The 57,671-nt window shown below is 74.7% G+C and carries 41 protein-coding genes and 1 pseudogene (2 of these 42 only partly in view); 20 read left to right on the top strand and 22 right to left on the bottom strand.

Annotated elements, in window-relative coordinates:
• The 5 genes in view from AB0F68_RS05870 to AB0F68_RS05850 are tightly spaced (each overlapping or abutting the next) and all read right to left on the bottom strand, a layout consistent with a single transcriptional unit that may run on beyond the window.
• On the bottom strand, nt 1-27 hold the 5' portion of the coding sequence (locus tag AB0F68_RS05870; RefSeq protein WP_357333214.1) for an amino acid adenylation domain-containing protein. It extends 5,253 nt beyond the left edge of the window; 27 of the gene's 5,280 nt are visible here — the first part of the coding sequence; the start codon lies at nt 25-27; its stop codon lies beyond the left edge, outside the window.
• Complete coding sequence (locus AB0F68_RS05865) at nt 24-1,040, bottom strand: TauD/TfdA family dioxygenase (RefSeq protein ID WP_357333213.1); 1,017 nt, start codon at nt 1,038-1,040, stop codon at nt 24-26. The genes AB0F68_RS05870 and AB0F68_RS05865 overlap by 4 nt, the downstream gene beginning before the upstream one ends.
• A complete protein-coding gene (locus tag AB0F68_RS05860; protein WP_357333212.1) occupies nt 1,037-2,101 on the bottom strand; it encodes a TauD/TfdA family dioxygenase in 1,065 nt (354 codons plus the stop codon). Before AB0F68_RS05860 ends, AB0F68_RS05865 begins: the two co-directional genes overlap by 4 nt.
• A complete protein-coding gene (locus AB0F68_RS05855; RefSeq protein ID WP_357333211.1) occupies nt 2,094-5,273 on the bottom strand; it encodes an amino acid adenylation domain-containing protein in 3,180 nt (1,059 codons plus the stop codon). The genes AB0F68_RS05860 and AB0F68_RS05855 overlap by 8 nt, the downstream gene beginning before the upstream one ends.
• A complete protein-coding gene (locus AB0F68_RS05850) occupies nt 5,270-17,131 on the bottom strand; it encodes an amino acid adenylation domain-containing protein (protein ID WP_357333210.1) in 11,862 nt (3,953 codons plus the stop codon). Before AB0F68_RS05850 ends, AB0F68_RS05855 begins: the two co-directional genes overlap by 4 nt.
• Before the next feature lie 716 nt (nt 17,132-17,847).
• On the opposite strand from AB0F68_RS05850, the gene AB0F68_RS05845 reads away from it, so the two are divergent.
• Both AB0F68_RS05845 and AB0F68_RS05840 read left to right on the top strand, forming a co-directional pair.
• Entirely contained in the window at nt 17,848-18,753 is a 906-nt protein-coding gene (locus tag AB0F68_RS05845) for an NAD(P)-dependent oxidoreductase (protein WP_357333209.1), read from the top strand.
• Between the two features lie 249 nt (nt 18,754-19,002).
• Nucleotides 19,003-22,242, top strand: coding sequence for a hypothetical protein (locus AB0F68_RS05840; RefSeq protein ID WP_357333208.1), 3,240 nt, complete (start codon nt 19,003-19,005; stop codon nt 22,240-22,242).
• Nucleotides 22,243-22,310: 68 nt separating this feature from the next.
• On the opposite strand, the gene AB0F68_RS05835 is transcribed toward AB0F68_RS05840, so the two are convergent.
• Complete coding sequence (locus AB0F68_RS05835; protein ID WP_357333207.1) at nt 22,311-23,360, bottom strand: zinc-dependent alcohol dehydrogenase family protein; 1,050 nt, start codon at nt 23,358-23,360, stop codon at nt 22,311-22,313.
• Nucleotides 23,361-23,797: 437 nt separating this feature from the next.
• Between AB0F68_RS05835 and AB0F68_RS05830 the strand changes: the two genes are divergently transcribed.
• The 10 genes from AB0F68_RS05830 (at nt 23,798) to AB0F68_RS05785 (ending at nt 34,233) form a co-directional block, all read left to right on the top strand.
• Nucleotides 23,798-25,081, top strand: a complete 1,284-nt coding sequence (locus tag AB0F68_RS05830) for a cytochrome P450 (RefSeq protein ID WP_357333206.1) — start codon at nt 23,798-23,800, stop codon at nt 25,079-25,081.
• A gap of 161 nt (nt 25,082-25,242) precedes the next feature.
• Nucleotides 25,243-25,692, top strand: coding sequence for a helix-turn-helix transcriptional regulator (locus AB0F68_RS05825; RefSeq protein WP_357333205.1), 450 nt, complete (start codon nt 25,243-25,245; stop codon nt 25,690-25,692).
• Nucleotides 25,693-25,895: 203 nt separating this feature from the next.
• Entirely contained in the window at nt 25,896-28,316 is a 2,421-nt protein-coding gene (locus tag AB0F68_RS05820) for a nitrate- and nitrite sensing domain-containing protein (RefSeq protein WP_357333204.1), read from the top strand.
• A 17-nt stretch (nt 28,317-28,333) separates the two neighbouring features.
• The gene (locus AB0F68_RS05815; protein WP_121398599.1) at nt 28,334-28,738 is read left to right on the top strand and encodes a roadblock/LC7 domain-containing protein; all 405 of its coding nucleotides are present in this window, start codon (nt 28,334-28,336) and stop codon (nt 28,736-28,738) included.
• Between the two features lie 50 nt (nt 28,739-28,788).
• Nucleotides 28,789-29,982 (top strand): ABC transporter substrate-binding protein, encoded by a 1,194-nt coding sequence (locus AB0F68_RS05810; RefSeq protein WP_357333203.1) that lies wholly within the window; start codon nt 28,789-28,791, stop codon nt 29,980-29,982.
• Nucleotides 29,979-30,872, top strand: coding sequence for a branched-chain amino acid ABC transporter permease (locus tag AB0F68_RS05805; protein WP_357333202.1), 894 nt, complete (start codon nt 29,979-29,981; stop codon nt 30,870-30,872). The genes AB0F68_RS05810 and AB0F68_RS05805 overlap by 4 nt, the downstream gene beginning before the upstream one ends.
• A complete protein-coding gene (locus AB0F68_RS05800) occupies nt 30,869-31,879 on the top strand; it encodes a branched-chain amino acid ABC transporter permease (protein WP_357333201.1) in 1,011 nt (336 codons plus the stop codon). Before AB0F68_RS05805 ends, AB0F68_RS05800 begins: the two co-directional genes overlap by 4 nt.
• Nucleotides 31,876-32,619 carry an ABC transporter ATP-binding protein gene (locus AB0F68_RS05795; RefSeq protein ID WP_357333200.1) on the top strand — a complete coding sequence of 248 codons (744 nt, stop codon included), beginning with the start codon at nt 31,876-31,878 and terminating at the stop codon, nt 32,617-32,619. The genes AB0F68_RS05800 and AB0F68_RS05795 overlap by 4 nt, the downstream gene beginning before the upstream one ends.
• On the top strand, nt 32,619-33,443 hold the full coding sequence (locus AB0F68_RS05790) for an ABC transporter ATP-binding protein (protein WP_357333199.1): 825 nt from the start codon (nt 32,619-32,621) through the stop codon (nt 33,441-33,443). The genes AB0F68_RS05795 and AB0F68_RS05790 overlap by 1 nt, the downstream gene beginning before the upstream one ends.
• A complete protein-coding gene (locus AB0F68_RS05785; protein WP_357333198.1) occupies nt 33,424-34,233 on the top strand; it encodes a methyltransferase domain-containing protein in 810 nt (269 codons plus the stop codon). The genes AB0F68_RS05790 and AB0F68_RS05785 overlap by 20 nt, the downstream gene beginning before the upstream one ends.
• Before the next feature lie 14 nt (nt 34,234-34,247).
• Here the strand turns inward: AB0F68_RS05785 and AB0F68_RS05780 are convergent, their stop codons facing one another.
• The 5 genes from AB0F68_RS05780 to AB0F68_RS05760 all read right to left on the bottom strand — a co-directional run bounded on the left by AB0F68_RS05780 (nt 34,248) and on the right by AB0F68_RS05760 (nt 39,171).
• Entirely contained in the window at nt 34,248-35,003 is a 756-nt protein-coding gene (locus tag AB0F68_RS05780) for an alpha/beta hydrolase (RefSeq protein ID WP_357333197.1), read from the bottom strand.
• Nucleotides 35,004-35,182: 179 nt separating this feature from the next.
• Nucleotides 35,183-37,255, bottom strand: a complete 2,073-nt coding sequence (locus tag AB0F68_RS05775) for a phosphocholine-specific phospholipase C (RefSeq protein WP_357333196.1) — start codon at nt 37,253-37,255, stop codon at nt 35,183-35,185.
• Between the two features lie 138 nt (nt 37,256-37,393).
• A complete protein-coding gene (locus tag AB0F68_RS05770; protein ID WP_357333195.1) occupies nt 37,394-37,861 on the bottom strand; it encodes a DUF5709 domain-containing protein in 468 nt (155 codons plus the stop codon).
• An 81-nt stretch (nt 37,862-37,942) separates the two neighbouring features.
• Nucleotides 37,943-38,671 carry a hypothetical protein gene (locus AB0F68_RS05765; protein WP_357333194.1) on the bottom strand — a complete coding sequence of 243 codons (729 nt, stop codon included), beginning with the start codon at nt 38,669-38,671 and terminating at the stop codon, nt 37,943-37,945.
• Nucleotides 38,668-39,171 carry a SigE family RNA polymerase sigma factor gene (locus tag AB0F68_RS05760; RefSeq protein ID WP_357333193.1) on the bottom strand — a complete coding sequence of 168 codons (504 nt, stop codon included), beginning with the start codon at nt 39,169-39,171 and terminating at the stop codon, nt 38,668-38,670. The genes AB0F68_RS05765 and AB0F68_RS05760 overlap by 4 nt, the downstream gene beginning before the upstream one ends.
• A 138-nt stretch (nt 39,172-39,309) precedes the next feature.
• Here AB0F68_RS05760 and AB0F68_RS05755 point away from each other — a divergent pair.
• The 3 genes and pseudogenes from AB0F68_RS05755 to AB0F68_RS05745 form a co-directional block, all read left to right on the top strand.
• A pseudogene (locus AB0F68_RS05755) lies at nt 39,310-40,077 on the top strand (DUF3152 domain-containing protein); the annotation flags it as partial.
• A 66-nt stretch (nt 40,078-40,143) separates the two neighbouring features.
• Entirely contained in the window at nt 40,144-41,802 is a 1,659-nt protein-coding gene (locus AB0F68_RS05750; protein WP_357333340.1) for an FAD-dependent oxidoreductase, read from the top strand.
• A 55-nt stretch (nt 41,803-41,857) separates the two neighbouring features.
• Nucleotides 41,858-43,282, top strand: coding sequence for an ATP-binding protein (locus AB0F68_RS05745; RefSeq protein WP_357333192.1), 1,425 nt, complete (start codon nt 41,858-41,860; stop codon nt 43,280-43,282).
• 10 nt (nt 43,283-43,292) lie between these two features.
• Here the strand turns inward: AB0F68_RS05745 and AB0F68_RS05740 are convergent, their stop codons facing one another.
• The 8 genes from AB0F68_RS05740 to AB0F68_RS05705 all read right to left on the bottom strand — a co-directional run bounded on the left by AB0F68_RS05740 (nt 43,293) and on the right by AB0F68_RS05705 (nt 50,663).
• Nucleotides 43,293-44,120, bottom strand: a complete 828-nt coding sequence (locus AB0F68_RS05740) for a DUF72 domain-containing protein (protein WP_357333339.1) — start codon at nt 44,118-44,120, stop codon at nt 43,293-43,295.
• A gap of 117 nt (nt 44,121-44,237) precedes the next feature.
• Nucleotides 44,238-45,230: a GGDEF domain-containing protein gene (locus tag AB0F68_RS05735; protein WP_357333191.1), complete on the bottom strand. Its 993-nt coding sequence runs from the start codon at nt 45,228-45,230 to the stop codon at nt 44,238-44,240.
• 266 nt (nt 45,231-45,496) lie between these two features.
• Nucleotides 45,497-45,655, bottom strand: coding sequence for a hypothetical protein (locus AB0F68_RS05730; RefSeq protein WP_357333190.1), 159 nt, complete (start codon nt 45,653-45,655; stop codon nt 45,497-45,499).
• An 87-nt stretch (nt 45,656-45,742) separates the two neighbouring features.
• The gene (locus tag AB0F68_RS05725) at nt 45,743-46,246 is read right to left on the bottom strand and encodes a YetF domain-containing protein (RefSeq protein WP_357333189.1); all 504 of its coding nucleotides are present in this window, start codon (nt 46,244-46,246) and stop codon (nt 45,743-45,745) included.
• A complete protein-coding gene (locus tag AB0F68_RS05720) occupies nt 46,243-47,283 on the bottom strand; it encodes an ATP-dependent DNA ligase (RefSeq protein ID WP_357333188.1) in 1,041 nt (346 codons plus the stop codon). Before AB0F68_RS05720 ends, AB0F68_RS05725 begins: the two co-directional genes overlap by 4 nt.
• A gap of 181 nt (nt 47,284-47,464) precedes the next feature.
• Entirely contained in the window at nt 47,465-48,646 is a 1,182-nt protein-coding gene (locus AB0F68_RS05715; RefSeq protein WP_357333338.1) for an erythromycin esterase family protein, read from the bottom strand.
• Between the two features lie 170 nt (nt 48,647-48,816).
• Entirely contained in the window at nt 48,817-49,494 is a 678-nt protein-coding gene (prfH, locus tag AB0F68_RS05710) for a peptide chain release factor H (RefSeq protein WP_357333187.1), read from the bottom strand.
• Nucleotides 49,491-50,663 carry an RNA ligase RtcB family protein gene (locus AB0F68_RS05705; RefSeq protein ID WP_357333186.1) on the bottom strand — a complete coding sequence of 391 codons (1,173 nt, stop codon included), beginning with the start codon at nt 50,661-50,663 and terminating at the stop codon, nt 49,491-49,493. Before AB0F68_RS05705 ends, prfH begins: the two co-directional genes overlap by 4 nt.
• Before the next feature lie 219 nt (nt 50,664-50,882).
• Here AB0F68_RS05705 and AB0F68_RS05700 point away from each other — a divergent pair, with 219 nt between their 5' ends.
• Complete coding sequence (locus AB0F68_RS05700; protein ID WP_357333185.1) at nt 50,883-52,442, top strand: SpoIIE family protein phosphatase; 1,560 nt, start codon at nt 50,883-50,885, stop codon at nt 52,440-52,442.
• Nucleotides 52,443-52,448: 6 nt separating this feature from the next.
• Here AB0F68_RS05700 and AB0F68_RS05695 read toward each other — a convergent pair whose 3' ends face one another.
• Together AB0F68_RS05695 and AB0F68_RS05690 are read right to left on the bottom strand one after the other, a co-directional pair.
• Nucleotides 52,449-52,838, bottom strand: coding sequence for an ATP-binding protein (locus AB0F68_RS05695; protein ID WP_357333184.1), 390 nt, complete (start codon nt 52,836-52,838; stop codon nt 52,449-52,451).
• A gap of 30 nt (nt 52,839-52,868) precedes the next feature.
• Nucleotides 52,869-53,195 carry an STAS domain-containing protein gene (locus AB0F68_RS05690; RefSeq protein WP_357333183.1) on the bottom strand — a complete coding sequence of 109 codons (327 nt, stop codon included), beginning with the start codon at nt 53,193-53,195 and terminating at the stop codon, nt 52,869-52,871.
• Between the two features lie 152 nt (nt 53,196-53,347).
• Between AB0F68_RS05690 and AB0F68_RS05685 the strand changes: the two genes are divergently transcribed.
• Nucleotides 53,348-54,106, top strand: a complete 759-nt coding sequence (locus tag AB0F68_RS05685) for a peptidylprolyl isomerase (RefSeq protein WP_357333182.1) — start codon at nt 53,348-53,350, stop codon at nt 54,104-54,106.
• Nucleotides 54,107-54,165: 59 nt separating this feature from the next.
• Here AB0F68_RS05685 and AB0F68_RS05680 read toward each other — a convergent pair whose 3' ends face one another.
• Nucleotides 54,166-54,732 carry a snapalysin family zinc-dependent metalloprotease gene (locus tag AB0F68_RS05680; RefSeq protein WP_357333181.1) on the bottom strand — a complete coding sequence of 189 codons (567 nt, stop codon included), beginning with the start codon at nt 54,730-54,732 and terminating at the stop codon, nt 54,166-54,168.
• Nucleotides 54,733-54,894: 162 nt separating this feature from the next.
• Here AB0F68_RS05680 and AB0F68_RS05675 point away from each other — a divergent pair, with 162 nt between their 5' ends.
• From AB0F68_RS05675 to AB0F68_RS05665, 3 genes are all read left to right on the top strand, one after another.
• Entirely contained in the window at nt 54,895-56,781 is a 1,887-nt protein-coding gene (locus AB0F68_RS05675; protein WP_357333180.1) for a hypothetical protein, read from the top strand.
• An 87-nt stretch (nt 56,782-56,868) separates the two neighbouring features.
• Entirely contained in the window at nt 56,869-57,282 is a 414-nt protein-coding gene (locus AB0F68_RS05670) for a hypothetical protein (RefSeq protein WP_357333179.1), read from the top strand.
• Between the two features lie 38 nt (nt 57,283-57,320).
• On the top strand, nt 57,321-57,671 hold the 5' end (the start) of the coding sequence (locus tag AB0F68_RS05665; RefSeq protein ID WP_357333178.1) for a DUF2804 domain-containing protein. It continues 630 nt past the right edge of the window; only the first 351 of its 981 coding nucleotides appear in the window; it begins with the start codon at nt 57,321-57,323; the stop codon falls past the right edge of the window.

Below are 57,671 nucleotides of genomic sequence, written 5' to 3'. Positions count from 1 at the left end.
GATCGGCGACAGACGGTATCCGTTCACAACACACTCCGGTTGACGTAGAGGTCGGACATGGCGACCAGGATCTGCCGGTCGCCGCGGAAGGGTTCCCGGCCGTGGGTGGCCAGGAAGTTGTCCACCACCAGCACGTCGCCGCGCTGCCAGGGCACCGAGACGGCGTGCCGCCGGTACAGCTCGCGGATGCCGGTCACCACCTCGTCGGGGATCGGCTCGCCGTCGCCGTAGTAGGCGTTGCGGGGCAGCCCGTCCGGGCCGTACTCGCGCAGCAGCGCGCCGGACACCTCCGCGGGCATGTTGGAGACGTGGAACAGGTGGGCGTGGTTGAACCAGACCGTCTCCCCGGTACGCGGGTGCGTGGCGACCGCCTGCCGCCGGGCCCGGGTGCGCAGCCCGTCACCGCCCAGCCAGGTGAACTCGGTCGCCGAGGCGGCGCAGTACGCCTCCACCTCCGCCCGGTCGGTGGTCTGGAACGCCTCCTGCCAGGGCAGGTCCAGGTGCGGGCCGTAGTTGCGCACGTAGCTGACGCCGGCGCGGAGGAACCGCTCGCGCACGTCGGCGGGGATCAGCGGGGTGAGGACCCGCTCGCTGGCCAGCGGGGTGGCCCCGCCGCTGCCGGTGGCCGGCTGCGCGCACCAGAAGTAGAGGTGGGTGGGCCAGTTGTGCGAGTAGGACATCTCGTGGTGCAGCGGGATCCACTGCTCGGCGTTGAACTCGGTGGAGGTGAAGACCCGGTCGGCGACCTCGTGCCGGGGGGCGGCCCGCTCCAGGTAGCCGAGCAGGTCCGGGCTGACCGCCCGGGCGGCCTGGCTGAAGTCGTCGGGGGTGCGTACCTCGAAGCCGCGGAAGAACACCGCGCCGTAGGTGTCCAGGTCCGCCAGCAGCTCCGCGCGGCGCCCGGCGAGCCAGCCGGCCAGGTCGAGGTCGGGCACGGCGGCCTCGACGAGCAGCACGAACCGCTCGTCGGCGAGCACCCGCCGGGTCACTGGTGCGGTGACGGTGCCGGTGGCGCGCCGCCGGGGCGCCGGCCCGCTCATGCCCGGCCTCCCGCCGGCACGGTGCTCGCCGCCGCCTCGGTCAGCTCTGGGGCGGCGACCGGGTCGGACATCGCGGTGAGGATCCGGCGGGGCGGGGTGAACGGCTCCCGGGCGTGCGCCGCCAGCATGTTCTCGACCAGCAGCACGTCGCCGCGCTGCCAGGCGAAGGCGCGGGTCTCCGCGGCGTACGCGGCGCGCAGCTCGGCCAGCACCTCGTCGGGGATGGGCGTGCCGTCGCCGTACGCGGTCTGGTAGGGCAGGTCCTCCTCGCCGAGGGCGGCCCGCAGGCCGGCGCTGACGTCGTCGGGCAGCGAGGTGACGTGGAAGAACAGCGCGTGGTTGAACCAGGTCCGCTCCCCGGTGACCGGGTGGCGGCGCACCGCCGGGCGGACCTGCCGGGTACGCAGCTGCCGGTCGCCCACCCACTCCACGTCGATCAGCGCCCGGGCGCAGTACGCCTCGACCTCCTCCCGCCGCTCGGTCTGGAACGCGGTCTGCCAGGAGAGGCTGATGCCGGGCAGGTAGTTGCGCCGGTAGAGCACCCCGCGCCGCTCGAACCCGGCGACCGTCTCCGGCCGGAGCCGGGCGAGCACCCGGCGGCTGTCCGCGAGCGGTGTACGCCCGCCGGCGCCCGGCTCGACCTCGCAGTGGAAGACGATGCGCAGCGGCCAGTTCACCGTGTACGACTGCTCGTTGTGCAGCACGATCGGCTGGTCGGCGGGGTGTTCGGTGGAGGTGTACACCCCCTCGGTGACCTGGCTGCGGGGTGAGGAGCGTTCGCCGTAGGAGAGCACGTCGTCGGAGAGCGCGGCCATCACGGTGCGGAAGTCGTCGGCGCCGGCCACGGCGAAGCCGCGGAACAGCACCGCCCCGGCCCGGCGGGCCAGCTCGTCGACCTGGTCGCGGTGGCCGGCCAGCCAGCCGGGCAGGTCGACGTCGGGCACGTTGGCCCGCACCAGCGCCGGCAGCGGGCCCCCGGGCCAGTCCGGTCGGACGTCCACCAGGTTCCGCTCGCGGCCGCGACGGGGGATGGTCCGCGCGACCCGGTTCTGCTCAGTCATCTCTCTCACTCCCAGCGGTGTCGGCGCAGTCGGCGAGACTGCGCCGGGGGTCGGCGGCGGCGGTACGCAGCACCCCGGTGAACCGGCGGTGCCACGCGACCACGCCGTCGTGGTCGAACAGGTCGGTGCGGTAGGTCCAGAGCGCCGCCGGCCCGTCCCGCCGCTCGTCGAGCCAGAGGGTCAGGTCGAGGCGGGCGGTGTCCGGGGTGAGTTCCACGCCGGTGAACTCGACGCCGGCCGCGTCGCGGTGCCGGGCCGGCGGGGCGTTCTGCACCCCGAAGGCGACTTGGACGAGGGGGTTGCGCCGCGGTCGGCGGGTGGGCCGGAGCCGCTCCACCAGCAGGTCGAAGGGGACGTCCTGATGCGCGGCGGCGAACAGGGTGACCCGGCGGGCCTCGGCGAGCAGGTCGGTGAAGCGGCGGTCGGGCGCCGGGCGCAGCCGTAGCGGCAGGGTGTTGACGTGGCAGCCGACGCTCTCCTCGGCGGCGAGGCTGGTCCGGCCGGCGAAGGCGACGCCGACGAGCAGGTCGCGCCGGCCGGTGGCGGCGCCGAGCAGGGCGGCGAACGCGGCCAGCCCCACCATGTGCAGGCTGACCCGCTCGGCCCGGGCCAGCTCCCGCGCCGCCCGGGCGGTGGCCGCGTCCAGCGTGGTCCGCAGCGCCCCACCGGGCGGCGGGCCGTGGCCGGGGTCCGGCCGGGTGGGGGCGGCGGCCCGGTCCCGCCGGGCCGGGGCGGCGGGCAGGTCGAGCAGGTCGGGGGCGTCGCGCAGCTCCGCCACCACGTCCGCCACCGCCTGCCGCCCGGCCGGCCCGGCCAGCCAGTCCCGCTCGGCCACGGCGAACGCCGCCGGGCCGGCCGCCGGGGGTTCGGGCGCCGCCGTGAGGTCGCCCTCGCGGTCGTACGCCCGGGCCAGGTCCCGCACGAGCACGCCGAACGACCAGTCGTCGCAGATGATGTGGTGCACGACCAGCAGCAGCGCCAGTGCGCGGCCGGTGTCGTCCGGCACCAGGTGGGCGCGGAGCAGCGGGCCGGCGGCCAGGTCCATGGGGGCCCGGGTGGCGTCGGCGGCGAGCCGGCGGAGTCGCTCGTCGAGCGGCGTGCCCGGGTCGGCCGGGGCGACGACCGGCGCCGGGTTGGCGGCGGGGCGGACGTGCTGCACCGGCCCGTCCGGGCCGGATGGGAAGACCGTACGCAGGGCCGGATGCCGGTCGACCACCCGGCGCAGCGCCCGGGCCAGCCGGTCCGGGTCCAGCGGCGTGCCGAACCGGACCGCGAAGGCCAGCAGGTAGGAGGTGTCGGACGGGTCGAGGCGGTGCAGGAACCAGAGCCGGGTCTGCGCGGCCGAGAGCGGGGCGGGCCCGGTCGGCGCCGGGCCGGCCGGTTCCGCGACCGGCTCCGGGTCGGCGGCCAGCCCGTCGAGGTGGGCGGCCAGCGCGGCGACCGTCGGGTGGGCGAAGAGGTCGCCCGGTCGGACCGGCCGGCCGGTGGCGGCGGCCAGCCGGGTGGCGCAGCGGACCGCCAGCAGGGAGTCGCCACCCAGGGCGAGGAAGTCGCTGTCGGCGCCGGTGACCGGCACCCCGAGCAGCTCGCGCCAGGTCGCGGCCACCGTGCCGGCCGTGCCGTCGAGCGCGTCGTCGGCCCCGGCGCCGTCGCCGAGGGTAGGGGCGGGCAGGGCCGCGCGGTCCACCTTGCCGTTGGGCAGGGTGGGCAGCCGGTCCAGCCAGACCAGGATCGCGGGGACCAGCGGCGCCGGCAGCACCTCGGCCAGCCGGACCCGGTGGTCGTCGCGCCGCTCGCCCACCAGGTAGCCGACCAGCAGCGGGTCCCCGCTCGGTCCCGGCCGAACGGCGGCGGTCGCCTCGCGTACCGCGGGCAGGGCGGCGAGGCGGGCGGCCACCTCGCCCAGCTCGATCCGGTAGCCGCGGAGCTTCACCTGGTCGTCGAGCCGGCCCAGGTAGGCGAGCTGGCCGTCCGGCCGCAGCCGGACCCGGTCGCCGGTGCGGTACATCCGCTCGCCGGGCCGGAACGGGTCGGGCAGGAACCGGGCCCGGGTCTCCTCCGGCCGGTCGAGATAGCCGCGGGCCAGGCCCGCCCCGGCCAGGTGGAGTTCGCCCGGCTCGCCCGGCGGGACCGGCCGCCCGTCGGGGTCGAGGACGTAGGCGCGGGTCTGCGGCAGCGGCCGGCCGATCGGCGGGTCTCCGCTGTCCGGGGGCACCTCCGCCCAGGTGGAGTAGGTGGTGTCCTCCGACGGTCCGTAGAGGTTGCAGAGCCGGCGGACGTGCGGGCGGGACCACACGCGGGCGGCCAGCGCGGCGGTCAGCGGCTCGCCGGCCAGGCAGACCGTCCGTACGCTCGCCGGCAGGGCCTCCGCGGTGAGCAGCTCGCCCATCGCGGAGGGCACGGTGTTGACCAGGGTGACGGGCAGCCGCTCCGCCCCGGGTGCGGCGAGGGCCAGCACGTCGTCGACCAGCAGCACCCGGCCGCCCCAGCAGAGCGGGCCGAAGATCTCGAAGATGGACAGGTCGAAGCAGACCGAGGTGGCGGCGAGCAGGCCGCCCAGTTCGGCGTCGTCGAAGCTCTGCCGCACCCAGTGCATGAGCACCGACGCCGAGCGGTGCTCGATGGCCACGCCCTTGGGCCGCCCGGTCGAGCCGGAGGTGTAGATGACGTAGGCCAGGTCCGCGGGCGTCGCCGGCACGGCCGGGTCGGTGGCGTCCCCGTCCCGGTCGAGCCGATCGACCGGGAGGGCCGTGTCGGGGAACCGGTCGGCGAGGTCGGCGCGGGTGAGCACCAGCCGCATCCCGGAGTCGGCGGTCATGAACGCCACCCGGGCCGGCGGGTACGCCGGGTCCAACGGCACGTAGGCGGCGCCGGCCTTGAGCACGGCGAGCAGGGCGACCACCAGCTCGGGCGTGCGCGGAAGGCAGACACCGACCCGGTCCTCCCGGGTGACCCCCCGCCGGAGCAGCACCCGGGCGAGCCGGTTCGCCGCCTCGTCGAGTTCCCGGTAGGAGAGCGCGCGGTCGCCGTGCCGGACCGCCTCCGCCTCCGGGGTGCGGGCCGCCTGCGCCGCCACCATCCGGTGCAGGCAGTCCACGGTGGCCGGACCGCCGCTCGCGCACGGGCCGGTGCTCCGGCGCCTCGGGCCGGCGGGCCGGGTGGGGGCGCTCACCGGCGTGACCCTCCGCCGCGGTGCAGCGTGAGCTGGCGGTCGGCCGCCTCCTGGAGGCGGTCCTTGTCGGCGAGGATGACGCTGCCCGGGTCGTTGTCCGGTAGTTCGTCCTCGACGTCGCGGATCGGCCGGTACGCGATGCCCGCGGCGGCCAGGGCGAGGGCGCATAGGCCGGCCACGATCGCCGCGAGGGCCATGCCCCGCCCCGGTCCGGTGCCGACGACGCCGGCCAGCACGCCGCCGGAGGAGACCAGCGGAGCGAAGACGTGCTCGGCGAGCGGGCCCGCGGTGAGGAAACCGGCCGGCACCATCAGCCAGGACAGCATCTGCCCCATGGACAGCACCCGGCCCTGGAGTTCGAGCCCCACCTTGGCCTGCACGATGGCCAGCCAGTGGGTGTTCACCAGCGCGGTGGCCAGGCCCATCCCGAACAGGCCGAGCGCCGGGAACAGCGGGCTCGGGTGCAGGCCGACGGTGAGCAGCGAGACGCCCAGCAGCACGACGCTGGCCAGGATGCCGGTGGTCCGCCGGGCCGTGCCGCCCCACACGCCCATCACCACCGAGCCGACCACCATGCCGACGCCGCTGGCGGCGAGCACCCGGCCGAGCACCGCCGGGTCGCCGAACGACAGGGTCAGCGGGGTGACCAGGACCTCCACCATGGCGAAGAAGTAGTTCAGCGAGGCGACCAGCACGACCAGGGCGACCAGGCCGTGTCGGCGGACGATGAACCGCCAGCCGCCGAGAACCTCCCGCCGGAACGGCTCCTCCCGCTTGACGAACAGGGTGTCCGGGAAGCGGACCGACAGGGTGACGAGCACCGCGACCGCGAAGGTGAGCAGGTCGATGACGACGATGCCGCGCAGCCCGACCGCGATCACCAGCGCGCCGCCGACCAGCGGCGCCAGCACGGTGCTCGTCGCCGTGGCGAGGGAGACGATGCCGTTGGCGCGCCCGTAGTACCGCTTCGGCACCAGTTGCGTGACGGCCGCCAGGTAGGCGGGTTGCTGGAAGGCGGTGGCCACCGCGGTGACCGTGATCGCGGTGAACACATGCCAGAGCTGGAGCTGGCCGAGCCAGAGCAGCAGCGCGAGGCTCACCGTGCCGGTGGCGGCCAGGCAGTCCGCGAGGATCATGATGCGTCTTCGGTCCCACCGGTCGGCGAGCGCGCCGGCGATGGGGGAGAGGACCACGGCGGGCAGCAGCGCCAGCACGGTGGCCGTGGCGAACAGCGACACCGACCCGGTGCGCTGGTAGACCCAGAGGCTCATGCCGAAGCCGGTCAGCCCGCTGCCGATCAGCGAGACCAGCTGACCGATCGCGACCAGGTAGAACACCGCCAGGCTGGGCATCGCGCGGCGGGTGGCCGCCGGCTGTTCGCGCGGTGGCGTGGGCGCCGCCTCGGTCGCCGGGCGGGCGGGCTCGGCCGGCTGCTCCACCGGCGGGGCGCAGTGCGCCAGGATGATGCTCGCCAGCTCGGCCGGCTGGTGCTTGGCGAAGTAGTGCCCGGCGCCCTCGATGACCTCCAGCGAGACCCGGTCGGCGAAGAACTCCCACTCCAGGTACCGCTCCTGGTACAGCTCCGTGGCGCGGTCGCCGCTGCCGACGACGCAGACCAGCGGCACCGCCAGCTTCCGGGGCAGGCCGCCGGCATAGACGTCGGTGTAGTAGTCCTCACCCTTCGCCGCGTCGGCCAGGACCACGCGCATCACGAAGTCCTTCTCGTTCTCGTCGAAGACCTCGGTGAAGAAGCCCATGGCGCGCAGCGACTCCAGCGTCCGCCGCTTCGACATCCAGCGCTCCATGGGGAACCACCGCCGCAGCCAGGAGAACACCCGGCCGGGCAGCCGTGGGGCGGGGAAGTGGGCGCCGATGACCACCCCGGTCAGTTCGACGCCGGCCGCCTCCAGCCGGCGGGCCAGCTCGACCGCCTCGGCGCCGCCCACGCAGTGCCCGTACACCGCCACCGGGCCGGTGATGCCCTCGACCACCTCGGCCACGCAGCGGTCCACCAGCTCGTCCAGGTCGAGCAGGGATTCGTCCGGGCGGTTCAGGTCGTGACCGGGACGCTCCAGGGCGTAGAGCGAGACGCCCGGCGGGAGGGCGTCGGCGAGGGGCTGGAAGGTGATCGCGCTGCCGCCGCCGAACGGTACGCAGACCAGCGTCAGCGTCGTCGGCGTACCGGGCCGGGCCGGGGTCAGCTCGTGCAGCAGCCGCCCGACGGATCCTCCGGTCGCGTCCAGGTGCTCGGTCAACCCCCGGATCGTCGGGTGGCGGAACAGGTCGAGGACGCTGATCGCCGGGTCGCTGCCGGCCAGCGCCTTGATGGCCTTGAAGGAGTCGCCGCCGAGGTCGAAGAAGTCGTCGTCGATGCCGACGCTGTCGTACCCGAGCACCGCCGCCCACCGCTCGGCAAGGGCCTTGCGCAGCGGGGTGTCCGGCGGGGTGGCGCCGACGGCGGCGCCGCCGCGGCGGGGCGCGGGCAGGGCCGCCCGGTCGACCTTGCGGTTGGCGTTGAGCGGCATCCGGTCGAGCACCACGAACGCCGACGGCACCATGTAGTCCGGCAGGTAGGTGCGGGCGAAGGCCCGCCACGGCGCCGGGTCGGCGTCGAAGTCGGCGGTGACCTCCGGTGCGGGCTGCGCCGGGTCGGCGTCGGGCCCGGCCAGCGTCAGGTAGGCCACGATGGACTTCTCGGCCTCGTCCTCGCGGACCACGACGGCGGCGTCGCGCACCGACTCGTGGCGGCGCAGCACCGCCTCGATCTCGCCGAGTTCGATGCGGAACCCGCGCACCTTGACCTGCGAGTCGCTGCGTCCGACGAACTCGATGCGGCCATCGGCCAGGCGTCGGCCGAGGTCACCGGTGCGGTAGAGCCGGCCGCCGCCGCCCGGCTCCGGCACGAACCGCTGCGCGGTCAGTGCCGGGTCGCCGTGGTAGTCGCGGGCCAGCCCGGCGCCGCCGAGGTACAGCTCACCCAGCGCCCCGACCGGGGTGGGGGACAGCTGCCCGTCGAGCACGTGGACGCGCATGTTGCCGATCGGGCGGCCGATGGTGAGGTGCGTGAAGCCGGGCTCGACTTGGTCCATGGTGGCCCAGACGGCGGCCTCGGTCGGGCCGTAGAGGTTCCACAACGCGTCCACCCGCTCGGCCAGTTGCCGGGCCAGCGGCGCGGACACCGCCTCGCCGCCGCAGACGGCGGTCAGGCCGGGCGTCCCGGTCCAGCCGGACTCGATCAGCAGCCGCCAGGTCGCCGGGGTGCCCTGGGCCAGGGTGACCCGCTCCGCGCGCAGCAGGTCGGCCAGCCGGGGCGCGTCATAGCCGACGTCGCGACCCACCAGCAGCATCCGGGCGCCGACCACCAGGGGCAGGAACAGCTCCGGCACCGACATGTCGAAGGCGAAACTCGCCATCGCGAGCATGGTGCCGTCGCCGGTCAGGCCCGGCCGTTCCCGCATGGTCGCCAGCGTGTTCACCACGGCGCCGTGGGTCACCCGGACGCCCTTGGGGCGGCCCGTCGAGCCGGACGTGTAGATGACGTACGCGAGGTCGTCCGGCCCGGCCAGCGGCTCGGGGTCGGTCTCCGGCTCCGCGTCCAGCGCCGTGCCGGCGGGCACCACCTCGCCGGCGAAGTCGGCGAACCGGCCGGCGAGATCCGCCTCGGTGACCAGCACCCGGGCGTCGCTGTGCGCCAGCACGTACCGCTGCCGCTCGATCGGGTAGTCGGGATCCACCGGGACGTACGCGCCGCCGGCCTTGAGCACGCCGAGCAGGGTGACCGGCAGTTCGGGCGAGCGGCGCAGGCAGACTGCCACCGTGACGTCCGGGCCGACGCCGGCCCGGCGGAGCCGGTGCGCGAGCCGGTTGGCCCGGGCGTTCAGTGCGGCGTAGCTGAGCGTGGTGGCGCCGAACGTCACGGCGGGCCGGTCGGGGCGCGTCGCGACCTGGTGGGCGATCAGCTCGACCAGGGTCGGCCGGCCCGGCACCGGCCAGCCCGCATCGGTGGCGGTGTCGTTCCACTCGGCGACCCGGGCCAGCTCGGCGGGGGTGAGCACGGCCAGTTCCGCCAGCCGGACGCCGGGGTCGGCGACGGCCGCGGCGAGCAGCGTCTCGAGGTGCCCCATCATCCGCTCGGCGGTCTCCGCGTCGAACAGCGCGGTGTTGTACTCCAGCCGGAACCGCAGCCCCTCGTCCACCTCGTACGCGTAGAGGGCCAAGTCCTGCTGGGCGATGCCCGGCTCGACGGCGAACGGGACCATCCGCAGCCCGGCCGTGCCCAGGTCCCGCTGCTCGGGAACGTTCAGCAGGTTGAACATCACCTGGAACAGCGGGTTCCGGCTGAGGTCCCGGGGCGCGTCGACGAGATCCACCAGCCGCTCGAACGGCACCTCCTGGTGGTCGTACGCGCCCAGCGCCGTGCGGCGCACCTCGGTGAGCAGCTCAGCGAAGGTCCAGTCGCCGTCGAGCACGGTGCGCAGCGGCAGCATGTTGACGAAGAAGCCGACCATCGGCTCGAGTTCGGCGCGGACCCGCCCGGCAACCGGCGTGCCGACGCAGATGTCGCGCTGGCCGGTGTAGCGCCACAGCAGGGCCTTCAGCGCGGCCAGCACGGTCATGGCGAGCGTGGCGCCCCGGGTCTGGCTGAACCGGCGCAGCTCGTCGGCGGTCTCCGGGGGCAGGACCCGGGTGCTGACCGCGCCGTCGAAGGTCTGCACCGGCGGCCGGGCCCGGTCGGTGGGCACCTCCAGCACGTTCGCCACCCCGTCGAGCTGCCGGCGCCAGTAACGCAGGTCGTCGCTGTCCGGGTCGGCCAGCCGGCCGCGCTGCCAGCGCGCGTAGTCGCCGTACTGGACGGGCAGGTCGGGCAGCGGCGCCGGGCTGCCGTCGCGGGCGGCCGCGTAGAGGGTGGCGAGTTCGCCGGCGATGATGCCGAGCGACCACCCGTCGGAGACGTTGTGGTGCATGGTCAGCGAGAGCACGTGCCGGTCGTCGGCGACCCGGAGCAGCACGGCCCGGAACAGCGGGCCGCCGGCCAGGTCGAACGGGCGCCGCACGTCGGCGGCCAGCGCCGCGTGCACCCACCCGGGCACCGCGTCGGCGACCGCCGACTCCACGATGCTCCGCGGAGCCGCGTCGTCCGCCCCGGCCGGCGCGGAGACGACCGGCAGCTCGACCGGGCCGGCCGGCCGCACCTGCTGGACCGGGTCGCCGTCGGGTCCGAGCGGGAACACGGTACGCAGCGACTCGTGCCGCCGGACCAGTTCGGCCAGCGCCCCGCGCAGCGCGTCCAGGTCGATTTCGCCGTCCAGCAGCAGCGCCGTGGCGACCGTGTAGGCGTTCTGCGCGTACGCCTGGTCGAGGAACCAGAGCCGGTGCTGCCCGGAGGAGAGCGGCGCCGGTCCGGCGCCGGGGTCGGCGCGGGGGATGGCCGGCTCGGCCGGCGCGGCGGCGACCGGCTCGAGCACGGCGGGCGCGGCGGGTGCGGTGGCGGTGGCGGGCAGCGCCGCCGCGATGCCCGCGACGGTCGGCTGCGCGAAGACCGTCTCCAGCGGCAGCGCCACGCCGAGCCTTGCCCGCAGCCGGACCACGACCTGGGTGGCGAGCAGCGAATGCCCGCCCAGCTCGAAGAAGTTGTCGTGCGCCCCGATCGGCCGGATGCCGAGCAGCTCGGCCCAGATCTCCGCCACGCACTCCTGGGCCGGGGTGCCCGGGGCGACGTAGGCCGTGCTGAGCGCCGGCCGGTTGCCGGCGTCGACCGGCTCGGCGGCGTCCGGCTCGGCCGGCGCGTCCGGTGCGGCGGGCGCGGGAAGGGCCGCAGCCGCCGGACGCGTCGCCGCCTCCACCCAGTACCGGTGCCGCTCGAACGGGTAGCCCGGCAGGACCAGCCGGCGGCGCCCGCCACCGTGGAAGCGGGTCCAGTCGACCGGTGCGCCGGCCAGCCACAGCCGGCCGACCGCGTCGAGCAGCGTGGTGAGGTCGTCGGCGTCGGTGCGCGGATGCCGCATGGCCGCCACCGCCTGGGTGGGCCGCAGGCCGGCCAGCCGGGCCAGGCCGCCGAGGGCGTGCCCCGGGCCCAGTTCGGCGAGGACCACGTCCTGCTCGGCGAGGAGCGCCGCCGACTCGGCGAACCGCACCGGCTCGCGCATGTGCCGCACCCAGTACGCCGGATCGGTGACCTGCCCGGGGACGACGGGGCCGCCGGTCAGGTTGCTCAGGTAGGGGCGCTCGGGCTCGTGGTAGGTGATCCGGCCGGCCTGCTCGGCGAACTCGTCGAGCACCGGGTCGAGCAGGGCGGAGTGGTAGCCGCGGGCGACCCGCAGCGGCCGGCAGTCGACCCCGTCGCCGGTCAGCCGCTCGCGCAGCGCCCCGATCGCCTCCGGGTCGCCGGAGAGCACGCACAGCTCCGGGGCGTTGACCGCGGCCAGCGACACCCGGTCGTCCAGCAGCGCGGCCACCGCCGTCTCGGGCAGGCTCACGGCGAGCATCGCCCCGGCCGGGGTCCGCCCGACCAGCGCGCCCCGGGCGCAGACCAGGCGCAGCGCGTCGGCCAGGGAGAAGACCCCGGCGAGGCAGGCGGCGACGTACTCGCCGAGGCTGTGCCCCACCATCAGGTCCGGGGTCACGCCCCGGGCGAGCAGCGACCGGGCGAGCGCGTAGCTCGTGACGAAGAGCGCGGGCTGGACCAGCCGGGGCTCCGCGAGCAGCCGCTCGGCCTCCGCGTGACCGCCGGGCGCGGGGCAGAGCAGGGTACGCAGGTCGAGCCCCAGGTCGTCGCGGACCAGGTCGGCGCACTCGTCCACCACGGCCCGGTAGGTCGGCTCCGCGCGGGACAGGCCGGCGCCCATCGCCACGTGCTGGGCGCCGTGCCCGGGAAAGGCGAACACCAGCGGCCGCCGGCCGCCGGGATGGGTGCCGGTGAACTGCCGCTGCGGCGCGTCGAGGGCGGCCAGCGCGTCGGCCCGGTCCGTCGCGACGAGGAACCGCCGGTGCGTCATCGACTGGCGCCGGCCCAGGCCGGCCGTGACGTCCCCGAGGTCAACCTCGGGCCGCGCGTCGAGCCAGTCGCGGAGCCGGCGCGTCTGCCGCTCCAGCGATTCGGCCGAGCGGGCCGAGACGACCAGCAGGTGCGGCCCGGCGGCGGGTGTGCCCTTCGGTTCGGCCGGCGTGGCCGGCGGCTCCTCCAGCACCACGTGGGCGTTGGTGCCGCCCATGCCGAACGAGCTGACGCCGGCCCGGCGCGGGCCGTCGGCGGTCCACGGGCGGGCGCTGTCGTTGAGGTAGAACGGGCTGCCCGCGAAGTCGATGGCCGGGTTGGGTCGGCTGACGTTGATGGTCGGGGGCAGCGTCCGGCTGTGCAGCGCCAGGACCGTCTTGATCAGACCGGCGACCCCGGCGGCGGCGTCGGTGTGCCCGATGTTGGCCTTGACCGAGCCGAGGGCGCAGAAGCCGCGGTCGTCGGTGCCGCGCCGGAACGCCTCGGTCAGCGCGGCCACCTCGATCGGGTCGCCGAGGCTGGTGCCCGTCCCGTGCGCCTCCACGTAGCTCACCGAGCGGGGGTCCACCCCGGCCGTGGCCAGCGCGCTGCTGACCACCTCGACCTGACCCGCGACGCCGGGCGCCGTGTAGCCGGTGCGGCGCGCCCCGTCGTTGTTGACCGCGGAGCCGCGGATCACCGCGTAGACCGTGTCGCCGGCCGCGACCGCGTCCTCCAGCCGCTTCAGCACGACGATGCCGACCCCGCTGGATTCGATGCTGCCGCGGGCGTCCGCGCTGAACGGGCGGCAGTGCCCGTCGGGGGAGTAGATCCCGCCGTCGTGGTAGAGGTAGCCGCGGCGCTGTGCCGGGAAGATGCTGACCCCGCCGGCCAGCACCAGGTCGGACTCGCCGGTCAGCAGGCTCTGCCGGCCGAGGTGCACGGCCACCAGCGAGGTCGAGCAGGCCGTGGCGACGGTGACCGCCGGCCCGGTGAGGTCGAGCTTGTAGGCGACCCGGCTGAGCAGGAAGTCCTTGTCGTTGCTGATCGACAGCTGGTGCTCGCCGATGGCGCTGGCCAGCTCGGGGTGACCACTCAGGTGGTCGAGCAGGTAGCTGCTGCGGCCCGACCCGGCGAAGAGGCCGATCCGGCCGGGATGGCCGGCCGGGTCGTGGCCGGCGTGCTCCAGCGCGTGCCAGGCGCACTCCAGCAGCAGCCGGTGCTGCGGGTCGAGGGTCTGCGCCTCCCGGGGCGTGATCCCGAAGAAGGCCGCGTCGAACTCGTCGATCCCGGGCAGCCAGGTGCCGGCCCGGACGTACGCCGGGTCGTCGAGCCGGCCGGGATCCGCACCGTCGGCGAGCATCTCCTCGACGCTGAACTCGCGGACGGACTCCACCCCGCTGCTGATGTTCTGCCAGTACTCGTCGACGGTCCGCGCGCCGGGAAAGCGGCAGGCCATGCCGACCACCGCGATCAGGCCGCCCGGCTGCCCCGTGTCGTCGCGCGCGCCGGCGCGGGGCCGGGCGATCCGTTCCGGGGCGGGGGCCGGCGCGGTCGTCCCGGTGGTGGCGGTGGCGAGGAACGTGGCCAGGGCGTCGACCGTCGGGTGCCGGAAGAGGTCGGTGACCGTGAGCACGTCGCCGAGCCGGTCGCGCAGCCGGTCGAGGACGGCCAGCAGCCGCATCGAGTGGCCGCCGAGGTCGAAGAAGTTGTCCGCCACCCCGACCCGGTCGACGCCGAGCACCTCGCGCCACACGTCCACGACCAGCCGCTCCAGGCGTACCCGGGCGACGTCCCAGCGGGCCGGAGCGGGCGCGGCCACCGGCAGTTCGGGGGCCGCGGGCTCGGGCGTGGACCGCTGCCGGGGCACGTTGGCGGCGCGTCCGGGAGCGGGCAGCGCGGCGGCGTCCACCTTCCCGTTCCGGGTCAGCGGCAGCGCGTCGAGCCGGACGAACGCGGCGGGCACCAGGTAGGACGGCAGTTCGGCGGCGAGCGCCGCCCGCAGGGCCGCGACGTCGGTCTCCGCCCCGCCCCCGAGGTACGCGACGAGCCGCGGGTCGTCGGGGTCGTCTCGCAGCTGCACCGTCACGTCGAGCTCCGGCCGGCAGCGCCGGACGGCCGCCTCGATCTCGCCGCACTCCACCCGGTAGCCGCGCAGCTTGACCTGGTGGTCGGTGCGGCCCAGGTATTCGAGGTGCCCGTCGGGGCGCAGGCGGACGAGGTCGCCGGTGCGGTAGAGCCGGGCGCCGGGGACGCCCGAGAACGGGTCCGGGACGAACCGCTCGGCGGTCAGGCCCGGCTGGTGCAGGTAGCCGCGCGCCACCCCGGCCCCGCCGACGTACAGCTCGCCGACCACGCCCGCCGGGACCGGGTTCTGCCACCCGTCCAGCACGTACAGCCGGGTGTTGGCGATCGGCCGGCCGATCGGGACGGAGCCCTCGGCCGGCGAGCCCGGGTCGACCTCGTACGCGGCGCAGCCGACCACGGTCTCGGTCGGCCCGTACTCGTTGACCAGCGCGGTGCCGGGCGCGTGGGCCCGCCACGGCGCCACCTGGTCGGCGCGCAGGTTCTCGCCGCCAATCACGAAGCACCGGGTGCGGCCGGCCAGCTCGGCGGGGCGGAGCTGGTGGCGGACCAGGTCGAGCTGGGCCGGGGTGATCTTGACCAGCCCGAAGGGGGTCCGCTGGTCGCGCAGCGCTTCGCCCAGCGCCTCGGGGCCGAGGTGCTCGCCGATCATCCGGACCGTGGCCCCGCCGGCCAGCGGGACCAGCAGGCTCGTCACGGTGAGGTCGAATCCGATGGACGAGTGCAGGGGCACGGTGTCCCCGGGCCGCAGCCGGTAGGCCTGGGCCGCCCAGCGCACGTAGTTGCACACCCCGCCGTGGGTGACCATGACGCCCTTCGGCCGGCCGGTGGAGCCGGAGGTGTGGATGACGTAGGCCAGGTCGTCCGCCGACGGCTGGGGCCGGCGCCGAGGCCGCCGCCGCGGCCCGCCGCCGGCGCCGCGGCCGGGCTCGACCGGCGGGACCGGCGCGTCCGGCCCGGGCACCAGCAGCGCCGTGCCGTCGGGCACCAGGTGCGCCAGTTCGGCGCAGGTGAGCACCACCGGGGCGGCCGTGTCCTCGACCAGGTACCGCAGCCGGGCCGGCGGGTTGGCCGGATCCATGGGTACGTAGGCCGCGCCGGCCTTCAGCACGGCGAGCACCGCCACGGCGAACGGGACCGCGCGCGGCAGGAGCACCCCCACCAGGCTGCCGATGCCGACGCCCCGCCCGCGCAGCGTCTCCGCCAGCGCCTCGGCTCGAATGTGCAGCTCGTGGTAGCTCAGTGCGCCGTCGCCGTCGGTCACCGCCACGCCGGCGGGGGTCTCCCGCGCCTGCCGCTCGATCAGCAGGTGGACCAGGTCGTCCGGCTCGGCCGGGGTGGCCGTGCGGTTCCAGTCCCCGACGAGCTGCCGGTGCTCGTCCGGGGTGAGCATCGCGGCCGAGCCGACCGGCGCGCCCGGATCGGCCACCAGCGACCGCAGCAGCGTCTGGAAGTGTCCGGCGAGGCGGACCATCGCGTCGGAGTCGAACAGGTCGGTGCGGTACTCCAGCGCGGTCCGCAGGCCGTCGGCGTTCTCCCGGACCGAGACGGTGAGGTCGAACTTGGCGGTGTCGACGGGCACCTCGACCGGGGTGACCTCGAGGTCGTCCAGGCGCGGGGGCGTCGCCTCCCGGCCGTAGACGAACATCACCTGGAAGAGCGGGGTGAAGCCGGGCCGGCGCGCCGGACGCAGCGCCTCGAGCACCGTCCCGAAGGGCAGCTCCTCCCTGCTCAGGCCCTCCAGGGCGGCGGTACGCACCCGCCCCAGCAGCGTCTCGAACGACGGGTTGTCGTCCAGCCGGGCCCGGACGGCGACCGTGTTCAGCAGCAGCCCGACGAGCCGCTGCGTCTCGGCCCGCCGACGGTTGGCCACCGGCGTGCCCACCACGATGTCGCGCTGCCCCGTCCAGCGGGCCAGCAGCACGTGCAGCGCGGCCAGCATGACCATGTACGGGGACACCCGCATCCGCTGGCACAGCGCGGTCAGCGCGTCGGCGTCGACGTCCAGCGGCACCGACAGGGTGGCTCCCGCGCTGGACGGTACGGCGGGGCGTGGGCCGCGGGTGGGCAGTTCCAGCACGGCCGGCGCGTCCGCGAGCTGCCCGCGCCAGTAGTCGAGCTGGGCGGCCGCCTCCGGACCGGCGAGCCAGTCCCGCTGCCGGACCGCGTGCTCGCGGTGGTCGCCGTCGACCGGGTCGAGGCCGGCCGGCCGCCCCGCCCGGTGTGCGGCGTACAGGCGTTCCCACTCGTCGTGGAGGATGCCGAGCGACCACTCGTCGACCGCGACGTGGTGGAAGGTCAGCAGGAGGACGTGCTGCTCCGGCCCGCAGCGCAGCAGCAGGGCCCGCAGCACCGGCCCGTGTTCCAGGTCGATCGGGGTGCCCGCCTCGGCGTGCATCCGGGCCCGCAGCTCCTGGTCGCGCTGCCAGGTGGGCAGCCCGCTGAGGTCGTGCACCCGCAGCAGCCCCGGGCGCGGCTCGTGGACCACCTGGACCAGGCGCCGCGCCGGGTCGTCGCCCGGCTCTCCGGCCGGCTCGTCCGCGGCCGCCGCCAGGGTGGTGCGCAGGGCGGCGTGCCGGGCCACCAGCCCGTCGAGCGCCGCCGACAGGGCCGCCACGTCGAGCGGACCGTGCAGCCGGTACGCCAGCGGCACCAGGTAGCTGGTCGCCCCGGGGTCGAGGCGGCTGAGCTGCCACATCTGGCGCTGCGCGGCCGAGGCCGGTGCCGGGACGCCGCCCGGCGGGTCGTCCCGGAGCGGGGTGTCCGGCGTGGTCCGCCGGGACCTCAGGACGTCGGTCATCGCGTCCGCCTCCTCTGCTCGCGCACCGGCCGGAGGAGCGCCGCTCACGCGCCGGCCCGGTCCACCAGTTGCTCGTGATCGGGTATCGGACACCTGTCGCTGACGGCCGGCCGGCGTGCGGTCGGGTCGGCCCGGTGGAGCACAGCCGTGGGCACGGTGCGGGGCGGCGGGGACGCGGCCGACCGGCGGATCGGATCCGCGGTTCGGAAATTGCCGCCCCGGGCCTCGTGATCGGCTCGTCCATGCGACAGGTGCAGATCCCTCGATGGGAAATGCCTGCCCACATCATGGCACTGGTGATCTTCAATCGGATCCCCGGATCGTGCCGGTCGTCGATGCGTTCGGCCAGCCCGGTCGCACGTTCGTCTATTTCTCGATGGGCAGCAACTTTTCTGACTGCGCAACGCGTCACGGCCTGCCCAGCCTCGCCGTCGCACCGCCCGCTACCTGCGCCTTCGCCGGATCTTCCGGCATCCTCGGGTGGCCCGCCCGTCGGGTGGGAAGGGGGCCGGGGCCGGTGAATGTCCGGAGGCGGACGATTGACCGGATCGATGGGTGATGGCCTCTTCTACGTATCTGCGCCGCCCCTATCTCCATTTCGGAGGCAGTTTTGTAATGGGCGCGGATAGTGCGCATGGCCCCGTTTCCACCCGACCGGGCGCGGGAAGTGCCGGGCCGCGCGTGCGGCACGCGGCGCGGCAGGAAAGGATGTGGTCATGACCGACCCTGTGCCGCCCACCGTCCCCAGGCGTGTCGTCGTCACCGGCGCCGCCGGCAAGCTCGGTCGCGCCGTGGTCGCGCACCTGCGCGCGGCGGGCGTCGACGTGCTCGCGGTGGACCGCGCCGGCGGGCGCGACCCGCGCGACGTCGACGGCGAGTTCCTCCTGGTCGACCTCACCGACTACGGGCAGGTGGTGGAGGCGTTCACCGGCGGCGCCGACGAGCACGCCGGCGGCGTCGAGGCGGTGGTGCATCTCGCGGCGGTCCCGGCGCCCGGGCTGCTGCCCAACGCGGTGACCTTCGCGAACAACTCGGCCGCCACCTACAACGTCTTCGCCGCGGCCCGGGCGGCCGGGATCAAGCGGGTGGTGTGGGCGTCGAGCGAGACAGTGCTGGGGCTGCCGTTCGACACCAAGCCGCCGTACGCGCCGGTCGACGAGGAGTACCCGCCGCGCCCGGAGTCGACCTACTCGCTGAACAAGGCCCTCGAGGAGGAGATGGCGCGGCACTTCTGCCGCTGGGACCCGGAGCTGGTCATGGTCGGCCTGCGCTTCTCCAACGTGATGGACGTCGAGGACTACGCGGGGTTCCCCGCTTTCCAGGCCGACCCGGGGCTGCGCCGCTGGAACCTCTGGGGCTACATCGACGCCCGCGACGGGGCCCAGGCGGTCGAGCGGGCGCTCGCCCACGACCGTCCCGGCGCCGACGTCTTCGTCATCGCCAACGCGGACACCGTGATGACCAGGTCCAGCGCCAGCCTGATGGCCGAGGTCTACCCGGACGTCGAGGTCCGCCGGGAACTCGGCGAGCACGAGACCCTGCTCAGCATCGACAAGGCCCGGCGGGTGCTGGGCTACGAGCCGCGACACTCCTGGCGGGATCACATCGATCCCGCCGGTTGATCCGCCGATCAGCCGGCCGGGGCTCCGCTGAGCAGGGCCCCGCCGTCCGATCGGGGGAGCGGGTCTGGATCCGTAGGTGGTGCGGCCCGCCGGTGCGGCCGGAATTGGTGTCGTGCGGTGGAATCCGGTGCGGCGCGGTACCGCGCAAAGACCTTGCCTTCTACGGTGACGTCCGGCACGCGGGCGGGTGGACGTTGCCGGGGACCGACCCGGTGGTGCCGTCTCGGGCGTTCACAGGGAGTTGACTGGATGCAGGTCTGGAGTCGCACCGTCGCGGGTCTGGTCGCCGGGGCCGTCGTGGTGATGGGCGTACCGGCGGTCGCGGGCACCGTGGCCACCAAGCTCACCGCCACGAACGCCGGCACCACCGTACGGACCGGCGCGGCGGCGATGAGCGGCGGCGCCGCGCTCGGCGCGGCGCGTACGGTCGCCACCACGGCGCAGGCGGTGCCGGGGGACACCCGGCTGGTGCCGAGCGCGCCGCGTACCGACACGCCGAGGATCACCAACGGCGAGATCAAGGACCTGGAGGTGATCGGCAACCGGGTCTTCATCGCCGGCACGTTCACCTCGATCGCCAACGTCGGCGGGACGACGATCGGGCAGAAGTCGCTGGCCTCGTACAACCTGGACACCGGAAAGGTCGACACCGGCTTCAAGCCGACGTTCGACGGGTCCGTCGAGGCCGTCGAGGCGTCGCCCGACGGGTCGTCGCTCTACGTCGCGGGATCCTTCAACACGGTCGGCGGCGTCACCAAGCGGAAGATCGTGCGGCTCAACCCGACCACCGGCGCGCCGATCGCGGCGTTCACCGCGACCGCGAACGCCCGCGCCACCGCGCTGGCCGTGAGCAGCACCGCGGTCTACGTGGGCGGGCAGTTCAGCACGGTCAACGGGGTGAGTCGCAGCGGCCTGGTCGCGCTCAACCCGACCACGGGCGCGGTGGACACCGGCTTCAACCTGCCGCTCACCGGCGGCATCGGCGTCGGCGGCATGCTCACCGTGCAGCAGCTCAAGCTGACCCACGACCGGAGCAAGCTGCTCGTCGTCCACACCGGCCGGCAGATCGCCGGTCAGGACCGCTACGGCGTCGCCCTGGTCAACACCGCCACCAAGGCCCTGCTGCCGTGGCGTACCCGGCTGTGGGAGGACAACCTCTCCTTCGTCGGCGGCATCCAGCGGGTGTTCGCCGGTGACATCGCGCCGGACGACTCCTACTTCGTCGTCACCAGCGGCTCGGGCGGCGACCGCCCGCCGATCAACGACACCGCCATCGCGTACCCGCTCACCGGCGCCGACAACGTCCAGCCGCTCTGGGTGTCGCGGCACTTCGACAGCGTCTACTCGGTCGCCATCACCGCCACCGCGGTGTACGTCGGCGGCCACTTCAGCTGGCAGGAGTCGCCGACCTCCAACGTGCCCTGGCCCGGCCTGGACAACGTCGGGTACGGCACCGGCCAGGGCCTGAGCGGCTACGGCCTCGGCGACCAGGTGGTCCGCCGCGACCACCTCGGCGCGCTCGACCCCAAGACCGGCACCGCCCTGGAGTGGAACCCCGGCTCCAACTCGTACGAGGGCGAGAAGGCCATGCTGGCCACCTCCCGCGGTCTCCTCGTCGGCGGCGACGGCAACGTCAAGGGCGGCAAGACGGTCGGCCGGGTCGGCTTCTTCGACCTGTCCAAGGCGCCGGCGCCGGCGGCGGTGGACACCACCATCGTCACGCCCATCGAGGGCGCCGTGAAGCCGGCCAACGAGTCGTTCACGCTCGGCGGCCAGGCGCTCACCCCGGCCGGGGTCAGCCGCGTCCAGATCGAGATTCAGAACCGGAACACCAAGCAGTACCTGCAGGACGACCTCAAGACCTGGGGGGCCGCCAACACCATCAACGCCACGGTCGCCGCGGTGAACACCGCCTCGACCACGTGGACGCTGCCGGTGTCGCTGCCCTCCGGCGTCTACCAGATCCAGGCGAAGACGTTCGGCCGCGACGGCGTCGGTGACGCCACGAAGGCCGTCAAGAAGATCGAGGCCTTCCGCTTCGACGACCTGCCGCCGTCGACGCGGATCGACTCGCCGCCCGGTGGCCTGCTGGCCACGAAGAGCTTCGTCGCCACCGGCACCGCCACCGACGACAAGGGCGTCGGCTCGCTGATCTATTCGTTCCGCACCTCGGACAACCGGTACCTCCAGGACGACGGGACGGTCGCCCCCGTCTACAACACCTTCCGCGGCGAGCCGGACGTGATCGGCGCGCTGTCGACCACCTGGCAGTTCGAGGTGGCCCTGCCGATCGAGGGCCAGTGGAAGATGAGCGCCACCGCGGTCGACACCGCCGGCCAGAGCGACCTGCGCGGCGACACCCGGGACTGGACCGTCTCGTCGACCGGTGTCCCGCCGACGGTGGCCATCAGCGCGCCCGTACCGATGACCCCGCCGACCGCGGCCGCGCCGATCACCGTCGCGCCCGGCGCCGCGATCACCTTCGCCGGCACGGCCAACGACGACGACGCGCTGAAGTCGGTCGAGATCTACCTGCGCAACAACACCACCCGGGAGGCGCTGGCCGCCGACGGCACCTGGGGCGCCGACTCGGTCGCGGCCTACCACCGGATCTCGCCGACCAACCTCGACGCCGCGTCCTACTCGTGGTCCTTCACCACCGTGCCGCTCACCCCGGGTGTCTACGACTTCCGGGTACGGGCCACCGACAGCCTGGGCCTGACCACGTCGAGCACCAACCTGGGCCGGCTCAGCGTCACCGCGCAGGTGCCCGGCGACGCGTTCCCGAACGGCCTGCTGAGCTTCACCGGGGTGGACCAGAACGTCGACCGGTTGCACCTCGACCTGGCCGGCACGGCGACCGACGACAAGGGCGTGCAGAGCGTCCGGGTGGCGCTGCGCGACCTGGACACCGGCCGGTACGTGCAGCCGAACGGCACCATGGCCGCCGCCTTCGCCACGGTCAACGCCACGCTGGCCGCGCCGGGCGCGACGAGCACCGCGTTCAGCCTGTCGATCGACCTGCCGACCAAGGGCGAGTACAGCGTCGAGGCGTGGGCCGTCGACACGGCGGGCCAGCAGGACGGCTCCACCTCCGGCGCCACCGCGCGGTACCTCGTGTACCCCGGTGACCTCGATCCGCGGCTGGAGCCGAGCATCACCCCGGTGGAGGGTCAGGCCTACACCGGCGGCCGGATCGTGGTCAGCGGACGGGCCGTCGACGACCTCGGGATGCTCCGCGTGGAGATCCAGATCTCCAACAGCGCGGGTCAGGGGATGAACGCCGCCGGCACCTTCAGCACGCCGGGCACCCCCGGCAACTTCCCCTGGATCGCGTCCTTCCTGACCAGCCCGGGTTCCCCGGGATCGAACTTCGCGTACACCTCGCCGGTGATTCCGGCGGGCACCTACACCGTCTCGATCCGCGGCGTCGACAACTACGGGCAGCTCCAGCAGCCGCCGCGGACCGTCTCGGTGACCGTCGGCTGAGCGGCTCGGCCGCGGACCGGTCCACCCCTCGGGGCGGATCGGTCCGCGGCCCCGGTCGGGCGGTCCGCTCAGCGGGGCTCGATGAGGCACATTCCGGCCGCTGCGGGCCGGTCCATGGTGGTCAGCGCGTCCGGCACCTGGTCGAGGCCGATGGTGCGGGTGATCAGCTCGCCGGGGCGCAGCACCCCGGCGGTGACCAGCCGGAGCAGCTCCGGGTAGGCGTGTGCGGCCATGCCGTGGCTGCCGCGCAACTCCAGCTCGTACGCGATCACCAGCTCCATCGGGAGCGCCGGACGGCCCTGCGCGACGGGGAGGAGGCCGACCTGCACGTGCCGGCCGCGCCGCCGCAGGCTCTCGACGGACGCCGCGCAGGTGGCGTGACTGCCCAGCGCGTCGAGCGACAGGTGGGCGCCGCCGCCCGTCGCCTCCCGGACGGCCGCAGCCACCGCGCCGGGCCCGGTGAGCGAGCCGCCGTCCAGACAGACCGTCGCCCCGCAGCGCCGGGCGAGTTCCAGCGCGCCGGGGGAGATGTCGACCGCCACCACCCGCGCCCCGCAGGCTGCCGCGATCATCACGGCCGACAGGCCCACGCCGCCGCAGCCGTGCACCGCCACCCACTCGCCCGCGGCCACCCGCCCCTGGCTCACCACGGCCCGGAACGCCGTGGCGAAGCGGCAGCCGAGCGCCGCCGCCGTCGGGTGGTCCAACTCGTCGGGAAGCCCGACCAGGTTGACGTCGGCGTGCCGCACCACCACGTACTCGGCGAACGAGCCCCAGTGGGTGAAGCCGGACTGCGTCTGCCGCTCGCAGACCTGCTGGTCGCCCGCGAGGCAGGCGGGGCACCGCCCGCAGGCGCAGACGAAGGGCGCGGTGACCCGGTCGCCGGGCCGCCAGCCACGGACGTCCGCGCCGACCGCCGCGATCACACCCGCGAACTCATGCCCGGGGACGTGCGGCGGGCGGACGTCGGGGTCGTGTCCCTGCCAGCCGTGCCAGTCGCTGCGACACAACCCCGTCGCCTCGACCCGGACGACCGCGCCGTCGGGCGGCGCCACCGGGTCCGGCACCTCGCGGACCTCGGGTCGGGCACCGAACTGGTCGAAGATCACCGCACGCATGACCCGCATCCTCACACGGGCGAGGTTCCGTCCGGAGCCGGGCCGGCCGGCGCATACCACCGCTTCGGCGCGCGACGGTTGCCACGATGCGAGCGTGACAGCGCCCGGCTGGTATCTGGTGGGGGCGCCGTGGGACGGCTCCGCGCTCTTGACGGCCGGTCAGCGTATTTTTCGAGAGCGCAAATGGAATGAGTGGGTGGCAAACATCTTTAGCCACGTCTCACGGTAAGGTCGTTCACGCTGCTCATCGCGAGAATCGGTGCGCAATGAGCGGGCCGCAAGTTGCATATGAGCCAGGAATTGACAAGACCGCAAGAATGCAATTCCCAGGGCAAACCCATTGACGTTCGCAAATCTTGACTTGATTCGACGAGGGGCGCACCGTGAAAGGTGCCGGCACCCGAGGGGTCGCCGGGTCGCCATTTCAGGAGGCGGTCATGCGGTGGAATCCGTTCGCCGGCGCGTATCTCGCCGACCCGGCGCAGGTGTGGCGGCGGCTCCTCGACTCCCCAGGCGGGGTGCACCACGACGAGGACCTCGGGCTGTGGCTGATCACCCGGCACGCCGACGTGCGGCGCGCGCTCGGCGACACCGAGAGCTTCGGCAACACCCTCACCCTCGCGCCGGTCTACGACGTCTGCCCGGAGGCGCTGGCCGTCATCATGCAGATCGACGCCCCGCCCACCACCGCCGCCGCCGATCCGCCGGTGCATCCGCGGACCCGCCGGGCGCTGCGGGCCACCCTCGCCAACACGGCCGACCGGGTCGAGCAGCGGTACGGCGGGATCGTCCGGCGGCGGGTCGACGAACTGGTATCCCGCCTCGCCGCCCGTGCCGGGCAACAGGTCGACCTCGTCCGGGAGTTCACCACCGAGCTGCCCCTGCTGGTCCTGCTCGACCTGCTCGGCGTGCCGGAGCGGGACATCGGCCGCGTCCGGGCCTGGGCGGACGGCCAGATCGCCCTCGTCTGGGGGCGGCCGGATCCGGCGGAACAGGTCCGGCTGGCCGGGGGCCTGCTGGAATTCTGGCGTTACTGCCAGGACCTCGTGCGGGACCGGCTCGACGGTGGCCGGCCCGGCGACGGCTACGTCGATCAGTTGCTCGCGTACCGGGGTGGCGACGACGAGGTGCTCACGGTCGCCGAGGTGTCGAGCGTCGTGTTCAACCTCCTGGTCGCCGGGCACGAGACCACGGCCGGGCTGCTCGCCCACGCGCTGGACCAGGCGCTCTCGGACCCCGGCCGGTGGCCGATGATCGCGGCGGAGCCGCACCGGGTGCCCGCGTTCCTCACCGAGACGCTGCGCTTCGCGCCGGCCATCGACGGGTGGCTGCGGGTGACGAAACGGCCGGTCACGCTGGGCGGCGCGACCATTCCGGCCGCGGCGCGCTGCCTGCTGCTGATCGGCGCCGCCAACCGGGACCCGGCGGTGTTCGCCCACCCGGACCGGTTCGACCCGGGGCGGACCGACGCGAACGACCACCTCTCCTTCGGGCACGGGCCGCACTTCTGCATCGGCGCGGCACTGGCCCGGATCGAGGCCGGGATGGCGCTCACCCGGCTCGCCGTGGCCGTACCGGGGCTGCGGCTGGCCCCCGGGCACCGCCGGTTCTACCAAGCCAACGTGGCGTTCCGGGCGCACCGCGGCCTACCGGTGGTCATCGACACCGCGGTGCCGTCCGGCGGGCGGGCGGCCCCCGCCGTCGAGCGACCGGCGGCCTGACCGCGCCATGCGGGGCGTTGACCTGCGGACGCCGTCACGGAGCGGAGTCATGTCTTCACACCCGTCGGCCGATGGGTTAAGAATTGTCCCTTGCGAATGCCCAGTCATCACCCCACCCCGATCTGATGACGATGCCGACCCGGCGTCGCGAAGGTGAGCACATGGATCGCACGCCCCCGTCGAGCGCCGCTCACTGCGCTGCCAGCCACCGGTTCCGTGCGGAGTTGCGCCGGTGGCGGACGCGCCAGGGGCTGACCCAGCGGGCGCTGGCGGAGCGGGTGCGGTTCAGCCGGGAGACGGTCGCCGCGGTCGAGTCCGGTCGCCGGTTCGGCAGCCAGGAGTTCGCCGTCCGGTGCGACGAGGTGCTCGGCACGGGTGGCCGGCTGGCGGCGCTGTGGCCCCAGGTGGCGGCGGAGCAGTTGGCCGCGGACGGTCGGCGCGGTCCCCGGTTCGGCGAGGTGGCGCGGCTGGACGCGGTGCCGCCCGCCCGGCGCGACGCGCGCGATCCGGAGGCGGTGGTGGCCGCCATCGACGAGTTGCGGGAGCTGATCGGTCAGGTGCTCGGCCAGCCGGAGGTGGACGGCCACCCGCCGTCGCCCGGCCGGTCCTGATCGCCGCGGCCCGCACCGGCCGGCGCGGCCCGTCGGTGCTGGCAACTCTGGGTACAGATGCTGGTACGGCCTGTTTGTACCACCGCGAGGGCTGGTCTGGGCGCACGGCTTCCGGCGCAATGAGACGTGCAATCCGCAAATGCAGATAGACCTTTGTAGATGAGTGCGGGGAGTCAGCCTTGGCGTCGAGCACGAGGTCCCACGTGGCCCGAGCCTACCCGACCCGCCGCCGCGGCTGGAAGATCGCCGCCCGGATGCGTCTCATCGTCGCGGCGCCGCTGGTCGCCGTGCTGGGCTTCGCCGGCCTGGCGCTGACCGAGAGCGCCCGGCAGACCACCCGCGCCAGCGACCTCGGCCTGCTGGCCCAGCTCGGCGCCGAGGCGGGCGACCTGGCCCACCGGCTGCAGAACGAGCGCATCGTCGCCGCCGACCTGCTCACCCGGGGCGCACCGGAGCAGCAGGACGCCTTCGCCGACGCCACCACCGCCACCGACGCGGCCGTGGCCCACTACCGCCGGCAGCGGGCGAAGCTGCCCGCCGGCTCCGCCGCCGACCAGGCCGTCCTGCCGCGGATCGACGCGGCGCTGGCCGGCCTGCCGCCGCTGCGCGCCCAGGTGCGCACCGCGGAGCGCGCCTCGGTGTCGGCGATGACCTTCAGCTACCGGATCGCGATCGCCGACCTGCTCAGCCTCCGCGAGAGCGTCACCCTGGGCGTGGTCAACGCCCGGATCGCCGACGGGATCCGGGCCTCGGCGGCGCTGTCCAAGGTGGCCGAGGCGGTCGGTCAGCAGCAGGTCGCCGTCCTGCGCGCGGTCGCGGCCGACCAGCTGACGCCCGCCATGCAGCAGGACATCACCGCCGCCCGGACCGGCTTCACCGAGTCGAGCCTCGCCTTCCTGGCCCTCGCCCGGCCCGCTTGGCGGGGCTGGTGGGAGCAGGCCGGCAGCGGCGAGAGCGCGCTGCTGCTGCAACGGATGCAGGACCAGGTGTCCCGGAGCGTCGCGGGCAGCCGGCTGGAGCTGGACCTCGACACCTGGGTGACCGCCACCCGGCAGTGGTCCGTGCGCCTGGCCGAGCTGCGCCAGCGGGTCGACGCGGCGGTGCTCGACGACGTCCGCGCCGCGCACGCGGACCAGCGGCGGCGCACGGCGGTGGAGGCGGCGGCCGCCGTGGTGGCCCTGCTGCTGACCACGCTGGTCACCTGGGCGGTGGCCCGGCAGATCACCCGGCGGCTGCGCCGGCTGCGGGACGCGGCCAACGCCGTCGCGTTCGAGCGGCTGCCGCAGGTCGTGGCCCGGCTCCAGGAGCCGGACAGCTCCTCCGTGGACCCCGACGAGCTGGCCCGGCGGCAGGCCGCCGACGCGCTGGAGCCCTCCAGCGACGACGAGATCGGCGACGTGGGGCAGGCCTTCACCGCCGTGCACCGGGCGGCGGTGCGGACGGCGGTCGAGCAGGCGGTGATGCGGGCCAACACCGCCGAGATCTTCATCCACCTCAGCCGCCGGGAGCAGCGGCTGGTCGACGCGGTGCTGGCCCAGGTCGACAAGGTCGAGCGGGACGAGACCGATCCCGACCGGCTGCACCAGCTCTACACGCTGGACAACCTGGCCACCCGGATGGGGCGGATCAACGCGAGCCTGCTGGTGCTCGGCGGGGTCGGCGTCGGGCGGGTCCGCCACCACGACGTGCCGCTGCAACAGGTGCTCCAGGCGGCGCAGAGCCAGATCGAGCACTACGCCCGGATCCGCCTCGGCCTGGTCGACGGGGACGTCGCCGTCGCCGCCGAGTCCGTCGACGAGGTCGTGCACCTGCTGGCCGAGCTGATGGAGAACGCCACCGGCTACGCGCCGCCGGAGACCGAGACCTGGGTGACCGGCCGCAGCCTGGGCGACCGGGTGATCGTCCAGATCAGCGACGAGGGCGTGGGGCTGTCTCCGCAGCGCCGCCAACAGCTCAACGACCTGCTCGCCCGCCCGCCCGCCGTCGACGTCGCCGCCGTGCGGGCGATGGGACTGGTCGTGGTGGGACAGCTCGCCGCGCGGCTCGGCGTGGCCGTGCAGCTCCGCCCCGGCCCGCGTCGCGGCACCATCGCCGAGGTGGCGCTGCCGGGGACGATCATCCGGCCGCTGCCGCCGGAGGAGTTCCTGCTCACCGCCGCCCGGCCGTCCCGGCGGGCGGCGCGGACCGCCGTGGCGACGCCGTACCGGGCGGCGCCGGAGCCCTGGGCGGGCAGCCCGCCGGCCGAGCCGGTGCTGCCGGTGGCGCCGGTCTACCGGCCCGCGCCCGCGCCGGACCGCGGTGCCGCGCCCGCCGAGGAACTCGTCATCTTCCACCAGGTCAACCACTGGTTCCAGGCCGACCGGCCGGACGGCGGGAACGGTACGCCGTGGGCCGGCCCCGCCGACGACGCCTGGCGTACGGCGGCCCGGGCCGACGCGCCCGAGGTCGCCGGCACCACCACCTCCGGCCTGCCCAAGCGCCAGCCGCAGCAGCACCTGGTGCCGGGCGGCGTCACCGTGCCGCGGCAGCGCTCCGAGCACCGCGACCCGGCCCGGGTGGCCACCGCGATGGCCGCGTACGCCCGGGGCGTCGCCGGCCGCCGGCCCAATCTGATCAACAACTGATCCGACAGGGAGTGCACGTGACCGACCACCAGGATCTCGGCTGGCTGCTGGACGCCTTCGCCGAGCGCGCCACCGAGGTCAGCCATGCGATCGCCATCTCCAGCGACGGCCTGATGGTGGCCGCCACCCGAGGGCTCCCGCCCGACCGGGCCGACCAGCTGGCGGCGACCGGCAGCGGGCTGGTGAGCCTGCTCCGCGGCGCGGCCGCCTTCTTCGACGCCGGCGCGGTGATCTCCAACGTCACCCAGCTCGAGGGCGGGTTCATGTTCTCCATGGCCTTCAATGACGGCGCCTCGCTGCTCGTGCTCGCCGACCCGCAGTGCGACGTCGGCAAGGTCTCCTACGAGATGACCGAGCTGGCGAACCGCATCGGCGACGCCCTGACCCCCGCGGCGCGGGCGGCGCTGAGCCGCAGCCGCTGACCTCCCGGCGCCCCACGCCGAACACCCCACCCCTTCACGTAGGAGCGAACATGTCCCTGACCATGCCCCGGCGCCGCCGTGCCCGCACCGCGGCGCTGCTCGCACTCGTCCTGCTCGCCGCGCCCGCGTGCGCCGACGACCAGGGCGCCGCCGGCCCCGGCGGACCCGTCAAGATCGGCCTGCTGGCGTCGCTCTCCGGCACGTACCAGGCGGTCGGCAAGGACATCCGCGACGGTTTCCAGCTCTACCTGTCCACCCACGACGGCAGGCTCGGCGGCCGGCGGGTGGAACTCGTGGTCGCCGACGAGGGCAACGGGGCGGCCACCGCGGTGCCGGCCGCCACGAAGCTGCTCAAGCAGGACCGGGTGGTGGCGCTGACCGGCGTCGTCGGCGGCGGCTCGGTGGCCGCGGTCTACCCGCTGCTCAACGAGGCGAAGGTGCCGTTCGTCGGCTCCAACGGCCGGCCGGAGCTCAAGGACGTGTCCCGGGTCTGGCACACCTCCTACCTGTCCGACGAGCCGGGGGAGGCCATCGCCCAGCACGTGCGCGACGACGTCAAGGGCAGCGTCTACGCCATCGGCCCGGACTACCAGGGCGGCTGGGACGAGCTGCGCGGTTTCACCGAGGCCTTCGCCAAGGTCGGCGGCAGGCTGGCCAACCCGGACGGCAGAACCACCTTCACACCGTTCCCGACGACCACCAACTTCACCCCGTACTTCGCGCGGATCAAGGCCTCCGGGGCGGACGCCGTCTACACGTTCTACGCCGGCAGCGCGGCCGTCGACTTCGTCAAGCAGTACGCCCAGTCGGAGGTGAAGGACCTGCCGCTCTACGCGGCCGGCTTCCTGACCGAGGGCGGGGTGCTCAACGCGCAGGGCGAGGCCGCCCGGGACATCTACTCGGTGCTCAACTACTCCCCGGACCTCGACAACGCGGAGAACCGCGCGTTCGTGGCCGCCTGGAAGGCCGAGCACGACGGCTCCCCGACCACGTACGCCATGGCCTCCTACGACGCGGCGGCCGTGCTGGACCGGGCCATCGCGGCGGCCGGGGACGACCCGACCCCGGAACGGGTCAACGCGGCCATCGGCCAGCTCGGCCAGATGGCCAGCCCGCGCGGCACCTGGCAGTTCTCGCCCACCACCCACGCGCCCGTGCAGAAGTGGTACCTGCGCCAGGTGCGCCAGGACGGCCGGGCGCTGTCCAACACTGTGGTGGGCGACCTCGCCACCGTCGGCGGATGACCGGGGTGGTCGCCGGCCTCCGGCTCGACCCGTACGTCGTCCCCGCCCTGGACGGGGTCGCCTACGGGCTGCTGGTCTTCGTCGCCGCCGCAGGGCTGGTGCTCTGCTTCGGCGTCGCCGGCATCCTGAACCTGGCGCACGGCACCCTCTACGCGATCGGCGGCTACACCGCGGCGGCGCTGCTGGACGGCGGCTGGCCGAGCCTGGCGCTGGCGCTGGCCGTCGGCGTGGTCGCCGCCACCGCCTCCGGTGCGCTGATCGCCGGGCTGCTCACCCGGGTCGCCGCGCGCAGCCACCTCACCCAGGCGCTGCTGACCTTCGGGGTGGCGCTGGCCGGCGGGAGCCTGCTCGTGGGCGCCTTCGGACCGGACGACCCGCCGGTGCGTGTCCCCGCCGCGCTGGACGGGTCGGTGGCCGTGGCCGGCCACCGCTACGCGGCGTACCGGCTGGTCTTCATCGTCGTGGCCGCGCTGCTCGCCGGCCTGCTCCACCTCGTGGTGCGCCGCACCCGGGCGGGGATGCTGGTCCGCGCGGCCGTCGACGACGCCGAGATGGTCGCCGTCCTCGGGGTGAGCCCGGCCCGGATCCGGGTCGGCGTGCTCGCGGCCGCCGGGGCGCTGGCCGGCGCCGCAGGCGTGCTCGGCGCGCCGATCATCGGCCCCGGGCCGGACACCGCCGACGCCGTGCTGCTGCTCTCCCTGGTGGTCGTCGTCCTCAGCGGCCTCGGCTCGATGACCGGCACCCTGCTCGCCGCGCTGGTCGTCGGGCAGATCCAGACCCTGGGCGTCGCGCTCGCCCCGTCGGCCGCCCCGTTCCTGCTCTTCGCCGCCATGGCGGCGGTGCTCGCGGTACGGGCACGGGGCCTGGCCACGGCCCGGAGGGCGACATGAGGCAGCGAGCCGTCCGCGCGCTGCGTCGCGGTGTCGCCGCGGTGGTCGTGGCCGCCCTGGTGCTGGCGCCGTGGACGGTCGACGACTACACCGTCGCGCTGCTCGCCCGCACCCTGGCGCTCGGCCTGGTGGCGGTGAGCGTCGCCCTGCTCACCGGCGTCGCCGGGCTGCCCACCCTCGGCCAGACCGCCCCCTACGCGGCGGGTGCCTATGCCAGCGCCGTCGTCGGCAGCCACCTCTCCGACGTCGGCCTGGTGCACCTGGGCGTCGCGGCGGCGGCCGGGGCGGCGCTGGCCGCGGTGACCGTCCCGCTGGTGGTCTCCGCGCGGGGAGTGGTGCTCCTCATGATCACCCTGGCGGTCGGCGAACTCGCCGTGGCCGTCGTCGGGCGCTGGCGGTCGGTGACCGGCGGCACCGACGGGCTGGCCGGCGTCGCCGCGGCCCGTCCACTGTGGGGGCTGCCGGTGCTGGCCACCGACCGGGCCCGCTACCTGTACACCCTGGTGGTCGTCGCGGCCCTGGTCGGCGTGGTGCTGCTGGTCCTGCGTACCCGGGTCGGGCTGCTGCTGCGGGCCGGCCGGGACGACGAGGCCCGGCTGCGGGCCAGCGGCCACCGGGTGCCGGTCCACGTCGCCGGCGTGCACGTCGCCGCCGGGGCGGTCGCGGGCGCCGCCGGCTCCCTGCTGGTGGTGGCCCAGCGGTACGTCTCGCCGGCCGACTTCGGCTTCGACACCTCCGCCCTGCTGCTGCTCGGCGTGGTGATCGGCGGCACCGCCTCGGTCGGCGGCGCCCTGGTCGGCGCCGTGCTCGTGGTGGCCGCCCGGGACTGGCTCTTCGGCGTGCTCCCCGGGCAGGCGCCCCTGGTGCTCGGGCTGGCTTTCGTCGCCGCCGTGTACCTGCTCCCCGACGGCGGGCGCCGCCCGCCGGTACGCGGCCGGTTGCTGCCGGCCGTCCCGGCCCGCCGTCCCGCACCGGACCGACCGACGCCGACGGGAGTACGCGCATGACCCCGTTGCTGTCCGCCCACGGGATCACCGTCCGCTACGGGTCGCTGGCCGCGCTGGACGGCGTCGACCTGCGGATCGAATCCGGCCAGCGGCACGCGCTGATCGGGCCGAACGGCGCCGGCAAGACGACCCTGCTGGACGTGCTCGGCGGGTCCACCCGGGCCGGTGGCGGCCGGGTGCTGCTGGCCGGCCGGGACGTCACCCGGCTGGGCCCGGCCGCCCGGTCCCGCCGGGGGATCGGCCGGATCCACCAGCGCCCCGCCGTCTGGTCGACGCTGACCGTGCGGGAGAACGTGCTGGTCGCTGCGCTGCCGCGGGCGGTGCGGCCGGGCCGGTGGCACCCGTCGGCATGGCGACGGGCGGCCGAGCGGACGGCGGACGCGCTGCTGGCGCGGGTGGGCCTGGGCGAGATCGCCGCGATCCCCGCCGGGCAACTGGCCCACGGGCAGCGCCGGCAGGTGGAGATCGCCATGGGGCTGGCCGGCCGGCCGCGGCTGCTGCTGCTCGACGAGCCCGCCGCCGGGCTGTCCGCCGTCGAGGTCGGCTGGCTCGTGGAGTTCCTGCGGACGCTGCCCCGCGCGGTCGCGGTGCTCCTGGTCGAGCACCGGCTGGACCTGGTCTACGCGCTCTGCGACGCGGTGACCGTGCTGCGCGACGGCCGGACGCTGGCCACCGGGACGCCGGCCCAGATCCGCGCCTCCGGCCCGGTCCGGGAGGCGTACGCCGAGGGGGTGGCCTGATGCTCCGGATCGACCGGCTCTCCGCCGGCTACGCGGGCGGCACCGTGCTGCACGAGGTGAGCCTCGAGGTGCGGGCCGGCACCGTCCAGGCGGTGGTGGGCCGCAACGGCGCCGGCAAGAGCACGTTGGTGCACAGTGTGGCCGGCCTGGTGTGGCCGTACGCCGGGCGGATCGAGATCGGCGGCGTGCAGGTGGCGGGGCGGCAGCCGCACCGGATCGCCCGGTCCGGCGTCGGCCTGGTCCCGCAGGGCCGGCGGGTCTTCTCCCGGTTGACGGTGGCCGAGCACCTGGTCCTGGCGGCCGCGCCGTGGCGGGCCGCGACGCCCGGCGGCGAGGGCTGGACGGTGGCCCGGATCCTGGAGCTGCTGCCCCGCCTGGGGTGCCGGCTGCGCCACCGCGGCGACCAGCTGTCCGGCGGCGAGCAGCAGATGCTGGCCATCGCCCGGGCCCTGCTCGGCCAGCCCCGGCTGCTGCTGCTCGACGAGCCGTGCGAGGGGCTCGCCCCCGACCTGGCGGCCCGGGTGCGGGAGCTGGTCGGCACGCTGGCCCGGTCCGGGCTGACCGTGCTGCTCGTCGAACAGCAGCTCCGGCACGCCGTCGAGATGGCGGACCGGGTCGCGGTGCTGGAGTACGGCCGGGTGGTCTACGACCGGCCGGTGCACGAGGTCCGGGCCGACCCGGACGTCCTGGCGGCGATGCTCAGCGTCGCCGCGGTCCCGGAGCCGCCGGCTCCCCGACCGGTGCCCGGGCTCTGGTCCGACGCCGGGCACCTGACCCGACCCGCTGCGACAGGGATGAGGAACGATGCCGACCCACGTGCCTGACACCCACTACGCCTTCGACACCGGCTCTCCGGAGGCCGTGCCCCAGCTACGGGCGCTGGAGTCCTTCCTGGATCCGATCACCGCGCGCCGGATGGCCCCGCCGGTGCTCGCCCCGGGCGGCGTGTGCTGGGAGGTCGGCGCCGGTGGCGGCTCGGTCGCCCGCAGCCTGGCCCGCGCGGTCGGCCGCGGCGGTCGGGTGCTGGCCACCGACCTCGACACCACGCAGCTCACCCCGGCCGGCAACCTGGACGTACGCCGGCACGACGTGCGCACCGAGCCGCCGCCCGGCGACGCCTTCGACCTGATCCACGCGCGGCTGGTGCTGCTGCACCTGCCGGAGCGGCGGCGCGTGCTGGCCTCGCTGGCCGGCGCGCTGGCCCCGGGCGGGTGGCTGCTGGTCGAGGAGTTCGACTGCACCGCGCCGCTGCGTGTGCTGACCGCGCCGAGCGACGACGCGGCGAAGCTCTTCGCCCAAGTGACGGACGCGATGCTCGACATCCTGCAGAGCCACGGCGCGGACCTGGCCTGGGCGCAGGACGTGCACGGGGAGCTGGTGGCGGCCGGGCTGGTCGAGGTGGACACGGTCACCCACTCGCAGAGCTGGCCCGGGGGCTCCCTCGGGGTGTCGCTGTACGGGACGAACTCCCGGCAGCTGGAGCCGGAGCTGCTCGACGCGGGGCTGTCGCCGGGCCAGCTGGAGGCGTTCCGCAGGCTGCTGCGGGACCCGGGGTTCGCCGTGATGTCGTACCAGTTCGTGTCGACCCGGGGCCGGCGGCCGGCGGCGCGGTGAGGGCCGGCCCTGCCTCACTGCCCGAGGAACTCCTCGACCACCGTGGCCAACCGCACCGGGGTCTCGTACATGGCGTAGTGCCCCGCGTTGGCGAGGACCTCCAGCCGGGCGTTGGGGTAGTGGCGCAGCCAGGTCTCGCGCATCGTGTCGGCGCCCAGCGCCGGGTCGTGCTCGCCGACCACGGCGAGCGCCGGCACGGGGTTGCCCTTCACCTCGTCGGTGAAGTCGGTCCGCGCCCACGCGGTGAGGTACGCGCCGAACGCCTCCGGGGTGGAGTGGGTCAGGGAGAAGCGCACCATCTCGTCGAGCCAGCGGCCGGACAGCCGGTTGCCGGTGGTGAGGTCGATGATCGCGCGCCGGTTGGCCGGGTTGGCGGCGGCGCCGTCGAACAGCGTCCAGCCCTGCAGGTCGAACGGCACCCCGCCGGCCGGGACCGGGCTGATGCCGACCAGGCGGGCCACCCGCCCGGGCGCGTCGGCGAGGACGCGCTGGGCGGCGCTGCCGCCCATGGAGTGCCCGACCACCGAGAAGGTGTCCCAGCCGAGGGAGTCGACCAGCGCCAGGGCGTCGCGGGAGATCTCGGCGATGGTGTGCTCGCCGGCGACGCCGGTGCGCGCGCCGTAGCCCCGGTAGTCCGGGAACGCCCAGGTGAAGCGCTCGACGTCGATGAGCTCCGGCAGCCAGCCCCAGCCGTGCGCCGACCCGAACCAGCCGTGCAGGGCCAGCACCCGGTGCGGCCCGTGACCCACGCTGACGTGGCTGATCGTCATGACGGCGACCCCTTCCGCTGCTTCGGTGTGGCGACAGTGAACGGCCTGACGGCCCACCAGGGGAACATCGGCGTCGGAAAGGCGACCCGGACCGGCGGGTCGCCGGGCGCGCGCCGAGGTGACCGCCCGCCCCCGGTTTGGGGGTGGACGGTCACCTCGGGCCGTTCGAGCGGAACGGATCAGACCAGGCCACCCATGGCCGGGTCGCTGATGCTGGGCCTGCCGTTCTCGACGTGACCGGCGTACCGGGCCGCGAAGGCGGCGTCGGCGGAGACCGTGACGGTCAGGTCGTACCAGCCGTGCGCCCGCGACAGCGACCACGACGGCGACTTCGTCTCGCCCGGCTTCAACGACAGCCGGGTCCGCCGCGACGAGTAGCGGTCGGCGACGGTCGCCTCGACCCGCTTCGCGCCCCGGTTCACCAGGGCCAGGCCGACCTCGTGGTCGCGCTCGTCGTACCGCGCCCGGACGTCGACACCGGCGCCCGCGCCGCCGGTGAAGCGGCGGAAGAAGCCGTTGGGGCCGTGCACCTCGAGGTCGTACCCGGCGGTGGCGTCCCAGGTGTCGCTCACCTGCTTGCCCGGCTCGACCGTGTAGGTGCGGGGCGGCTGGGCCGGGTCGGCCGAGCGGACCTGGAAGACGCCGGTGGCGCCCCCGGAGTTGCGGAAGTCGAGCTGGAACGATGTGCCGGCGGCCCGGCCGTCCACGTGCAGGGTGTACGGGATGGCCCGCGCGGGCCGTACCCCGCGCTCCTGGCCGGGCAGGCGCGGGTCCGCCGGCGGCACCGGCACCTCGTCGGGCTGGCGGGTGAGGTCGACCGGCTTGAGGTCGGCGGTGTCCGGCAGCGTCACCCGCGGCGAGGCGTTCGGGGTCCGGAAGTCGAACGCGGTGGTCAGGTCGCCGACCACCGCGCGGCGCCACGGCGTGATGTTGGACTCGACCAGGTCGGCGTCGCCCTTGGCGAACCGGGCCTCCAGGAAGCGGATCAGCGACGTGTGGTCGAACACCTGCGAGTTGACCCAGCCGCCCCGGGTCCACGGCGAGACGACGATCATCGGAACCCGGATGCCGAGGCCGTACGGGCCGGCGGCGCGGCGGGCGTCGCCCGGGAAGACCTCGTTGGTCGTCGGCACGGTGGACAGGCCCTCGGCACGGCTCTGCGGCGGCGTCGGTGGCACCAGGTGGTCGAAGAAGCCGCCTTCCTCGTCGTACGTGATGAACAGGGCCATCCTGCTCCAGACCTCGGGGTGGCTGGCCAGGATGTCGACGACCTGCGACATGTACCAGGCGCCGTAGTCGGGACCCCAGTTCGGGTGCTCGCTGTAGGCCTCCGGCGCGACGATCCAGGACACCTGCGGCAGCGTTCCGTTCGCCACGTCTCGGCGGAAGTCGGCCAGCAGCGCCTCCGGGGAACGGTCCTGCTTCGAGATTTCGGTGCCGGTCTTCGCCCGGTCGGCCAGCGGGGTGCCGGGCCGGGCGTTCTGGTACTGGTGGAAGTAGAGCAGCGAGTTGTCGCCGTAGTTGCCGATGAACGGGTCCCCGGTCCAGCCCCAGTAGCCCTCGGCGGTCAGCCCCAGGCCGACGTCCTGGTAGACCTTCCAGGAGACCCCGGCGCGCTCCAGCCGCTCCGGGTACGTCGACCAGTCGTAGCCCGCCTCGGCGTTGTCGATCACCGGGCCGCCGGCCCTGCCGTCGTTGCCGACCCAGCCGGTCCACATGTGGTAGCGGTTGGGGTCGGTCGAGGCCAGCACCGAGCAGTGGTAGTTGTCGCAGACCGTGAAGGCGTCGGCGAGGGCGAAGTGGTACGGCAGGTCGGCGCGCGTGTGGTGGGTCATGGTGACCACGCCCTTGTTGGGCACCCACCGGTCGTACCGGCCGCCGTTCCAGGCGCCGTGGGTGTCGGCCCAGCCGTGCGGCGGGTCGGGCAGGAAAGTCTGCCCGAGGTCGGGCACCTCGGGCCGGAAGGGCAGCAGGTCGGCGGAGCCGTTCGGCTGGTGCCAGACGCTGCGGCCGGAGGGCAGCGTCACCGGGTGCGGGTCCGCGAAGCCCCGGACACCACGCAGGGTGCCGAAGAAGTGGTCGAAGGAACGGTTCTCCTGCATGAGGAAGATGACGTGCTCGACGTCCTCGATCGAACCGGTCCGGTTGTTCGCCGGGATGGCGAGGGCCTTGCTGAAGTCCACCGGCAGGGCGGCCGCCGCCACCGGAGCGCTCATCATCTTCAGGAATTTTCGACGGTCGACACTTGCCATGACAGAGAGCACCACCTGACTGACGCCGAACAACTGGCGGGTGCACGCTATCGGCGCCAGATGGACCGGACGTGTCCGGAACGCGAGCGTTGCCCCAACGCCGGTAGAGCCGTGGTGGTGCCGTTCGGCCGCCCGTCGTCAGCGCAGCGGGCCGTCTCCCGGGCCGTTCGGGTCGTCGACCAGGTGGATGGCGGCCTCCTCGGCGCTGGCCGCGCCCCCGTCGATGCCGACGTCCCAGGCGACCGCGTCCGCCTGCTCGTCCTCGCCGAGGCCCTCGTCGTCGGCGACCAGGCGTCCCGTCCGGGCCTCCCGGTCGTAGCCCCGACGGGTCAGCTCGTCCTCGTCCTCGTCGTCGGCCACCTCGGCGTACGGGTCGATGTCCGGCTCCTCCTGCGCGAGCAGTTGCGCGAGGGACTCGCCGGCCCGCTCCTCGGCGGCCGTGGTGCCGAACCGGTTCGCCGCCGTCCAGTGGTCCGCGGCGACGATGCCGGTGTCGAGAGGATCACCGGTCCGGTCGTCGTCGAGGGTGTCCGAGGCGTCCAGGACACCGTCGTCCTCGGCCACGTTCCACTCGTCCGCGAAGTCGGTCCGCTCGGTCTGGCTCATGGCGATTCCTCCCTGGTCAACGCCCGGCACTGCCACCCCAGCCTAGAGCCGCCCGGGCCGACGACAACCGCGGGGGACCGGTCACAGCCTCCGCCCCCGGCCGTCGCGGGCGACGATCCCGTCCAGCGGTGTCCCGGGGGCGAGCACCGCCGGGTCGAACCAGAAGATCACCAGTCGGGGATCCTCGCTCCACCGGGCGAGCCGGGCCTCGACCTGGCGGCCGTCGACGGTGCCGACGATCCGTGCGGCCGGCCCGACGAAGTACCCGAAGGTGGGCACCGGGGCGTCGGCGGGCAGCCGTCCGTGCTGGTCGTAGCCGATCTGGTGGAACCCCGGCCGGCGGTCGCTGCCGGTCACGTCGTTGACCAGATAGTCGGTGGTCAGCTCGCCGGCGGGGGAACGCCGGCCGGCGGCCAGGCCGATCGCCACCCCGGGCAGTTCGGGCACGTCGACGGGGACGAGGTAGAACACCCGCTCGTCGGCGCCGTACCGGATGCCGCTGCCCACCACGGCACCGACCGGTCGGGGCCGGGGTTCCGGCGGGGTCGCGGGGTCGGCGGTCGCCGCCGGGGTGACGGCGGGCACGGTGACCACCGCCGCCGGGGGTTCCGGCGGACGGGTCCGCGCCACGATCCCGCCGACGCCGACGAGCAACGCGGCCACCGCCACCGCCACCGCGCCGGTCCCGGCGACCCGCCGGCGGCGACGCACCCGCCTGCCCTCCCGCATGATCCCGGCCAGGTCGAGACCGTTCCGGTCGGCCCGCTCGGTCGCCCGCATGGCCCGGCGCAGCTCGTCCACCTCGTTCATCGGCGCGTCCCCTGCGGCTCCGGCGCGGCGAGCCCCGCGGTGCGCAGCTTGTCCAGGGCGCGGGAGCCGGTGCTCTTGATCGTCCCCACCGAGACGTCGAGTTCGCGGGCCACCTGTGCCTCCGGAAGATCGAAGTAGTAGCGCAGGACGACGACGGCCCGTTCGCGCGCGGTGAGCGTGCCGAGGATGCCGAGCAGCCAGCGCCGGGTCGCCACCTCGTCGGCCACGTCGCCGCGACGCTGCTCCGGGAGGTCCTCGGTCGGGTACTCCCGGATCGGCCGCCGCCAGTTGTCGACGAGATGGTTCACCAGCACCGACCGGGCGTAGCCGTAGGCGTCGCCGCCGCGGATCCGGGACCACGACGCGTAGGTGCGGACCAGCGCCGTCTGGGCCGCGTCCTCGGCCTGGTGATGGTTGCCCGTCATCAGGAAGGCGGCGTGCACCAGCCGCGCGGACGCCGCCGTGGCGAACTCGACGAACTCCGCGTCACCCCGGGCCATGCCCGCCCTCTCCACATCCCACCTGGGTCAGGACGGGCGAGGCGGGCGAAAGGTTGAGTCGCCGCCGGACCAACTTTGTCACCGGGTCATCCGTCCTCCTCGCTGCCGCACCACCAGCGACGGCGAGGGGAGACGGAGATGACGACGACCGTGGGCCGGGCTCGCGGCGGCGGGACGATGCTATGGCTGGCCGCGCTGCTGTCCGGCTGCGCGGCGCCCGCCGCCGGCCGGCCCGCCACCCCGTCCACCGGCCCGGCCGCCGCCGCGCCGGCGCCGGCGCCCGCCCGGCAACGGCCGGCCCCGATCGGCTATCCCGCGGACGGCGGCAACCAGTGGCGGTTCGCCACCCCCGGGCCGGCCACCCCGAGGGGTACGGGCCGACTGCTGCGCTACCGGGTCGCGGTGGAGCGCGACATCCGCGGGCTGCCCGCGGCCGACTTCGCCGCGGAGGTCACCCGGACGCTGGCCGACCCGCAGGGCTGGACCGCGGACGGGACGATCGCCCCGCGCCGGGTCGGGCGGGACCAGCCGGCCGACTTCACCGTCTACCTCGCCACCCCCGGCACCCGCGACGAGCTGTGCGGGGACGCGCCGGACGGTTACACCTCGTGTCGCTCCGGTGACCGGGTGGTGCTCAACGTCGCCCGCTGGGTCGAGGGCGTGCCGGGCTACGGGGCGAGCCTCGCCACCTACCGCCGGTACATGGTCAACCACGAGGTCGGCCACCGGCTCGGCCACGGGCACGAACGGTGCCCGGGGCGGGGCCGGCCGGCGCCGGTGATGCAGCAGCAGACCCTCGGCCTGCACGGCTGCACGCCGAACGCGCTGCCGTACCCGCACGGCCGGCGGTACGCGGGACCGCCCGGGGCGTACGCCGATCCGGTGCCGCCCCGGGAGCGGGGCCGGCCGACTGAGCCGGGCGGGGACGGCGCGTGGTGGGGGTCGACGGGCGATGGTGCTTTAGTAGACGCCATGCCCAACCCCGCGATCCTCACCGTCGACGACGACCCGGCCGTCTCCCGGGCGGTCGCCCGCGACATCCGGCGCCGCTACGGCGACCGCTACCGCGTCGTGCGGGCCGACTCCGCCGAGGCGGCGCTGGAGGCGCTCCGCGAGCTGAAGCTCCGGGGCGAGCAGGTGGCGGTGCTGATCGCCGACTACCGGATGCCGCAGATGAACGGCATCGAGTTCCTCGAGGCCGCCATGGACCTCTTCCCCACGGCGCGCCGGGTCCTGCTCACCGCGTACGCCGACACCGACGCCGCGATCAACGCGATCAACGTGGTCGACCTCGACCACTACCTGCTCAAGCCGTGGCACCCGCCGGAGGAGAAGCTCTATCCGGTGCTGGACCAGCTGCTGGAGGCGTGGACGGCCGGCGCGGCCACCGCCACGGCCGAGCTGCGCGTGGTCGGGCACCGCTGGTCGGCCCCGTCGTTCGCCGCGCGCGACTTCCTGGCCCGCAACCTGGTGCCGTTCCGCTGGGTGCCGGCCGACGAGCCGGAGGGCGCCGAGCTGCTGGCGGCGGCAGGGGTGACCGCGAACGACGTACCCCTGGTCGTGACGGCCGACGGCAAGTCGCTGGTGCAGCCGACGACGGCCGACCTGGCCGCGCAGGTCGGGCTGACCACGACGCCGGCCGCCGACTTCTACGACCTGGTGGTGGTCGGTGCCGGCCCGGCCGGGCTGGGCGCCGCCGTCTACGGGGCCTCGGAGGGGCTGCGGACGGTGCTGATCGAGCGGCGGGCCACCGGTGGCCAGGCCGGGCAGAGCAGCCGGATCGAGAACTACCTCGGATTCCCGGACGGGGTCTCCGGCGCCCAGCTGACCGACCGGGCCCGCCGGCAGGCGTTGCGGTTCGGCGCCGAGTTGCTCAGCGCCCGTGAGGTGGTGTCCCTGGAGGACGCCGGGGCGGCGCGGGTGCTGCGGTTCGCCGACGGCAGCAGCGTCGCCGCGCACACGGTCGTGCTCGCGACGGGCGTGTCCTACCGGATGCTGCCCGCGCCGGGGCTGGCCGAGCTGACCGGCCGGGGCTGCTTCTACGGCTCGGTGGCGAGCGAGGCGCCGAGCTGCTCGGGGCAGGACGTCTACATCGTGGGCGGGGCGAACTCGGCCGGGCAGGCCGCCGTGCACTTCTCCCGGTACGCCCGCCGGGTCCACCTGCTGATCCGCGGGGCCGACCTGACCCACTCGATGTCCAGCTACCTGATCGAGCAGATCGCCCGGATCGACACCATCGAGGTCCACCCGCACACCGAGGTGGTCGGCGGGGCCGGGCAGGAGCACCTGGAGCAGGTGACCCTGCGCGACACCCGCACCGGCGAGACCCGGTGCGTCGACACCTCGTGGCTGTTCGTGTTCATCGGCGCGGAGCCGTACACCGACTGGCTCGACGGCGCCGTCGCCCGGGACGGCCGTGGGTTCGTGCTCACCGGGCCGGACCTGACCCGCGGGGGCCGCCGGCCGGCCGGGTGGGCGCTGCCCCGCGACCCGTACCACCTGGAGTCGAGCATGCCCGGCGTCTTCGCCGCCGGTGATGTGCGGGCCGAATCGGTGAAACGGGTGGCCTCGGCCGTCGGCGAGGGCGCGATGGCGGTCTCGCTCGTGCACCGCTACCTGGAGGCACAGTGAGCGCGAGGAGTGAGCCGGGTTTGCGAGCCCCGCAGTCGCGAACCAGGGAGGCACAGTGACCACCGAACCCGACCGGCTCACCCCGGACGACCTGCGGCGCCTCTTCCTCTTCGAGTCGCTCAGCCCGGAGCAGCTCGCGCACCTGGCCGAGCACGGCCGGGTGGAGCGGCGCGCCGCCGGCGAGGCGGTCTACGTCGAGGGCGAGCCGGCGAGTTGCTTCTACGTGCTGCTCGACGGCACCGTGACCCTGCACCGCCGGGTCCAGGGCGACGAGGTGGAGATCAGCCGGACCAGCCAGCCCGGCGTCTACGGCGGCGCCATGCAGGCGTACGTGGGCGACCTGGCCGAGCAGCGCTACCTGAACAGCCTCTTCGCGGTGACCGACTGCGCCGTCTTCGCGCTCCCCGCCCAGATCATCGCCGACGCGATGCGCAGCTGGTTCCCGATGGCCACCCACCTGCTGGAGGGGCTGTTCATCGGGATGCGCAACAGCCAGACGATCGTCGGCGAGCGGGAACGGCTGCTGGCCCTGGGCGCCCTGTCGGCCGGGCTCACCCACGAACTCAACAACCCGGCCGCGGCCGCCGTGCGGGCCACCTCGGCGCTGCGCGGCCGGGTCGCCAAGATGCGGCACAAGCTCGCCATGATCGCCGACGGCCGGCTCGACGGCCGGCGCCTGCACGATCTCGTGGCGTTGCAGGAGGAGGCGGTGAAGCGGGCCGCCGCCGCGCCCCAGCTCAGCCCACTGGCGGCCAGCGACGCCGAGGACGAGCTGGCCGACTGGCTCGACGACCGTGGCGTCCGGGGCGCCTGGGAGCTGGCCCCGACGCTGATCGCCGGGGGCATCGACAGCGGGTGGCTGAGCCAGGTCGACGCCGCGGTCGGCGCCGACGACCTGGAGTCGGCGATCCACTGGATCACCTACAGCATCGACACCGAACTGCTGATGGGCGAGATCGACGACGCCGTCACCCGGGTCTCCGGGCTGGTCGGCGCCGCGAAGCAGTACTCCCAGCTGGACCGGGCGCCCTACCAGACGGTGGACGTGCACGACCTGCTCGACGCCACCCTGGTCATGCTCCAGGCGAAGATCCCGCCCGGCGTGCGGGTGGTGAAGGAGTACGACCAGGCCCTGCCGCCGGTTCCCGCGTACGCCGCCGAGCTGAATCAGGTCTGGACCAACCTCATCGACAACGCGCTCGGTGCGATGGCCGACGGCGGCACGCTGACCATCCGGACCGGCCGCAAGGAGGACCGGTTGATCGTGGAGGTCCGCGACACCGGCACCGGCATCCCGCCGGAGATCCGGCCGCGCATCTTCGAGCCGTTCTTCACCACGAAGCCGGTCGGCGAGGGGACCGGCCTCGGGCTGGACATCTCCTACCGGATCGTGGTCAACAAGCACCACGGGGACATCCGGGTGCAGTCCGAGCCGGGCGACACCCGGTTCGTCGTGCTGCTGCCGCTGACGCCGGCCTGATCCGGTCGCGTCAGAACAGCGTCGACGGGGCGACCGGCGCCGGCTCGGGCAGCGGCGCGACCTCGGGCAGGCGGGCCCGGACCTGGTCGTGGAAGCGGCGGGCGAGGTCCAGCGCGTCGGCGTTGTCCGGGGTGTGCACGAACACGGTCGGCGAACGGCCCTCGCGCAGCCAGCCGGTCACCACGTCCAGCCACGGCTGCCAGCCCTCGACCGTCCGCGCCGGGTCGTCCCGGCCGAGGTAGCGGACGATCGGCCGGTCGGTCAGCGCGCGGATCCGCAGCGGGGTGCGTGGCTTCTTCAGCCACGCCTCCCGCTCCGCGTCGCTGGTCGGCGGGGTGCGGAAGAACGCGGTGGTGTCGAACGGGATCCACTCCGCGCCGACCCGGGCGAGCGTGTCCTCCAGGGCGCGTACCGCGCCGGGGTCGGTGAAGAACGCGGGGTGGCGGACCTCGACGGCGTACCGGTGAGTGGTGGACAGCCCGCGCAGGAAGCGGGCCAGCACGGGCACGTCGCCGGGGCCGAACGAGCCCGGCAGCTGGATCCAGAGGGCGTGCGCCCGCGGGCCGAGGGGCTCGACGGCGTCCAGGAAGGCCCGCAGCTCCGCGTCGGCGCCGGTGAGCCGGCGTTCGTGCGTGACGACCTTCGGCAGCTTGGGCACGAAGCGGAAACCGGGGTCGGTCTGCCCGGCCCAGGACGCCACCGTCTCCCGGGTCGGGGTCGCGTAGAAGGTGGTGTTCCCCTCGACCGCGGTGCACCACTCGGCGTAGGCGCGCAGCCGCTCGTGGGCCGGCAGCGGGTGCGCCAGAAACCGCCCCTGCCAGGCCCGGTGCGTCCACATGGCGCAGCCCACGTGCAGGTGCATCCGACCCCTCCCACCGTTCGACCGCCCGGCGCGGCCCCGCGCGCGCCGGGGCCACGGTATCCGGGCCGGGCCGCTACCGCCGGGTCCGCCCGGTCAGCCGCGACCGGTGCCGTCCGCGAGCAGCGGGCCGGCGGTTCGGCGGCGTTGCTGCTTCACGAGGTAGAGCCGCTGGTCGGCGACGTGCAGCAGCCGGTCGAGGCTGTCGCCGTCGTAGGGGGCGGTGGCCGAGCCGACGCTGACGCCGGCCAGCGTACGCACCGCCGCCTCGATCCGGGCCGCCGCGGCCCGTGCCGACTCCCGGTCCGCGTCGCTCAGCACCACCACGAACTCGTCGCCGCCGAGCCGGGCGATGGCGTCCTCGGCCCGCAGCACGTCCCGGGTCACCGCCACCACCCGGCGGAGCAGGTCGTCGCCGGCGGCGTGCCCGAGGCGGTCGTTCACCAGCTTGAAGTCGTCCAGGTCGAGGCAGAGCAGGGAGGGGCCGGGGCGGCAGCCGGCGTGGAACAGGAACGTCGCCAGCTCGGCCAGGCCGCGCCGGTTCAACGCGCCGGTGAGCGGGTCGAGGGACGCCAGGGCCCGTAGCTGGGACCGCTGCCGGGCGAGGGTGCGCGTCTGCGTGGAGCAGACCGAGGCCAGGATCAGCATGCCGGCCAGGTAGACGAACACGTGACCGGCGGGCGCCGGCGGACCGGCGACGGCGACGACGACGTACGACCCGAGGGTGAGCGCCTCCAGCCCCCACATCAGCCTCGGGTGCGGGGTGTAGCCGGCGACGAAAACGGCCGTGGTGACGAAACCAAGCGCCGCCGGCGAGGTGACGCCGCCGTCCCAGTACGCGCCGAGCGCCGCGGCCACCAGCGTGATCATCAGGAGGGTGAACGAGACCCGGTAGCCGGACGCCTTGGTGGTCACCCGGGTCGCCGCCCACGAACCCGCGACGCCCGCCGCCAGGCCGAAGCAGTATCCCGTGAGCATCAGCGGCCGGTTCGGCCCGGCGAGGGACAGGAGGCAGTAGACGACGGCGACGGCGTGCGAGACGGCGTGCAGGGCTGCGCTGACCAGCGTGCGGCGGCGGCGCTCCCTCATCCCACTGTCCACCGTGCCCCCGACCCTCGGTCGAGCGCGCCGGTGCGGGCACGACGTCGTTCAGCCGGCGCGATCGCGCCGACCGCCGGTGTGGACGCCACTCGGATGAGGCAGCTCACCACGTCGAAATTCAATGGCGCGTATCAACCGGCAGTCAAGAGAGGAGTCGTTAACCATCTGTTCATATCACCGTGGGGAATGCCCAGGTCACGATGAGCTGACGGTGGCGCCGGCACCGATGGGCGCCGACGCCGAACCGTGCCTGGTCACCGCCTGGCGTTCTGCTTGGCCATCTCCGGCTTTTCGCCCTTGCCGACCCGGCGCAGCGCGTCGCGCAGCTGGGATTCGGACATCTTGGAGTTCCCCTCGATGCCCGCGTTGTGGGCCTGCTGCCGCATCTCGTGCAACCGATCGCGGTCACCCATGTCGAGCTCCCCTCGTGGGTATGGCGCGGGCGGCTCCGCGCGCCACTTCCCACCTCGCGTTCCCGAGCGGGCCGGGAGCAAACTGGCTCAGCTCCGACGGGACCGGCCGCCCGCACGGGTGATCACGCTGAACTGGCCCTGAGACTCCATCCGGACCTCCTTGACGTCGGTGAGGTCCTCGACGCCCTGCTGACGGAGCTGGCTGTACAGCTCCTCCTCGGTGATCAGCTCGCGGCGCATGTTGCGGCGCAGCATGCGGCCGTCGCGAACCAGCACCAGGGAGCCCGGCTGGATGATCCGGGCGACGGCGGGCCAGCGGTACGACAGCAGATCGAGCAGGTACGCCCATCCGATGATCACGGCGACCAGCAGCACGCCGTCCGTGATCGAGGTGTAGCCGTCCGACATGCCGTTCTGCGCGGCGTCGGCGATCAGCACGATGACCAGCAGGTCGGTGACGCCGGTGCTGCCGCTCTCCCGCTTCAGCAGCACCCGCAGGAGGAAGAACAGCGCCAGGTAGATCACGCTGCCCCGCACCACGATCTCCCACAGGGGTGTGTCGGGGACGAACAGCTTCTGCCAGTCGCTCACCCGGTGCGCCTACCCGGGCGGTCCGCGGCTACACGGCCGGGGCCACCGCCCAGCGCCTCCGGCCCGTCGGTCAGCACGGGCAGGTCGTCGGGGGCCAGGTCGAGCCGGGGCCGCAGGTGCCGGACGCGGTGCCGCCAGCGCCCGTGCTCGTACGCCGTGTCGGCCTCCACCTCGACGACGAGGTCCTGGCGCACCGGCGTGTACGGCAGCGGCGGCGCCGGGTTCAGCTGGCCGGTCCACCCGCCGGGCAGCGGCTGGGGCCACGGGTGCTCCGGCGCGGTGGTGGGCCGGAGCAGCCCGGCCAGTTCGCGGCGCTGCTGCCGGTGCAGCGGGTGGGTGCGTCCCAGGTAGCGCAGGCGGCCCCGGTCGTCGCACCGTCCGACGAGGAGGGTGTCCGGGTCGGTCACCGGGCCGGTGATCCCGCCGACGAGGGTCTCCACGGTGCGGTGGGCGCGCAGCTTCTGCCAGCCCCGCCGCCCCGGCTCGTACCGGCCGTCGCACCGCTTGACCACGATTCCCTCGACACCGGCGTCGGTCCAGGTCCGGAGCCACTCCCGGGCCTCGGCCGGGTCCCCGGTCTGCGGGCAGAGGACGAGTCCCGCGGGCGCGTCGCTGAGCAGTCCCGTCAGCCGGTGCCGCCGCTCGGCCAGCGGGAGGTCGAGCAGCGGCTCCCCGTCCGGGGAGCTGAGGAGGTCGAAGGCCACGAAGTGCGCGGGATGGCGGTCCGCCAGCGCGGCCAGCCGACGCCCGGCGGTCACCCGCTGCTGGAGCAGGGCGAAGTCGGTGCGGCCCTCGGCCCAGACGATCAGCTCGCCGTCGAGCACCGTGCCGGCGGGCAGGGACCGCAGCGTCGCGGTGACGTCGGGGAAGTAGCCGGTGAGGTCCCGGCCGGCCCGGGACTGCAGGTGCACCCCGTCCGCGTCGCGGAACGCCAGGGTCCGCCAGCCGTCCCACTTCGGCTCGTACGCCAGCTGCCGGCCGGTGGGAAGGTCCGCCACCGGCGCGGCGAGCATCGGGCTGAGCGGTGGACGCAGCATGGGGTCTCCGTGGCGCGGCTCCGGCCCCGGCGGTCGGCCCGGGCGAGGGGCCCGTACGGACCCCCGGTCGGCTCCGGCGCGGTTACCCGGGCGGCGGCCCGGCGAACGTCCGGCGCGGCCGGCGGGCCCACCTCACCGGACGGCCCGGGACGGCCCGGCCGGAACCACCCGCTGCGGCGGATCAGACGCCGGACGGCCAGCTCTCGGGCTCGGCGGGCACCGGCCGGGTGGGCAGCGGCCGGACCGCCCGGGAGGTGTCGAACCAGCAGAAGGCGTCGTAGCGCTCCCCGAGCACGGTGGGCACGTAGTTGCCCCGGCTCTCGGGCTGCGGACGGTAGACCACGCCGATGGCCCGGTGGTCGATCTCGTGAGCCAGCAGGTCGGGCCGCTCGTCGCGGGGGAAGACCAGCAGCGCCCGGTCCGGCGCGGCGGCGTGCAGGGCCTCCTCCAGCGAGTGCCGGTGCGCCGGCGGCACGGTCATCGTCTCCATCGGCGCACCCCAGGCGGCGCCGGCCGTCACCGTGCCCGCGTGGGTGCCGAATCCCACCAGCACCACATGGTCCGGGCCGTACCGCTCACGGGCCAGTTGGCCGATGTTCACCTCGCCCGCGTCCGTCATGTCGGTGGCCCGGGCGTCGCCCACGTGCGTGTTGTGCGCCCAGACCACCGCCCGGGCACCCGCGCCGTAGTGGTCCAGGAGCCGGTCGAGGGTGTCGTCCATGTGCCGGTCGCGGACGTTCCACGACTCCCGTCCACCCCTGACCATCGCCCGGTAGTAGCGCTCGGCGCCGGCCACCACCTCGGCGTTCTGCCAGGTGCCGAATCGGCCCGGCCCGTCGGCGGCGGCCCGCTCCCGGAGCCCGGCCAGCAGCGCGACCACCTCGTCCTCGCAGCGGTGCGGGACGAGACGGGTGGCGAGCGCGTACTGCTGCGGGTCCTCGTCGTACGGCTCGAAGCAGCGGTACGCCGCCAGCGCGGCCGGCACCTGGTCGGGGTCGTGCTCCCGCAGCCAGGTGAGGATCTCGCGGAGCGATTCCCAGAGCGAGTAGACGTCCAGGCCGTGGAACCCGACCCGGTCGGCCTCGTCCACCCGCGCGTTGTGGTCGCGCAGCCAGCGGGTGAAGTCGGCGACCTCCTCGTTCGCCCACATCCAGGTCGGCCACCGCTCGAACGCCGCGAGGGCCGCGCGCGGGTCGGCCGGGGCGTCGGGGCGGCGGCGGACGCTGCGGTCCACCCGGTCGCAGTCGGGCCAGTCGCCCTCCACGGCGACGAACGAGAAGCCCCGCTCCTCGACGAGCCGGCGGGTGATGGCCGCCCGCCAGGTGTAGAACTCGTGCGTGCCGTGGGTGGCCTCGCCGAGCATCACCACCCGGGCGTCGCCGACCCGCTCCAGCAGCGCGTCCAGGCTGCCCGGGTCGGTCAGCGGCGTCGCCAGCGCGGTCACCTCGTCGTCGTAGCGTCCCATCCCGGCGCGGTACCCGCTGCCGCGGTCGCCATGCCGCCCGAGGGGGAGCGGGACCGGCGTCGGCGGCGCTACCGCACGGCCCGGGGCCGGGTGCCCCGCCCTCGTCGCCGAGGGGCCACCGGCTCCGGCCCGGACTGTTCCGGGCGTTCGACCCGGGTCGGGTTGCCGCGGACCAGTTCGTCGTGGACCCGCCACCGGTCGACGGTGAGGGCGCGGCGGGCCGCCTCGTCGGCCTGCTCGATCCGCCGGCGCAGCAGCTCGACGGCGATCCGGCGGTTCAGGCTGAACTGCCGCTCGGTGTCGACCACGACCACGCTGCCCGAGGGGCGGTGGGTGGCCCGGACCGCCGTACTGGCCTTGTTCCGGTGCTGGCCGCCCGGTCCGCCGGTGCGCACGCCCACCACCTCGACGTCCGCTTCGCTGAACGTCGAGGCCGGGACGTCGACCCGGCACGGCCGGGCGGTGACGTACCAGTTCTTGCGCCCGCTGCCGGCCCGGTACGGGCTGGGCGCCTGCCAGCACAGGGTGCCGGTCCAGCCGGCGGCGAACGCCGCGGCGTCGGCGCCGGAGATCCGCACCAGCACCGACCGGTAGGTGCCGGGCCGGTCACCGGGCACGGTCTCGACCCGGCGCGTGGTCAGACCCCGCCCGGCGGCGTCGGCCTCCAGGCGGGGCAGCAGTCGGCCCAGCGCCCAGGCGCACTCCCGCGGGCCCCGCCCGGCGGAGACGAGCAGGTGGACGCTCACGGCCGGCCCCGCCCGCGGCGGTCGTCCCGACGCCCCGCCCGGGTGCCGAGGTCGGGAGTCTTGTAGGTGACCAGCGGGACGGTGGTGGCCACCGGGGTGGCCAGGTCGTGCGCGACCAGGTCACCGATCACCTGCTCGATGCGCTTGTAGGCGGTGGGCGCCTCCTCGAAGAGCAACTGACGGTCGCCGCACACCACGACCGAGCCCAGCGGGGTGCGCCGCAGCTCCTCGACGGTGTGCTTCGCCCGGCCGCGGCGCAGCGCGTCCGCACGGGACATCTTCCGGCCCGCGCCGTGCGCCACCGAATGGTTGGCCGCCGGCCCGGCGTGCGCGGCCACCAGATAGGAGAGCGTGCCCCGGGTGCCGGCGACGAGCACGTCCCGGCCGTCACCCGGTGCCGCGCCCTTGCGGTGCAGGTACTGGCCGTCGCGGACCTCGACCAGGTTGTGGCACTGGTCGACGATCGGTGCGGTGGGCTCCGCCCCGAGGGCGTGCGCGACTCGGGCGGCCAGCAGCCGCCGGTTGAGCGAGCCCCAGCGTACGGCGGCGTCGTGCCGGGCCAGGTAGGCGGCCGGATCGGGGGCGGGGCCGGCGCCGTGCAGTTCGGTGTGTGCCCGCAGGATCTGCTCGCCCAGCCCGCGCGAGCCGCTGTGCACCACGAGGACCAGGTCGCCGGCGTCGAGCCCGAGCCGGCTGGCGTGGTCCGGCGCGACCACGGTCCCGATCCGGGCCAGCTCGACGAAGTGGTTGCCCCGGCCGACCGTCCCGAGGCCCTCGAGGTGGCCGGCGGGGATCTCGCCGGCCACCACGGCCCAGGCCGGGTCGTCGGCGTCCCGCTCCGGGTCCAGCGCCCGGTCCAGGTCCGGGAACCGGGCGGCGAGCCGCTCGGGTACGGCGCGCCGTAGCGCGAGGGGGAACACGGCGATGCCGCAGCCGATGTCGGAGCCGACCAGGAACGGGTAGAGCACCGTCGACGCCATGGCGGCGCCGATCGGGGCGCCCTTGCCCGGGTGCAGGTCGGGCATGCCGGCGACGTGGACCATGCCGGGGAGGTCGGCGACCTGGCGGCACTGGTCGACGGCGGCGGACTCGATCCAGCTGCCGGGGGAGGCGAAGACGGAGACGGTGGCCGGCGGCAGGGACTCCCGCCGGGAGGGGTGCACGGACAAGGACGCTCGTTTCTCGCGAAGGAGGCAAGGGCGGACGGCAGGGCGGCGCGGTCGGTGCGGCGCGGCCCTCAGGAGCTTCTGGTGCGGTCCGTCAGAACGTCATGGGCAACACCCTCCCGAAGTCCACGATGGGCGGCAACCGACTTTCCGCCGATCCGCTCCCGGCGACGGCCGCCGGCGGGTCCGCCGCGCCGTACCGGGGATGGCTAGGCTGCCGGCATGGCAGACGAGGCCGTGCCGGACGCGCCCGCCGACGTGGCGTCCCCGTCGGCCGCCGACCCGATGGTGGCGGCGATCCGGCAGGTGCTGGCGGTGATCCCGGCGGGCTGCACCTGGTTGCTGCCGGTACGGGCTCCGGACGGCGCGGTCGTCGACTTCCTGGTGGCCGCCGCCAGCGCGGAGGGGCGCGACGTCCACGGCCGGGGCGCCGGGCGCGTGGGGCAACTGCTCAGCACGTTGTATCCCGGCATGGTCGCCGGCCCGCTGTGGCAGGCGTACCAGGAGGCGCTGGCCACCGGGGAGCCCGCCCACCTGCCCGACTTCCGGTACACCGGTCACGGCGCGGGCGTCGTCGCCGACTCCGTCTTCGACGTGAGCGTGTACCGGGTGCTGGGCGGCCTGCTGGTCTGGTGGGAGCGGCTGGACGAGAACCGGCGCCGGCTGGCGCGTACCGAGCTGCTGGGCAGCCTCGGCTGGGCGGAGTACGACCTGGTCACCGGCCGCAGCGAGTGGTCCCCGGGGATGTACCGCATCTTCGAGCGCGATCCGGCGCTGGGGCCGATGTCCCGGGCCGAGCAGTCCGCCGCGCTCCTCCCCGACGACCAGGGCCTGCGCGAGGCGGCCTGGCAGACGCTGGACAGCGGCGCCGCGTCCGACGTCACGGTGCGGTTCCGCGCGGGCGGGACCGTCAAGTACCTGCGGGTCCTGTCGGACGCGGCCCGCGACGAGGGCGGCGCGCCGGTGAAGGTCTACGCGGTGGTCCAGGACGTGACCGCCCGGGAGGACTCCCGCAGCGCCATCCAGCAGCTCAGTGACCGGCTGCGCACCCGGGAGACGACGGCGCTGGCCGAGCACCGCCTCGCCGCCCAGCTCCAGAACCTCATCCAACCGGTGCCGCGCGAGCCGGTGCAGCTGGCCGGCCTCGAGGTGCTGGTCGGCTACCAGCCGGCGGAGAGCGCGCTGCGGGTCGGTGGCGACTGGTACCACGCCGAGACACTGCCGGACGGATCGGTGGTCCTGGCGGTCGGCGACGTCGCGGGGCACGGGCTGGAGGCGGCCAGCGGGATGGCCCACCTGCGCTTCGGGCTGGTCGCGTGGCTCTCGATCGGCCTTCGCGACCCGGCGGCGCTGCTCAGTCACATGAACCGGCTCTGCGGCCAGCTCGCCATCACCGGCACCGCCGTGATTGCCGGTTTCGACCCGGCGACCCGGCGACTGACCTGGGCGCGGGCCGGGCACCCGGTGCCGCTGCTGTCCCGGGCGGGCGGGACCGGCGACCTCGGCCGGCCCGTCGGAATGCTGCTGGGCGCCGACCCCGCCACCTGCTACCCGGTGGTCACCACCGAGCTGCGCGGCGACGACGTGCTGCTCCTCTACACCGACGGGCTGGTGGAACGCCGCGCCGGGAACCCGGAGCACGAGTTGACGGCGGTGCGGTCGGCCCTGTCGGAGTTCTCCGGTCAGCCGGGGGCGCGACCGCTGGCCCGGCTGCGCCACGCGCTGCACCGGCCCAGCCCGTACGACGACACCTGCACCCTCGCCGTCCGCGTGCTGCCCTGACCGTCCTCAGAGGTCGAACCGGACGCGCACCACCGTCCCCGCCGGACCCGGCCGGACGTCGACCTCGTCGCAGAACGTCGCCACAATGGCCAGCCCCCGGCCCCGGACGGCCTCGGCCGCCGGCATCGGGCCGGCCACCGGACGCGGTCCGCCCTGGTCCACGACGTCGCAGCACAGCTGCCCGGCCTCGACCCACACCCGGACGGAGCCGCCCGCCTCGGTGTGCTGGAGCGTGTTGGTGGTCAGCTCGCTCACCACCAGCGCGAGCAGAGCCACCCGGGCGGCGGCCAGCCCGCCGGCCAGCGCGCGGGCCGAGACGAACGCCCGGACGGCGGCCAGGTCCGCCGCGCGCAGGTAGGGCATGGTGTCGGGTGGAACGGCGAGGTGGTCAGTCACGGGACCGCTCCCGCGCGTCGGGCGCCGCGGTCATGAGCCGGCCCCGTCCCCGGGGTGCCGGAGCAGGTCGCCGACGCCGGTCAGCTCCAGCAGGGCGGCCACCGCGCCGGTGGCGTTGACCAGGTAGAGCCGGCCGTCCGCCGCCCGGGCCCGTTGGTGCGCGGCCACCAGGGCATGGATGCCGGTGGAGTCGAGGAACTCGACCGCGGCCAGGTCGACCACCACCACGGGCGCGGCGTCCACGGCGGCCAGCAGGGTGCCGGTCAGCCGCTCCCGGGCGGCGAGATCGCACTCGCCGGCCAGCCGGATCATCGTCCGTCCCGGCTCGCGGGAGGTCCTCGCCTGGAAGGACGCCATGGGCAGCCCACACTTTCTCACCTGGAGCACCGGCCTGGTGGCGCCATCATGTCACCTTGCGGGGCGCACGACGGGAACGTGCGCATCGACATCCGGTCACCGCATCCATAGACTCCGGTCTTTCTGGTACCACGAGTCCAGGGAGGACCCACGTGCCGAGCGAAACCCGACCGCACGCCGCACCGCCGCTGCTGGCCCGCCTCGCCGGGGTGGCGATGATCGCCGCCGCGCTGGTCGCCGCCGGCGGCGCCGCCGCGACCGCGGCGCCCGCCGCCGAGCCGGCGCCGACGAAGGGCCCGTGCGCGTACACGCCGACGCCGGACGAGCCGGCCGCCCGGCCGGTGCCGCTGCCGCCGGACCCCCGCCACACGCCCGACCGGGGTACGGTTCGGGTCACGCTGCGGACCAACCAGGGCCCGATCGGGCTGACCCTGGACCGCGAGCAGGCGCCGTGCACCGTGCAGAGCTTCCTGCACCTGGCCCGGCACCGGTTCTACGACCGGACCCCCTGCCACCGGCTCACCGCGTACCCGACGCTGAAGGTGCTCCAGTGCGGCGACCCGTCCGGCACCGGCGAGGGCGGCCCGGGCTACCGGTACGCCGACGAGCTGCCCACCGATCTGCCCCCGGCGCCGACCGACCCGACCGGGGTCCGCCGCCTCTACGCCCGGGGCACCCTGGCCATGGCCAACGCCGGTCCGGACACCAACGGCAGCCAGTTCTTCCTGGTGCAGTCCGACTCGGCGCTGCGCCCCAACTACACCGTCTTCGGCACGATCGACGAGGCCGGGCTGGCCACCCTGGACCGGATCGCGGCCGGCGGGATCGCCGCCACGCCGGAGGACCCGGCGCCGGTCGACGGCGCACCGGCCCTGCCGGTGGAGATCTGCCGGGCCACCCGGGGCCGCTGACGCGCACCGGCCGGGCCGGCGTCTCCGCCGGCCCGGCCGGGCGTCGTCGTTCGCGCCGGTCAGCGCTGGGCGCCCGCCGTGACGGGGGCCGGCCAGCTGCCGGTGAAGACCTGCGGCGTCGTCGCGCTGCGGGCGGCGAAGCCGAACAGCGAGTCGACCCGGGCGGCCTCGGTCGAGCTCGGGTACGGGTTGGTGCAGCTGGTGCCGGCGCTGCCGCCCGACATCAGGATGGCGCAGTTGCCGTTGTAGTTGTCCGGCAGGCCGAGGATGTGCCCGATCTCGTGGGTCATGATGCGCAGCGGCGAATACTGCTGCGCCTGGTAGTAGTCGATGACGACGCGGCCGTTGCCGAGGCTCGTGCGCTGGGCGTACGAGCCGCCGCCGTAGGTGTAGTAGATCATCAGGTTCGACCCGCACTGCGCCATGTTGATGTTGTTCGTGGCGTTGTTCCAGATCGAGGCGGCCTGGACGGCGTAGCTGGCGAACGGCCCGGCCTGGCTGGTGTTGTAGCAGACGTTGCGGACGGCGGCGGCGGCCGGTGCCGCGTCGACGGTGACGGCGCCCAGCGCGGCCAGCGCCGCGGTGGCGACGGTGGCGAGGAACCGGGTGACCTTGGGCAGACGCATCGCTCACTCTCCTTGTGGGACGGGGTCGAGCGGGGACCGGCTCAGCTTAAGTATTTAGATACATCGATATCAAGCGCTGCCGGCGACCTGGCGCTCCCGGCGTCGACTGCCTACCGTGTGCCGTGACGGACGGAACGTGGCCGGGCTGAGGGGAGCTCCGCGATGGACGACCCGCCGATCGACCTGACCCGGCTGGCCTTCGGCCGCGACGACGCCGAGTCCGACATCGCCAGCGGCCTGCTCCGGCAGGGTTTCCTGCCGACCGCCGCGTACGAGGCCGCCCTGCACGGGCGCAAGAGCCTGGTCATCGGCCGCAAGGGAGCCGGCAAGAGCGCCATCTGCCGGTTGCTCGACGGCGGCCCGGACGGCGGCGTGGTGACCAGCCTGATCACCCCGGACGACGCGACCGGCGAGGAGCTGCGCCGATTCGAGCTGCAGGGGCTGAACCCGGAGACGGCCAAGTCCCTGGTCTGGCGGTACGTCTTCGCCGTGCAGGTCAGCCGGCACCTGGTCGGGCACGCCCGGCAGCAGCACCGGCGCCGGCTGCGCCGCGCGCCCGCGAACGTCCGCCGGCTTCGGCGCTTCCTCCGCCGGCACCACGAGAGCGGCGACCAGCGGCTCTACGACCGGGTGCTGTCCGGCATGGGCCGGCTGCGTGCCTCGTCGATCGCGGTCGGGGCGCTGGGCGTCAACGGCTCGGTCGAGGTGCAGGCGTCCGAGGGGGCGCGGGCCGCGCGGCAGCTCGACGTGCTGGAGGAGGTGATCGGGCGGGCCATCGCCGAACTGGACTGCCCGGCCGACCACCCGGCCCTGCTGCTCGCCGTCGACCAGGTGGAGCAGATCTGGTCCAACGACCCGGCCTCCGACGCCATGGTGGTCGGGCTGCTGCTGGCCAGCAAGCAAGTCCGCAGCCTGTTCGGTGGCACGGTCCGCTGCACGCTTTTCCTGCGCAGCGACATCTACGACTCGCTCCAGTTCACCGAGAGCGACAAGTTCCGCGGCGAGGAGGAGCGCATCGACTGGACCCCGGAACTGCTCGGCGAGGTGCTGCTGCGGCGCGCCTCGGCGTCGCTGGGCCGCCCCGTGCCGGCCGATGAGCTGTGGGGACGGGTGCTGCCGGAGGAAGTCGACGGGGAGCCGATCCTGGACTACCTGACCTCGCGGACGTTGCTGCGCCCGCGCGACGTCATCCAGTTCGTCACGCTGTGCCGGGACACGGCGCTGCGAAACAGCCACCCCACGATCTGGACGACGGACGTCCGGGAGGCGGCCCGCGACTTCTCCCGCTGGAAGCTTCAGGACCTCGGCAACGAATACCTCGTCAGCTATCCCTTCCTGACCCGGCTCTACGCGCTGTTCCAGAACACCGGCTACCTGGTCACCCGCAAGGCGCTGCGGGCCCGCTTCGCCGAGGTGCGCGACAGCCTGGTCGAGCAGTTCCCCGAGTACGCGCACGTGCTGGACGCCGACACGGTGATCGACATTCTGTTCGGCCTCGGCTTCCTGGGCGTGCGGCGCGGCGGCGACACGGTCTACGGCGGCACCCGGCGGGAGGTGCTGGAGCCGCACGAGAACGAGTTCCACGTCCACCCGTGCTTCCGGGCCGGGCTCAACGCCCAGGCACCGGTGAACCTGGGCCACTTCGTGCCGCCGCAGCGCACCCGGTCGGTCACCGGAAACGTGGGCTACCAGCTCGGCGTCATCGGCAACGTGGTCGGCGCCCGGCCGAGCCGCGAGATCGCGGTGATCCGCGAGGTCCGGCTCGCGTACCAGCGGGTCCGGGCGGCGCTGGGCGCGGCGGAGCTGCCGGAGAGCGCCCGTCGGGAGATCTCCGAGCGGTTGTCCGACATCGAGTACGCGGCTACGCCGTCCAACGTCGCCCGGGCGATCGGGACCGCCAACGAGGTCGCCGACTTCTTCGAGCAGATCGCCCGTACCCTCGCCGACAACGGGCTGGCCGACAGCACGACCGGCGCCGCCCTGGTGCGCACCCTGCGGGACGAGGCGACCCGGGTGCGCCGCGCGGTGTCCCGCTCCAGCGACACCTGACGCCGATCGTCCTGCTCCCGGCATATTCGGGGCCGATCCGGGGTAGAAGAACGTCTCTGCACTTCCGACCGCAGGAAGGAGGCGGTCATGGCGTCCCCCAACGGACCGGACGGTCGACGGACGGCCACCTGCGCGCCGACCGGCGTCCCACCCATGTACGTGCGTTACCTGCGCGAGCGGCTGCTGGAGGCCGAGGCGGGCCTGACCGCGATGACCGAGAGGTACGAGCGGACCAAGGCCGGGTTCGACCGCTGCTACGCCCGCCGGGGCATCACCCCCGACAGCGACATCGTCGGCTACATCAACGCCAAGGCCATGAACCCGCAGCTGAAGTTCTGGTACGCCAAGGTGGAGCACTTCCAGCGCGAGCTGGCCGCCTACGGCGCCGCGCTGACCGGGCTGGCGGCGGCCGACCGGCTGCTGGCCACGGACAGCCCGCGCGTGCCCGCGGACCGGCAGCGGGCCCGCACCGGCCGGCCGAACATGAGCCGGGTCGGCTGACGGGGCACGCGCCGCGCCCCAGCCGGTAGCCTGCCGCGATGACGCACGAGCGGGAGATCACCGAGCCGGTCGACCTGTGCCGGCCGGACGGGCGGTTGAACCCGGCGGCGGTGGGCTGGAGCCGCCGGCCGCTGCACCGGGCGAACCTGCGCGGCTGGGGCCGGGCGAAGCGCTGGGAGCACTGGGGCATCGTCACCCCGACGCACATCGTCGGCCTGGTCGCCTCGTCGCTGGACTACGCCGGCGTGCACAGCGTCTACCTGCTCGACCGCCGCACCGGTGTCGACCGGACCACCGAGGCGGTGGTCCCGTTCGCCCGCGGCGCAGTGCTCCCGCCGGTCAGTGGCGCGGGCGCGGTGCGGGCCCGCGGCGGCGGCCTGGTCGTCCAG

This window comes from Micromonospora sp. NPDC023966 (assembly GCF_040639095.1).
GTDB lineage: Bacteria > Actinomycetota > Actinomycetes > Mycobacteriales > Micromonosporaceae > Micromonospora.
The sequence above is the reverse complement of the archived record's forward strand: the minus strand, read 5'-3'. Positions and strand labels throughout refer to the sequence as shown.

Bases quoted from the DNA above. Each gene is read 5' to 3' on its own strand.
- AB0F68_RS05865 (WP_357333213.1), bottom strand. From the start codon at position 1,040: ATGAGCGGGCCGGCGCCCCGGCGGCGCGCCACCGGCACCGTCACCGCA.
- AB0F68_RS05860 (WP_357333212.1), bottom strand. From the start codon at position 2,101: ATGACTGAGCAGAACCGGGTCGCGCGGACCATCCCCCGTCGCGGCCGC.
- AB0F68_RS05850 (WP_357333210.1), bottom strand. From the start codon at position 17,131: ATGACCGACGTCCTGAGGTCCCGGCGGACCACGCCGGACACCCCGCTC.
- AB0F68_RS05845 (WP_357333209.1), top strand. From the start codon at position 17,848: ATGACCGACCCTGTGCCGCCCACCGTCCCCAGGCGTGTCGTCGTCACC.
- AB0F68_RS05840 (WP_357333208.1), top strand. From the start codon at position 19,003: ATGCAGGTCTGGAGTCGCACCGTCGCGGGTCTGGTCGCCGGGGCCGTC.
- AB0F68_RS05835 (WP_357333207.1), bottom strand. From the start codon at position 23,360: ATGCGTGCGGTGATCTTCGACCAGTTCGGTGCCCGACCCGAGGTCCGC.
- AB0F68_RS05830 (WP_357333206.1), top strand. From the start codon at position 23,798: ATGCGGTGGAATCCGTTCGCCGGCGCGTATCTCGCCGACCCGGCGCAG.
- AB0F68_RS05825 (WP_357333205.1), top strand. From the start codon at position 25,243: ATGGATCGCACGCCCCCGTCGAGCGCCGCTCACTGCGCTGCCAGCCAC.
- AB0F68_RS05810 (WP_357333203.1), top strand. From the start codon at position 28,789: ATGTCCCTGACCATGCCCCGGCGCCGCCGTGCCCGCACCGCGGCGCTG.
- AB0F68_RS05805 (WP_357333202.1), top strand. From the start codon at position 29,979: ATGACCGGGGTGGTCGCCGGCCTCCGGCTCGACCCGTACGTCGTCCCC.
- AB0F68_RS05800 (WP_357333201.1), top strand. From the start codon at position 30,869: ATGAGGCAGCGAGCCGTCCGCGCGCTGCGTCGCGGTGTCGCCGCGGTG.
- AB0F68_RS05795 (WP_357333200.1), top strand. From the start codon at position 31,876: ATGACCCCGTTGCTGTCCGCCCACGGGATCACCGTCCGCTACGGGTCG.
- AB0F68_RS05790 (WP_357333199.1), top strand. From the start codon at position 32,619: ATGCTCCGGATCGACCGGCTCTCCGCCGGCTACGCGGGCGGCACCGTG.
- AB0F68_RS05785 (WP_357333198.1), top strand. From the start codon at position 33,424: ATGCCGACCCACGTGCCTGACACCCACTACGCCTTCGACACCGGCTCT.
- AB0F68_RS05780 (WP_357333197.1), bottom strand. From the start codon at position 35,003: ATGACGATCAGCCACGTCAGCGTGGGTCACGGGCCGCACCGGGTGCTG.
- AB0F68_RS05775 (WP_357333196.1), bottom strand. From the start codon at position 37,255: ATGGCAAGTGTCGACCGTCGAAAATTCCTGAAGATGATGAGCGCTCCG.
- AB0F68_RS05770 (WP_357333195.1), bottom strand. From the start codon at position 37,861: ATGAGCCAGACCGAGCGGACCGACTTCGCGGACGAGTGGAACGTGGCC.
- AB0F68_RS05765 (WP_357333194.1), bottom strand. From the start codon at position 38,671: ATGAACGAGGTGGACGAGCTGCGCCGGGCCATGCGGGCGACCGAGCGG.
- AB0F68_RS05760 (WP_357333193.1), bottom strand. From the start codon at position 39,171: ATGGCCCGGGGTGACGCGGAGTTCGTCGAGTTCGCCACGGCGGCGTCC.
- AB0F68_RS05750 (WP_357333340.1), top strand. From the start codon at position 40,144: ATGCCCAACCCCGCGATCCTCACCGTCGACGACGACCCGGCCGTCTCC.
- AB0F68_RS05740 (WP_357333339.1), bottom strand. From the start codon at position 44,120: ATGTGGACGCACCGGGCCTGGCAGGGGCGGTTTCTGGCGCACCCGCTG.
- AB0F68_RS05735 (WP_357333191.1), bottom strand. From the start codon at position 45,230: ATGAGGGAGCGCCGCCGCCGCACGCTGGTCAGCGCAGCCCTGCACGCC.
- AB0F68_RS05730 (WP_357333190.1), bottom strand. From the start codon at position 45,655: ATGGGTGACCGCGATCGGTTGCACGAGATGCGGCAGCAGGCCCACAAC.
- AB0F68_RS05720 (WP_357333188.1), bottom strand. From the start codon at position 47,283: ATGCTGCGTCCACCGCTCAGCCCGATGCTCGCCGCGCCGGTGGCGGAC.
- AB0F68_RS05715 (WP_357333338.1), bottom strand. From the start codon at position 48,646: ATGCTCGGCGAGGCCACCCACGGCACGCACGAGTTCTACACCTGGCGG.
- AB0F68_RS05700 (WP_357333185.1), top strand. From the start codon at position 50,883: ATGGCAGACGAGGCCGTGCCGGACGCGCCCGCCGACGTGGCGTCCCCG.
- AB0F68_RS05690 (WP_357333183.1), bottom strand. From the start codon at position 53,195: ATGGCGTCCTTCCAGGCGAGGACCTCCCGCGAGCCGGGACGGACGATG.
- AB0F68_RS05680 (WP_357333181.1), bottom strand. From the start codon at position 54,732: ATGCGTCTGCCCAAGGTCACCCGGTTCCTCGCCACCGTCGCCACCGCG.
- AB0F68_RS05675 (WP_357333180.1), top strand. From the start codon at position 54,895: ATGGACGACCCGCCGATCGACCTGACCCGGCTGGCCTTCGGCCGCGAC.
- AB0F68_RS05670 (WP_357333179.1), top strand. From the start codon at position 56,869: ATGGCGTCCCCCAACGGACCGGACGGTCGACGGACGGCCACCTGCGCG.